Here is a 56,845-nt window from a genome sequence, read left to right on the forward strand (position 1 = left end):
AGTTGTTTTGTGTGTGGTTGACTTTTTACTCAACCGGGGGGCGCGCCAGGATATCCCCGCGGGGGGGGGGGGGGGCGGGGGGGGGGGGGGGGCCCGCCCCCCCCCCCCCCCGCTGCCCCGGCGTGGGGAGACGAGCGCCTCCGGCAGGTGCGCCGCCGGCGCCCGACAGCGATGATCACCGCGTGAGGGACTCCCTGGATGGCGAGACGCCGCCCGCCCGGTCGCTGGTGGAGATCGGGGAGCTCGTGGCCGGCTCGATGAGCCACGCGGTCGCGGCGCTGCTGTTCGGCGACGGGCCCGGCGCCGTCCGTCTCGACGACCGGCTGGCCGCCTGCCTGCGGGACGCCGCCACCGGCGCGGCCGACCTGCCCCTGCTGTGGGAACGCGCCCGAGCCGGTGCCGCTCTCGCCTTCGCCGCCGAGCTGGCGGTGACCCGTGGGCAGCAGGGCCGGCACGTCCGCCGGGACGGCTTCTTCGCCGCCACCGTCACCACCCGGTCCGCCGCCGAACGGCTGGCCGAGTCGGTGCTGCAGTCCGCGCGCCGCACCCCCGAGGAGCGGCAGGTCCGGCACCTGGGCTACCTGCTCGCCGAGACCGCCGTCTCCCCCGACATCGACCCCTCGCTCGCCACCCGGGCGCTGCAGCTGGCCGACTCGTGCAGCTGGCGGCAGCTGGTGCTCCTCGCCGCGGTCGGCCGGCGGGACCGCGCGCCGCTGCCGATGGGGTCGCTGGAGGACGAGCCGCGCGCCTGGACGGCGTGGGGTGCCCGGGAGGACCTCGCCGATCTGCAGCGCGCCGGTCTGCTCGACCCGCCGCCCGTCACCGCCCGGCCCGGCGCCGTGCGCCCCCGGCTGCGCCCCGCCGACCTGCGGCTGACCCGCCGCGGGGTGCTGGTGCACCGGCTGCTCGCGCTGGACTTCGTCCGCGAGGACGACGTCGCCACCGCGCTCACCGAGCTCGACCTCCCACCCGCCTGAGGTGGCTCTGTGCGTGGCTTTGATCAGGTCACCTGATCAAAGCCCGTCCCCCTGCACGAGTGTTGCTGCGGGGGGACGCACGTTGGTGCGGGGGGACGTCACCGCCGGCCGGACCGTGACCGGTTCGTTACCTCCCATGTGGGTTCGCCGTGCCGCCCACCGCGTGTAGACGGGTGAGCGACCAGCGGGAGGAGACCGGGTGGACGGGCTGAGCTTCGAGGACTTCGTGTCCCGGGAGCAGGCAGCGCTGCTGCGGCTCGCCGTCCTGCTGGCCGGGGACCGAGGCCACGCGGAGGACCTGGTGCAGACGGCGTTGCTGAAGAGCTACCGGCACTGGGGGCGGATCACCCGCGCCGGCGACCCCACGGCCTACGTCCGGCGGGTCCTGGTGACCAGCCACACGAGCTGGCGACGGCGGCGGTCGACCACCGAGCAGGTGGTCGAGCAGCTGCCCGACCGGGCCGCCCCGCTCATGCCGGAGGACGACGAGGAGCTGCGGACCGCGCTGCGCGCCCTGCCCCCGCGCATGCGCACCGCCGTCGTCCTGCGCTTCTACGCCGACCTGTCCGAGCAGCAGGCCGCCGAGGCGATGGGCTGCTCGGCCAGCACCGTCAACACCCAGACCACCCGCGGGCTGGCCCGGCTGCGCGAACTGCTGAGCCCACCGGCGTACGCACTCGGGGAGGAGCGAGCCTGATGGAGCCCACCGACCTGCACGACCGGCTGCACCGGCTGGCCGAGCGCACGGCCCCGCCACCCCGCCACGACCTGGCCGGCGCGGTCGTGACGCGGCACCGCACCCAGCGGCGCCAGGCCCTGGCCCTGGCCGCAGTCGCCGCCGTGGTCGCCGGTGTCGTCGTCGGCGTGCCCGCCCTGCTGTCACCGGCAGAGCGTGCGTCGGTCACCACCCCAGTCGTTGCCGAGCTCCCGGTCCCGGCCGAGGCCGACGTCCTCTCCGGACCCACCCGCGGGGCGCTCGCCGAGGACGCCGACCTCGTCGAGGGTGTGCGCCGGCTGACGTGGACCGAGGCCGACGACCCGAACGCCCCGACCGCGCAGGTCGACCCGCCGCTGGACTCCCGGCACGTGGTCTGGGTCGACGACGTGGCCGGCGCGCGCTGGGCGCTGGTGGCCGCGCAGGACCCCGAGCACGACGACGGCCGCCTGGCCACGGCCTGGTTCACCGGCCCCGCCGGCGCCGACGCCGCCGAACTGCAGCCCGTGTCCCTGCTGAGCGGCATCGCCGCCAGCACCCCGGTCGCACTGTCCGACGCGGGCACCGGCGCCCTCGTGGTGGTGGCCGCGCCCGGAGACGACGTCTCGCTGTCCCGGCGTCCCGAGATCGCCGCCGACGGCACCGTCGACCGCAGCTTCGAGCCGGTCGACGTCTCCGACGGCGTGGCCGCGCTGGTGCTGCCACCTGCGGCGGGCACCTACGACGAAGCGCTGCGCTACCGGGTCATCCGCGACGGGACCGAGGTCACCACCGCCATGCCCACCACCCACCGCTCGGTCGGGACCTCGGCAGCGGAGGACGTGCCCCTCACCTGGCTGCCGGGCGGGCCCGGGGACCGCGACCCGGTGCTGACCGGCGGCATCGACCACGTCCTGGAGATCACCGGGCTGCCGACCGAGGACCTCGAGTTCACCGTGATCTGGACCGGAGAGGTGCCGGCCTCCACCGCCGAGACGGCCCGGGTGCACCTGCTCGGTGCGACGCTGCCCTCGGGCGCGGTCCACCTGGAGGCGCTGCTGGCAGCGGAGTCCGCCGACGGGGTGGTCGCCAGCACCTGGTGCGCCAGCGACCTCCGCGAGGCCGGCGTCCCGCTGGCGGAGCAGCTGTTCGTGCTGCACTGCAGCGCACCCTTCCTGCAGGGGACCGAACCGGTCGAGAGCCTGGTCCTGGTCGGTCCCCCGGTCGCCGACACCGCCCGGGTGCTCGACGGCTCCGGAGCCCTGGTCGCGGAGGTCCCACTCGTCGACGGGGTGGCCGTCGTGCCCCCGCCGGCGGACCTGGGCAGCGTGGAGTTCCGCAGCGGAGGACGCTCGCTCGGGAGTGCCGGAGCGCTGGGGTTCGACGGGCTGGAGGACATCGCCGCGACCCCGGCGGGCGGCAACTGACGTGGCCGCCGAGCCCGCGTCGGTGATCGCCGCCCGGCAGCTGGCCGAGGAGGCGCGTTCCCGCGGGAACGTCCCCTCACGCCGCCGCTCGGTCCGGCCACGCCCAGCGCCCGCGCCGTTGCCGGCGGAGGGAGCACGGTGAGGGGCGCCGCGGGCATGACGCTGCTCGCCGGGCTGCTGACCGCTTGCGACGGCGGCGTGCCCATCGCGTGCCCGGCGATCGGCTACCTCCCCTCGGTCCTGGTCGAGCTGACCGGGGACTGGTCCGGGCACCCGGTGGGCTCGGTGCAGCTCGACTGCTCCTCGCCGTGCGAACGCCCCACCCTGGACGATCCGCCTGCTGAGGACGACCCGACGGTGCTCGGCTGGATCGTCCCCAGCGGCCCGCTGCCGGACTCGGCCGTGGCCACGGTGCGCGCCCCGGACGGGTCGGTGCTGGCGGAGGTCGAGGCCGGCCTGGACTTCGAGCGGGTGGGCGGCAGCGCGGAGTGCGGCGGCCCGATGGAGGCCACCGTCGAGGTGCCGGCGCCGTGAGCCTCAGGCCGAACCGCCCTCACCACCTCCGCGGGCGCCAGGCCGTCCAGCAGCGGGCGGCGTGCCCGGTCGACCCGCTGGCCCGTCAGTACAGCCCGTACCGCCGGGTGAACGCCGCACAGGTGCTCAAGGGCGCGCGCACGCATCCCCAGCCGCCCACCCCCGCTCCTTCCCGCGAGAGAGCGCGCGGTCTTCGTCGCGAGAAAGTGCGGGTCAGACGGTGACGACGAGGGCGCCGTCGGCCTCGTGCACCGGGTAGATCCGCACGGGCGCGTTGCCGCCGCTGGTCGGGGCGCCGTCGCTCCACCGGTAGGCGTACAGGTGCAGCGGGCAGACCAGCACCCGGGCATCGGTCTGCCCGTCGGCCAGCGGGCCGCCGGCGTGCGGGCAGGCGGCCTGGGTGGCGTGCAGCGAGCCGTCGCGCAGCCGGAACACCGCCACCTGGACGTCACCGGCGACGAACGCCCGCCCCTCCCCCGGTGGCACGTCCTCGACCCGGCCGACGACGACCGCCCGGCCCTGCTGCGCCGCCTCGGTGCCCGGCGCGGTCACCCCCGTCGCGGGCGTTCCGGTGCCGGTGCCCGGGGTCGTGGCTGCCTGCGGAGCGTCGAAGTGCGTGACGCTCATCGGACCGGCACCAGCGGCAGGTCGACCAGCGGCAGGGCGGTGCGGAACTGCCCGGGGGTGGCCGGCTCCGCCCGGTCCTGCGCCCACGGGTCGGTGTAGGCGTCGATGGAGCGCTGGATGCCCTCGTCGAGGTGCACCACGATCCCCTCGCTGTCCTCCAGCAGCACCTGCTTGATCTTCTCCAGCCCCACCCGGGGCACGAAGTCGTAGGTGCGCTCCAGCCAGTTGGCGTTCTCCCGGTAGTACTGCAGGAACCGTCCGGTCAGCTCCATCACCGCCTCCGGGGAGTCGACGGTGGCCAGCAGGTCGCCCTTGCGCACGCTCGCCCCGGCCGCCCCGCCGACGTACACCTCCCACTTCCCGTTGCCGACCGCGACGACGCCGACGTCCTTGACGTAGGCCTCGGCGCAGTTCCGCGGGCACCCGACCACGGCCATCTTGATCTTCGCCGGGCTCTCGATGCCCTGGAAACGGGTCTCCAGGTCGATGCCCAGCTGCGTGGAGTCGCCCAGGCCGAACCGGCAGAAGTCCGACCCCACGCAGGTCTTCACCGTGCGCATGCTCTTGCCGTACGCGTAGCCCGAGGGCATGCCGAGATCGGCCCACATCGCGGGCAGGTCCTCCTTGCGGACGCCGAGCAGGTCGATCCGCTGGCCGCCGGTGACCTTGATCATCGGCACCTCGTACTTCTCCGCGACGTCGGCGATCTTCCGCAGCTGGGCCGCGGTCGTCACCCCGCCCTTCATCTGCGGGACGACGGAGAAGGTGCCGTCACGCTGGATGTTGGCGTGCACCCGGTCGTTGATGAACTTGGCGTCGTTCTCCTGCTCGTAGTCGCTGCCCCAGATCATCCACAGCAGCGAGGTGAGCCCCATCTTCGACTTGGCGTCCTCCTCCCCGCCCGGCGCGAGCGCGGCGAAGACGGCCGACACGCTGCGCAGGTCCTGCTCCCGGATCGCGGCCATCAACGCCGGCTTGGCCAGCGGGATGCCGGGGACGTACCAGCTCGCGGTCGGGTCCTCCACGACGTCGCCGTCGGCGGCCCACTCCACGATCTGCTTGACCAGCGACTTGCACGACCCGCAGCCCTTGCCGGCCCGGGTGGCGTCCATGACCCCACCGACGCTGGCGCACCCGCCGGCGACGGTGTCGCAGATCGCCTGCTTGGTGACGCCGTTGCAGTTGCACACCTGGGACTCCGCCGGCAGATCGGCGACCCCGGCCTCCGCGACTCCGTCGGAGAGGTCGACCAGCAGCCGGATCCGCTCCTCCGGCAGCGGGGTGCCGCGGTCGAAAGCCTGGGTGAGGAAGGCGACCTTGCGGGTGTCGCCGAGCAGCGTGGCGCCGATCAGCTTGTCGTCGCGGATCACCACCGACAGGTGCACCCCGCGGCGGGGCTCGGAGATCACGAGGAACTCGTCGGCGTCGCGCTCGGGCCGGTTCAGCCCCATGGTGGCGACATCGACCCCGGCGACCTTGAGCTTGGTGGCCGTCCGGGAGCCGTGGTACTCGGCGTCCGGGTCGGTGCCGGTGAGCACGTCGGCGAGCACCCGGGCCTGCTCCCACACCGGGGCGACCAGGCCGTAGACCTCGCCGCGGTGCTGGGCGCACTCCCCCACCGCGTAGACGTCGGGGTCGTCGGTGCGCAGCTGGTCGTCGACGACGATGCCGCGCTCGACCTCGATGCCGCTCATCAGCGCGACCTCGGTGACCGGGCGGATCCCGGCGGCGAGCACCAGCAGGTCGGCGTCGATCGCCCGGCCGTCGGCCAGCACCACGCCGCGCACCCGGTCGGAGCCGATCACCTCGGTGGTGCGGGTGGCCAGGTGGACGACGATGCCGAGCTCCTCCACCGACTGCTTGAGGATCGCGCCGCCGTCGGGGTCCAGCTGCTGGTTCATCAGGTGCGTGCCGGCGTGCACCACCTCCACGGCCAGCCCGTGGCCCTGCAGCGCGCGGGCGGCCTCCAGGCCGAGCAGCCCGCCGCCGACGACGACCGCCTTCTCGTGCTCAGCGGCCGCGGCCAGCATCGCCCGGGTGTCGTCGATGGTGCGGAAGCCCAGCACCCCGGGCAGCAGCGCGCCGTCGGCGGTGCGGATGCCCTCCATCGGCGGCACGAACGAGCGGCTGCCGGTGGCGATGACCAGCTGGTCGTAGGGCGTCGCCGTGCCGTCGGTGGCGTGGACCAGCTTGGCGTGGGTGTCGATCCGCTCGACCCGGACACCGGCGCGCAGCGTGACGCCGTTGTCGGCGTACCAGTCGTGGCTGTTGAGCACGATGTCGTCCTCGTGCTCCTCCCCGGCCAGCACGTGGGAGAGCATGATCCGGTTGTAGTTGCCGTGCGGCTCCTCGCCGAACACGGTGATCGCGAACTGCTCGCCGCCGCCGCGCTCGAGCACCTCCTCGACCAGCCGGGCGCCGGCCATGCCGTTGCCCACCACGACCAGCCGCTGCCGGGAGTCGACGCCGTCGGCGTCGTCCAGCGCGAAGTGCAGCGAGGTCATCCCCGCCGGGCGGCCACCGAGAACGGCGCCCATCAGACCTCCACCAACCCGAGGTCGACGACGACGTCGCCGGTGACGCCCTCCGGCGCGGCGACGTGCAGCTCGACCACGGTGCCGCCGTCGAGGTCCTCGACCACCCGCAGCGGCACGTTGACGTCGCCCTTCGCCCCGATGGGGAACCAGCGCATCGGCTGCCCGTCGCGCAGCAGCAGCAGGTAGACGAGCTCGTCGGTGGAGTTGCCGCCACGGAAGTACAGCGCCTGGGCGGTCTTCCCCTGCGGCACCTCGTAGCGGAGCGTGGGGTCCAGCGGGCCGGGCTTGGCCAGCCCCTCGCCGGTGATCGGGTAGACGCCTTGCAGGAAGCGCGGGCTGCTCTTCACTCGGGTGGTCCTCCTCCGGGACGGGGCGTGCGGCGTGGGGGACGTCGGGCTCTGGTGGCTGCGCGGCTGCGGCTGGGCGGCCGGGTCGGGTGGATCGATCAGTTCCTCGGGCCCGCCGACCCGGGAGACGGCGACGGCGCAGACCTTGAAGGCGGGCATCCGGCTGGTGGGGTCCAGGGCCGGGTCGGTGAGCGCGTTGACCGAGGACCCGCCGCCCCAGTGGAACGGCGCGAAGACCACGTCGGGGCGGACGGCGTCGGTGACCGTGGCGTGGAACCGGGCCCGGCCGCGGCGGGTGGTCAGCTCGATGACGTCGTCGGAGGTGATGCCGAGCCGCCGGGCGAGGTCGGGGTGCAGCTCGGCCCGCGCGGTGGGGGCGACCAGGTGCAGGCTGCGCGACCGGCGGGTCTGGGTGCCCGACTGGTACTGGGCGAGCACCCGGCCGGTGGTCAGCACGTAGGGGTACTCGGCGTCGGGCTCCTCGTGCGCCGGCACGTGCTCGACGCGGGTGAACCGCGCCCGCCCGTCGGGGTGCGCGAACCGCTCCGTGAACAACCGCGGCGTGCCGGGGTGCTCGGCGTCCGGCACGGGCCAGAACAGCCCCTGGTCGGCGTCGATCCGGTCGTAGCTGAGCCCGGCGTAGTCGGCCACTCCCCCGGCGCTGGCCCGGCCGAGCTCGGTGAAGACCGTCTCGGCGTCGCCGCTGAAGCCGCCGGCACCCAGCCGGCCGGCGAGCTCGGCCAGCAGCTGCAGGTCGTCGCGGACCTCTCCGGGCGGGGGCAGGGCCCGGCGGCGGCGGATCACCCGGCCCTCGACGTTGGTCATCGTGCCGTCCTCCTCCGCCCACATGGCGCTGGGCAGGACGACGTCGGCGAGCTCGGCGGTCTCGGAGAGGAAGAAGTCGCTGACCGCGAGGAAGTCCAGGTCGCGCAGCCGGCTGACCACCCGGCGCGCGTCGGGGGCGGAGACGGCGACGTTGGAGGCGAGCACCAGCAGGGTGCGCACCCCGCCGTCGGTGCCGAGGGCGTCGAGCAGCTCGAACGCGCTGCGCCCCGGGCCGGGGAGGTCGTCCGGGTCGACGCCCCAGACCGCGGCGACGTGGGCGCGGGCGGCCGGGTCGGTGATCTTGCGGTAGCCGGGCAGCTGGTCGGCCTTCTGCCCGTGCTCGCGGCCACCCTGCCCGTTGCCCTGCCCGGTCACGGTGCCCCAGCCGCTGCCCGGCCGGCCGACCAGCCCGAGGGCGAGCGCGAGGTTGATCCAGGCGGTAGCGGTGTCGGTGCCGTGCCGGTGCTGCTCGGCGCCGCGCGCGGTGAGGATGATCGATCGCCGGCCGCGGGCGAGGGCGAAGACGATCCGCCGCTGCTGCTGCACCGGCACGCCGGTGAGCCGCTCCACCCGGTCCGGCCAGTACCCGGCGACGCCGGCGCGCACCTCCGCGAAGCCGGTGGTGCGGGCGTCGACGTACTCGGTGTCGACGAGGCCTTCGGCGATCGCGATGTGCAGCAGCCCGTTGGCCAGCGCGAGATCGGTGCCCGGCAGCGGCTGGACGTGCAGGTCGGCGTTCCTCGCCGTGTTCGTGCGGCGCGGGTCGACGACGATGTGCTCGGCACCCGCGGTGCGCCCGGCGTCGAAGTACTGCATCGCCGGCGGCATCGTGTCGGCCGGGTTGCTGCCGACCAGGACGACGACGTCGGCCTCGGCGACGTCGGCCAGCGGGAACGGCAGGCCACGGTCCAGGCCGAAGGCCCGCATCGCCGCGCCGGCCGCGGAGGACATGCAGAACCGGCCGTTGTAGTCGATGGCGCTGGTGCGCAGCGCGACCCGGGCGAACTTGCCGAACTGGTAGGCCTGCTCGTTGGTCAGGCCCCCACCGCCGAAGCAACCCACGGCGTCGCGGCCGTGCTCGGTCTGGGTGCGGCGGATCGCGGCGACGACCCGGGCCAGCGCCTCGTCCCAGCTGGTCTCGACCAGCGGGCTGGTGCGGTCGGCGGGGTCGGCGCGCACCAGCGGGCGGGTGAGCCGCTCGGGGTGGTCGAGCAGCTCGGCGGCCGACCAGCCCTTGGAGCACAGGCCGCCGCGGTTGACCGGGAAATCGGCCGGCACGAGCGTCGCGGGCCGGTCGCCGGCGGTCATGGTGATGCCGCACTGCAGCGAGCAGTAGGGGCAGTGGGTCTCGGTGGTGCGCGTACCGACACCGGGCGTGGGCAACGAGACGGCGGCGGACACATCCCGAGCCTGCGCGGAGGCCGTTTCCCGGTGGCTGCGCTCAGGTCAAGCTCGCGTTCCGTCGTCCGCACACCCGCCCGAGGCGCTCCGTGCGGCGGCCCGGAGAGGGCCCAGAGGGGGTCCAGCGGAGCTTGTGCTCTGCTCACCACCAGTGAGCAGAGCACAAGCTTCCGGAGGGGCCCTGTGCCGCCGTCCGGTCCGCGGGAGGACGGCGGGGAGTGACGCGCAGGCCGTCATCGGCCAGGCTGCAACCCATGGAACCGAGCGTGCAGGAACGACTGGTGGCGACGGCGACCGACGAGATGCGGGTGCCGTTCTGGGTGGTGCTGGCCGGCGTGGGGGTGGGCGCCTTCTGGTCGCTGATGGGCGTGCTGGTCGGCACCCGCGTGGCCCGTCGGCGCTAGCGAGCCGCGAGGCGCACCGGCCCACGTCGGCAGCGTCAGTCCCACCGGCCGCGCAGCCGCTTGGTCTCCCCCCGCTGCTTCTTCGCCTTGATCCGCCGCTCCTGCGAGCCGCGCGAGGGCTTGGTCTTCCGCCGCGCCGGCGCCGGCGGGGCCAGCGCCGCACGCAGCACCGCGGCCAGGCGCTCGCGGGCCGCCTCCCGGTTGCGCAGCTGCTGCCGGTGCTCGCTGGCCGCGACGGTGAGCACGCCGTCGACCAGCCGGCCCCCGAGGCGGTCGGCCAGCCGCGCCCGCTGCGCATCGCTCAGCCCGGGCAGCTCCAGCGGCGCCACCGACAGCTCCACCCTCGAGTCGGCGGTGTTCACCCCCTGCCCGCCCGGCCCCGACGACCGGGAGAACCGCCACGACAACAGGCCCGCCGGGACGACGAGGGAGGCCGTCACCGGCAGGTCGGCGAAGGCGTCGTCCCCGGGCACGGGGCCATCCTCCCTGCTCGACGCGTCGCCCACGACCGGGTTCACGGCCGACCTGCGAGGCTGCGGCCATGACAGAGCACAGGTCCGCCCATCCCGGCCCGCTGCCGCTCGCCGTGGCCGCCGTGCTGCTGACCGCGGCGGTCGGCGTCGTCGGGTCGCTGGACTGGCCGGCGCCCGAGCGGACGCTGTCCGGCTGGCAGGTGACCGACGTCCCGGCGTCGCTGCTGGCCCTGGTGATCGGCACCGCACTGGTCTGCCTGGCCGTGGCCGTCGCTCTCACCCGCCCGTGGGCGCTGGGCTCCACGGTCGCCGCCGCGACCTGGGGCGCGCTCGCGGTGGTCTCGGCCTTCGCGCAGGGCTGGAACGACCTGTACTTCGCGGCGCTGGGCGGTGGCGAGGGCCCGGTCGTCCCGGTGTTCGACTGGCTGTTCACCTTCGTGCCGGTGCTGCTGGTGGGCGTGGCGGCCCGTCCGCTCGGCCGGCGGGCGCACCTCCGGGCCACCGTGGGCATGGGCGCGCTCACCCTGCCGATGCTCGCCCTGGGCTGGGCGCTCTACGCCGACGCCGGGATCGCGGAGGCGCTGTTCGGGTCGCTCTACGCCGCCGCCGTGTTCGGGGTCGTGCCGCTGCTGATCGCGCTGGCGATCACCCTGCCGAGGAACCGCCGGTCCACCCCGGTCGGGTGACGGCACGCCGAGCGGCACACCATCGGTGACGGCGCTGTCGCCCGGTCCGGTGACGGACCGTCGTTCGGCTCGCGGGCCCGGTGACCGGGTGTGACGCTGAGCAGGTGACTCAGGACGCCTCGCCGCGGCTCCACCTGGTGACCGGCAACGCCGTCGCACCGCTGGTCGAGGACGAGCGCCCGGCCGAGCGGGCCACACCCGAGAACCCGGTGATGGCCGACCTGCTGCGCCGCGCCGAGGCCCTCGACGCCCGGGCGGCCGCGGAGTCCGCGCCCCGGGTCCTGCACCCGGCCACACTGCTGCTGGCGCTCACCGGGCTCACCGTGCTGCTGACCCTGCTCGGCCGCCAGCCCTGGCAGCTGCCCGGCCGGGACGGCGGTGGGGTGTCCGACGTCCCGCAGTCGCTGGTCTCCTTCCTCCTGATCAGCGTCGCGCTCTGCCTGCTGTCCGCCCGGCTGGTGCGCCCGGCATCAGTGCTGTCCGACCCCCGGGCGGTGCGGCTGTGGTGGGGGCTGCTGGCCGGCTCGGCCGCGGTGTCGGCCACCGCCGTCCTGTCGCTGGCGTCCTACTCGACCTCCACCGAACGCCCCGCCGACCTGCTCGTCCGCTGCCTCGTGCCGGTGGTGCCCGCCGTGCTCGCCGGCGTGCTCGCTGCCGGCGCCGGACGTGCGGCCCGGGTCCGGCTGGCACTGGGCACCGGCCTGGTCACCGTGCCGCTGGCCGGGCTCGGCTGGGCGCTGCTCTCCTCCGCCCCGGTCTCCACCGCGACCTTCGCCGACGTGCTCGCCGTGACCGGCATCGCCGGGGCCGCACCGCTGGCCGTGGCCGTCGCCTTCGTCGCAGCCGACCGCCGCATCCCGGGCCTGCGCTCCGGGCGCCGGTCACCATCGGAGGCGTGACCTCCCTCGCCGCCGCCCTCGCCGCCGGCCCGGTCGTCCTGGACGGGGGCCTGTCCACCGAGCTGGAGTCCCGCGGGCACGACGTCGGCTCGGCGCTGTGGTCGGCCCGGCTGCTGCGCGACGATCCGGCCGCGGTCGTGGCTGCGCACGCCGCCTTCGCCGCGGCCGGCGCCCAGGTGCTGACCACCGCCAGTTACCAGGCCACCCTGCCCGGGTTCGCCGCGGCCGGGATCGACCCGCAGCGCGCCCAGGCCCTCGTCGCGGGCTCGGTCGGGCTGGCCCGGGCAGGACTCGCCGCGGCCGGGCGCACCGGCTGGGTGGCCGGGTCGATCGGCCCGTACGGGGCGTTCCTGGCCGACGGGTCGGAGTACACCGGCGCCTACCTCGACGACGTGCGGGTGGCGGAGCTCCGCGCGTTCCACCGGCCCCGGCTCGCCCTGCTGGCCGAGGCCGGCGCCGACGTGCTGGCGGTCGAGACGCTGCCCGGCGCCGTCGAGGTCGAGGCGCTGCTGGCCGAGCTGGTGGCCCTCGACGTCCCGGCCTGGCTGTCGCTGACGAGCGTGACCGGCCCGGACGGGGTGCCGCGGACCCGCCGAGGGGAGCCGGTGGCCGAGGTGGCGGCGATGACCCGCGGCATCGCCCAGGTGGTCGCCGTCGGGCTCAACTGCACCGCCCCCTCCGGCGTCGCCCCGGCCGTGGCGGTCATGGGCGAGGCGAGCGGGAAGCCGGTGGTGGCCTACCCGAACAGCGGCGAGCGCTGGGACGCCACCGCCCGCCGCTGGACCGGGGAGCCCGGGGTCGGCGACGTCAGCGGGTGGCTGCACGCCGGGGCGCGGCTGGTGGGCGGGTGCTGCCGGGTGCGCCCGGACGACGTCGCCGCCATCGCCGACGCCGTCCGGTAGCTCCTCAGTCGGGCACCGGGTCCGCGCCCCGGACGCCTCCCGGTCGGCACCGGACCAGCCGGCGCACGGTCAGCCAGCCACCGCGCAGCGCCCCGTGCCGCTCCAGCGCCTCGACCGCGTAGGTGGAGCAGGTCGGGGTGAAGTGGCAGCACGGTGGCCGCCGGGGGCTGATCTCCCGCTGGTAGAGCCGCACCGCCGAGATCAGCCGGTCGGCCAGTCGCCCGCTCCCTGCATCGGCCCGCACCCGGCGCAACGTCGTCGGCGCGACCAGGAACATGTCCATGCCACAGCCGATGGCCTGCGCCAGGCAGCAACCGGTGTTCAGGAAGAACAGGTTGCGCAGGCACGAGTCGTCGCCGCGGCGGCCGTACCCCCGGCCGTACCCCCGACCGTAGCCGGGCCCGTAGCCGCCGTAGCCGGGCGGCGGACCGTAGCCGCGGCCGTAGCCCGGGCCGAACCCGCGCCGCGGCCGGCCGAAACCACGCCGGCGTCGCGGCCCGCCGCCGCCCCAGCCCCAGACGAAGACCATCGGATCAGAGGATCGGGTTGCCGCCGGTGACGGCGACCCGGGCCCCGGAGACGTAGCTGGCCTCGTCGCTGGCCAGCAGCACGTAGACCGGGGCCAGCTCGGCCGGCTGGGCGGCGCGCCCCAGCGGCACCTCGGACCCGAAGCTCGCCACCTTCTCCGCCGGCATGGTCGAGGGGATCAGCGGCGTCCACACCGGGCCCGGCGCGACGCTGTTCGCCCGGATGCCCTTGCTGCCGTACAGCTGGGCCAGGCTGGCGGTGAAGTTGGCGATGCCCGCCTTGGTCATCGCGTACGGCGCCAGGTTGGGCCGCGGCATGTCGGAGTTCACCGACGACGAGTTGACGATCGCGGACCCGGGCTTCATGTGCGGGATGGCGTCCTTGCACAAGGTGAACATCGCGGTCAGGTTCAGCGCGACGGTGTGGTCCCACTCCTCGTCCGAGATCTCCTCGATCGTCTCGTGGGTCATCTGGAACGCCGCGTTGTTGACCAGGATGTCGATCCCGCCCAGCTCCTCGAGGGCCTTGGGGATGATCGTCTTCTGGTGCGCGCGGTCGGCGAGGTCACCGGGCACGAGCACGCACTTCCGCCCCGCCTGCTCCACGTACTTCGCTGTCTCCTGCGCGTCCTCGTGCTCGTCGAGGTAGGCGATGAGCACGTCGGCGCCCTCCCGGGCGAAGGCGATGGCGACCGCGCGGCCGATGCCGCTGTCGCCCCCGGTGATGACCGCGCGCTTGCCGGTCAGCTTCCCGGAGCCGGTGTAGCTCTCCTCGCCGTGGTCGGGCTTGGGGTCCATCTCGCCGAGGGTGCCGGGCGGGGTCTGCTGCTGCTCGGGCTGGGACTCGGGGCGGGGCGAAGACACGGTGGTTCCTCCTGCTGGGTCGGGCGGCACCCTCCGCACTGCTCGCGGGAGCCGGCTCGCACAGGAGCCGGCCGGGTGCCGCGTCGCCCCCCCGCCTACCCGGTCCACCCCGGGCGGAACCTGCCGGCCGGCCGCGTCCGCCCGGGTGTTCCGACGGGGACTGCTCGCGGACGGCACACGACCCGGGCGGTGGGAGAGGCGCGCGTCGGTGCGCGCCCCTCCTACCGCCCGGGCCGGGGCGTCCTGCGGGTGCTCGCTCAGGCCGCGCGGGCCATCGGCGTCTCCGCGCCGAGCGGCACCCAGCGCATCTCGAGGCGGCGACGGCCGTCCCGGTCGGTCACCAGCGTCCAGCGGCACTCCGGGCAGAAGCGTTCGCGCATGTCCCATCCACCTTTCGTTTACCTACTGTTCACCTTCTCTCCTGCATCGACCACCTTCATGCGCGACTGGAGGAGTCGTGACCGTTTCGTTACCGAGGGGCCCGTCGCCGCGACCGCAGGGACGTGACGCCGGGAAGCTGCCGGGCATCGGGCACGCTGTAGCGCACGATGACGCTCACTCCTGCCGGCACCGACGCCACTCCGGCCGACTCCCCCGCCGCCGCGCTGCCCGCGCCGAACCTGCGGTCGCTGATCGGCGACCCGGACGACCTCACCGAGCTGCAGTCGCTGGCCGGTGACCCCGACGCGCTGTTCACCCACTTCGCCGAGTGGGCCGCCGAGGGCGGCACGACGCTGTACCCGGCGCAGGAGGAGGCGCTGATCGAGCTGGTCAGCGGGGCGAACGTCGTCCTCGCGACCCCCACCGGTTCCGGCAAGTCGCTGGTCGCAACCGGCGCGCAGTACGCGGCGCTGGCCAACGACAAGGTCAGCTTCTACACCGCCCCGATCAAGGCGCTGGTCAGCGAGAAGTTCTTCGCCCTGTGCGGGGTCTTCGGCGCCCAGAACGTCGGCATGCTCACCGGCGACGCCTCGGTCAACGCCGACGCCCCGATCATCGCCTGCACCGCCGAGGTGCTGGCCAACATCGCGCTGCGCGAGGGGCCGGACGCCGACATCGGGCTCGTGGTGATGGACGAGTTCCACTTCTACGGCGACCCCGACCGGGGATGGGCCTGGCAGGTGCCGCTGATCGAGCTGCCGAAGGCGCAGTTCCTGCTGATGTCCGCCACGCTCGGCGACGTCACCAAGCTGCGGGAGGACCTCACCCGGCGCACCGGCCGCCCGACCGCGCTGGTCGCCCACGCCGAGCGGCCGGTGCCGCTGCACCACTACTACGCGACCACGCCGATGCACGAGACGATCCAGGAGCTGCTGGACACCAAGCAGGCACCGGTCTACGTCGTCCACTTCACCCAGGCCTCGGCGCTGGAGCGCGCCCAGGCGCTGATGAGCGTCAACGTCTCCACGAAGAAGGAGAAGCAGGCGATCGCCGACATGATCGGCGGCTTCCGGTTCTCCTCCGCCTTCGGCACGACGCTGTCCCGGCTGGTGCGGCACGGCATCGGCGTGCACCACGCCGGCATGCTGCCCAAGTACCGGCGGCTGGTGGAGCAGCTGGCCCAGGCCGGGCTCCTCAAGGTCATCTGCGGCACCGACACCCTCGGCGTCGGCATCAACGTGCCGATCCGCACCGTGGTGTTCTCCGCGCTGAGCAAGTACGACGGCACCCGGATGCGGATGCTCACCGTGCGGGAGTTCCACCAGATCGCCGGCCGGGCCGGCCGGGCGGGCTACGACACCGCCGGCACCGTCGTCGTCCAGGCGCCCGAGCACGAGGTGGAGAACCTCAAGCAGTTCGCCAAGGTCGCCGACGACCCGAAGAAGCGCCGCAAGCTGGTGCGCCGCAAGGTGCCCGAGGGCATGGTGCCGTGGAGCGAGGCGACCCAGCAGCGGCTGATCAACGCCGAGCCCGAGCCGCTGACCAGCCACTTTCGGGTGTCGACCGGGATGGTGCTCAACGTGCTGGCCCGGCCCGGCGACCCGGTCGCGGCGATGCGCCACCTGCTCACCGACAACCACGAACCACGGGCCCGGCAGCTGCGGCACGTCCGCGAGGTCATCGGGATCGCCCGGTCGCTGATCACCGCCGGGGTGATCGAGCGGCTCGACGTCCCCGAGCCCGACGGACGGCGCTACCGGCTGACCCTCGACCTGCCGCCGGACTTCCAGCTCAACCAGCCGCTGTCCACCTTCGCGCTCGCCGCGATCGGCCTGCTCGACCGGGAGTCCGAGACCTACGCCCTGGACGTCGTCTCGGTGATCGAGGCGACGCTGGACGACCCGCGCCAGATCATCGCCGCGCAGCTGAACAAGGCCAAGGGCGAGGCCGTGGCGCAGATGAAGGCCGAGGGGATCGAGTACGAGGAGCGGATGGAGCTGCTCGAGGAGGTCACCTACCCCCAGCCGCTGAAGGAGCTGCTCGACCACGCCTTCGAGGTCTACTCCGCCGGCAACCCGTGGGCGCGCGACGCCCAGCTGTCCCCCAAGTCCGTGGTGCGGGACATGTGGGAGCAGGCGATGACCTTCCGCGAGCTGGTCAACCACTACGGGCTGACCCGCTCCGAGGGCGCCGTGCTGCGCTACCTCTCCGACGCGTTCAAGGCGCTGCGCTCGGGCGTGCCCGCCGAGGCCCGCACCGAGGAGGTCACCGACCTGGTCGAGTGGCTGGGCGAGCTGGTGCGCCAGGTCGACTCCTCGCTGCTGGACGAGTGGGAGCAGCTCACCAGCCCGGACCAGCCGCTGGACGCACCGGTCGCCGTCCCCGCCCGGCCGCGGCCGCTCACCGGCAACGAGCGGGCGTTCACCGCGATGGTGCGCAACCTGCTGTTCCGCCGCGTCGAGCTGTGGGCCCGCCGCCGCTGGTACGACCTGGGGGAGCTGGACTCCGCCGCCGGCTGGGACGCCGACCGCTGGGGCGAGGTGGTGCAGGCCTACTTCGCCGAGCACGACGAGGTGGGCACCGGCGCCGACGCCCGCGGCCCCGGGCTGCTCATCATCGACAAGGACGAGCCGCGGCTGTGGCGGGTGCGGCAGATCGTCGACGACCCCGCCGGTGACCACGACTGGGGGTTCGACGCCGAGGTCGACCTGGACGCCTCCGACGAGGAGGGCGTCGTCGTGCTCCGCCTGGTCGACGCCGGCCGCAAGGACTGAGCGGCCGGGGCGGAGGCCCAGGACCGCTCAGAGCCCCAGGACAGCCTGGGCGATGAGGAAGTAGACGATCAACCCGGTCGCGTCGACGAACGTGGTGATGAACGGTGCGCTGACCACCGCCGGGTCGACCCCCAGCCGGTTCGCGAGCATCGGGGTGAGCGCCCCGGCGGTGGTAGCCAGCGTGCAGACGACGACCAGCGCCGCGCACAGCACGACCGCGATGTCGGCGCCGACCAGCCAGGCGGCGGGCCCGAAGCCCACCGCGGCCAGCAACGCGCCGAGCAGCGCGCCGGTGGCCAGCTCGCGGCGGACGACCCGGAGCAGGTCGGCGAAGCGGACGTCGCCGACGGCCATCGCCCGGATCACCGTGGTCGCCGACTGGGCGCCGGTGTTGCCCCCGGTGCCGATCAGCAGGGGCACGAACAACGCCAGGGCCACCACCTGGTCCAGGACGTCCTCGAAGTAGTCCAGCACGTTGACCGTCAGCGCCGCAGCCGCGATGAGCACCAGCAGCCAGGCCACCCGGGTCCGCGCCAGCCCGACGACGCCGGTGGCCAGGTAGGGGCGGTCCAGCGGCTCGCTGCCGCCGGTGCGGGCCAGGTCCTCGCTCTCCTCCTCCTCCAGCACCCGCATCGCGTCGTCCACCGTGAAGAGCCCGACCAGCCGCCCCTCGGCGTCGACCACCGGGACGGCGACCACACCGTGGTCGCGCACCACCCGGGCGGCGACCTCCTGGTCGTCGGTGGTGCGGACGACGACCGGCTCGGACGTCACCTCGGTGAGCCGCGCCCCCGGGTCGCTGACGAACAGCCGGCGCAGCGAGACCACGCCGACCACGCACCGGCCCTCCCCCACCACCGGCAGGGTGTAGATCGTCTCGGCGTGCGGCTCGGCCCGGCGCACGTGCTCCCACGCCTCGCCGACGGTCGCCTCCACCGGCAGGGCCACCACTTCCGGCGACATCCGCCGGCCCGCCGAGTCCGGCGGGTAGCCGAGCAGCGTGGTGGTCATCTGCCGCTCGTGCTCGTCCAGGCCGGACAGCAGGCGGCCGGCGAGCGAGGCCGGGAGCTCGTCCAGCAGACCGGCCCGGTCGTCCGGGTCGAGCCCGGCCACGAGCTCGGCGGTCGACTCCTCGCGCAGCTCGTCGACGAGCTCACGCTGCAGCGAGGGATCGAGGTCCTCGAAGACCGCCAGCGCCCGGTCCTTGGGCAGTGACCGGAAGGCGACCGCCCGGGCCGCCGGGTCGAGCCGCTCCAGCTCGTCGACGACCGTGGGCACGGCCAGCGGGTCCAGGGCGTCGTGCAGCCCGCGGAGGTCGCTGGCGCGCGCGAGATCGGTGAGGTCGGGCATGCTGCCTGTCTACCGGGACCGGTCCGCGGACCGCAGTACGAGGCCGACGCACCGGGCCGGCCGACGCCGGCCGCCGGGACCGGCCCCGCGTCACGCGCCCACCGGGTCCCCCGTCCGGGGCATCCAGGCTCCGCGCCGTCCGGTCGATGACCTGATCGGATGGCCGGCGCGGAGCCGGACGGGGGAAGGACGTGATGACCGGAGTGGTGGCGCCGCTGCAGCTCGGGCGGGCCGTGGCACGGCTGCGCCGCCCCGACGACATGGTCGAGGGCACCCGTTGGCTGTTCGGCGTCTGCGCCCTGATCTCGCTGGCCGTCGCCTTCGCCGGGGCCCTGCCCGGGGCGTCCGCGGCGAGCGTGGCGCTGCTTGTCGGCGGCACCGTCGCCCTCACCGCCTCCTGGTCGTACCGCTACCTCACCCATCGCGCGCGACCGGCCCTCGACCTGCTCGACGTGGTGGCGGTGACCGCCTTCGCGCTCGGCTGCCCCGTGCCGGCGGTGGCCTTCGGTGCGACGTTCAGCGCCCTGTGGTTCCGTGCGGTATACGGCCGCACCCGCGACATCTGGTTCTATGCCGCAGGCCAGTGCCTGGCGCTGATCGCGGCGCTGGTCTGGTGGCAGTGGGTGCCCGGGCACGAGACCGCGGCGCCAGCCGGCCCGGTGCTCGGGGCGCTGCCGCTGGCCTTCCTCCTCGCCGTCGTCTCCCGGCACCTGGCGCTCGGGCTGTTCGCCCGCAAGCGGGCCGAGGCCCGCGACGCCGCACTGGTGGCGCTGGGGGCCCGGCTGCTCGGCCAGACCGACGAGGTGGAGGTGGCGGCCCACGGGTGGGCCGCGGCGGAGGACATCTGCGCGGCCACGCCGGGCCTGCGGATCATGGCCCTGGCGGCCGAGGGCTCCCACCTGCACCTGGTGGACGCCGCCGGCGGCGCGGCCGACCGGCTGCCGCCCCTGCCGGCTGCCTTCGTCGCCGGCGTGCCGACCACCGGTCCGTTCCACCCGGTCACCGCCCCGACCGAGCTGACGACCGCCACCGGCGTCAGTGCCTGGCTGTGCTCCCCCTTCCCCGACCAGCCGGACCGGTACCTGCTCGTGGGCTCCACCGGGCCGCTGCCCGGAGAGGCGCTGGTCGCCGTGCACGCGCTGACCAACCAGATGGCCATGGCCCTGCAGATCTGCGCGGTCCACCGCGAGCTGCGGACCCAGGCCGAGACCGACGCCCTGACCGGACTGGCCAACCGGGGCGCCTTCACCGCGGCGCTGAGGGCCGTGAGCGCCTCCGGCGACCGCGACGCCTGGGTGCTCTTCGCCGACCTCGACGGCTTCAAGGAGGTCAACGACGAGCACGGTCACCCCGCCGGCGACGAGGTCCTCCGCACGGTCGGCGCCCGGCTGTCCGGTGCGGTCCGCAGCCCCGACGTGTGTGCCCGCCTCGGCGGCGACGAGTTCGCCCTGCTGGTCCGGGCCGACGACGCCGCAGCCGTGGCGGCGCTCGGTGACCGGCTGACCGCCCTGCTCAGCGAGCCGGTGTCGCTGTCGGGACGCGCGGTCCGGGTGGGTGCCAGCATCGGCGCCGCCCGGGTGGTGCCCGGAGCCGACTGGGACGACGCCCTGCTGCGCGCCGACGTCGCCATGTACTCGGCGAAGGGCGAGGGCCGCAACCGCACGCGGGTCGTCGCCGCCGGGGCCGCACCGGCCCGCTGACGCCCCGGCCGGGGCGTGCGCCGGCTCACCGGGACCGCTGTGACACCCTCGCGGGGATGAGCGCATGACGGCGTGGGAGATGGTCGCGGTCGCCGCCGCCGGGCTCGCCGCCGGCTCGATCAACGCCGTCGTCGGCTCCGGGACGCTGGTCACCTTCCCGGTGCTGCTGGCCGTCGGCCTGCCTCCGGTGGCGGCCACGATCACCAACTCCCTCGGGCTGGTGCCGGGCAACCTGACCGGCGCGATCGGCTACCGCCGTGAGCTGCACGGGCAGCGCGGCCTGCTGCTGCGGCTGTTCCCCGCCTCGGTGCTGGGCGCGCTCACCGGCGCCTTCCTGCTGCTGCACCTGCCGGCCTCGGCCTTCGAGGCGATCGTCCCGGGTCTCGTGGCGCTGGCCGTCGTCCTCGTCGCCGTCCAACCGCTGCTCCAGCGGTGGCTCCGTCGCCGCCGGCCGGTCACCGGGACCGGGCCGCAGCGGATCGGCCGGGGGCGCCTCGCCGCGCTGTTCGCCGGGGCCTACGCGACGGGCACCTACGGCGGCTACTTCGCGGCGAGCCAGGGGGTGCTGCAGATCGGCATCTTCGGGCTGCTGCTCCGGGAACCGCTGCAGCGGCTCAACGCGATCAAGAACGTGCTCACCCTGGGGGTCAACGCGGTGGCAGCGCTGGCCTACGTGGTGGTCGCCACCGAGCGCATCGACTGGGCCGCCGCCGCCCTGGTCGCGGCCGGCTCGCTCGTCGGTGGGTACGTCGGGTCCACGCTGGGCCGACGGCTGCCCGCCTCCGTGCTCCGCGGCGCCATCGTCGTGCTCGGCCTCGTCGCGCTGTGGGTGCTGCTCGAACGATGAGCGCGCTGGAGTTCGTCCTGCTCGTGGTCGCCGGCGTCGGCGCCGGCCTGACCGGCAGCATCGCCGGGCTGGCCTCGCTGGTGAGCTACCCCGCGCTGCTGGCGACTGGCCTGTCCCCGCTGTCGGCCAACGTCACCAACACCGTCGCGCTGGTGCTCAACAGCGTCGGCTCGGTGAGCGCCTCGCGCCCGGAGCTCGCCGGCCAGCGACCGCGGCTGGTCCGGCTCGGCACCGCCGCGGTGCTCGGCGGCGGGGTGGGCGCCGTCCTGCTGCTGCTCACCCCGGCGGACGCCTTCGAGCTGCTGGTGCCCTTCCTCATCGCCGCCGCGTCGCTGGCCATCCTCGTGCAGCGGCCACCGCGGGAGCTCGCCGCCGAGGGCGCCGCACGCCCGAGCCGGGACCACTGGGGGCTGACGCTGGGCACCTTCCTGGTGGCCATCTACGGCGGCTACTTCGGCGCGGCGGCCGGCGTGCTGATGCTGGCGATGTACCTGCTCGTGCTCGGCGAGGGCGTGCCGCGCGGCAACGCACTGAAGAACCTGGTGCTGGGCCTGGCCAACCTGGTCGCCGCCCTCGGCTACGCCTTCCTCGCCGACGTGGCCTGGCTGGCCGCGCTCCCCCTCGCCCTCGGCTTCTTCGTCGGCGGCCGGCTGGGGCCGCGGGTGGTCCGCCGGGTGCCGCAGCGGCTGCTCCGCCGGGTCATCGCCGTCGCCGGCCTGGCCCTGGCGGTGCGCCTGGGCATCGACGCCTTCGGCTGAGCGCACGACGCCTTCGGCTGAGCGCATGGGAACGACCGTGCCCGGGCACGGGGGCCTGGCGCTGCGTGCCCGCGCCCGACACGACGGAGGACCGAAGACCGCGCCCGGCCCCGCTGCCGACCGCTTCACCCGAGAACTGGACCAGGCACCACCCGAGCTGCGGTCCCCGGAGCTGCTCGGCGAGCGGCTGGCGCGCGCCTGCGCCGCCTCGCTGCCGGTGGACGGCGCCGGGATCAGCATCCACGACACGGGCGGGCTGCGGACTCCACTGGGCGCCAGCGACCCGACCGCGGCGCAGGCCGAGCGGCTGCAGTTCACCCAGGGCCTGGGTCCGTGCATCCGGGCGCACGACGACGGCGCCGTCATCGCCTTCGACGAGGCCGACATCGCCCGCAACTGGCCCGCGCTGCACGAAGCGCTCACCACGTCGACGCCGTTCCGCGCGGTGCTCTCTGTGCCGCTGCTGCCCCCGCTCGGGCCGCTGGTGGTGCTCGACCCGTACGCCCGCGATCCGGCGACCCTGCCGTCGGTCGACCGCGGGGACGTGGCGGACGTCGTCGTCGCCGTCGGCGCCCGGCCGGTGGCCGGGCGCCGCGCGCGCTCAGCCGCCGCTGGTGACGTAGGCGCTGAGCAGCAGCACGAAGGCGCTGGCCAGGATCAGCAGCCGCGCCGGGGTCAGCCCGTTGAGCAGCCCGGCGATCACCCCGGCACCCGAGGCGCGGGCCTCGGCCGCCCACGCACCGCGGCGCATCAGCCGCACCTCGTCGGCGAGCAGGGTGCCGCCGGCACCCAGCAGCGACAGGCCCAGCACCACGAAGACCACGGCCAGCCGCTCGGCGAAGGTCTCGACCGCCGGTGCCAGGAAGAGCACCACGATCAGGCCCAGCACGAGCCCGATCCCCGCTCCGGCCACGGGTGCCCAGGGCCCCATCCGGATCAGCGGGTCGGGCCGGCGCAGCCGCGGCCGTGGCCGCGGCCGGACGTTGACCGGCGTCGTCGGGTGAGGGGTGCCGTCATCCGGGGCGGACGGCGTCTCCCCGGCGGTGGCCGGTCCGGGCTGGTCCGCTCCCGGCTGGTCCGCTCCCGGCTGGTCCGCCGGCGGGTCGGCCGGCGCGGGCACCGGCGCAGGCGGTGCCGCGCCGAGCGGCACCGGGCCGGTCGCTCCCGGTGGCGTCTCCGGCGACGCCGGCTCGGCCGCCGGCGCCACGGTCGGCTCGTCGTTCGCCTGGTCCGCCGCGAGGGCGGTCGCACCACCCCGGCCGCCCGCTCCGGGATCCGCCCGTCCCTGGGCCCGGACCTCTCGCTCGTCACTCATCTGTTCGATCACCTCGGGCGGCGACGCTAGGCGCGGGGTGCGACCCATCCGCTCAGGCGACCGGGTGTGGCGGCCGGGGCCGCCGGGAGCTCGGCGAGGACTCACCGACCGTGGTCGGCCGAGGTCGCACGGTCAGCGTCCGTCAGAGCAGCCGCCAGCTCCCCTCGTCGACCACCCGCAGCCATCGGTGGCCGTAGCCCTCCAGCGCCAGCTCCGCGGCGCCGTCGTCGGCCAGCGGGGTGGCACCGACGGTGAGCAGGTCCTCCAGCCGGTGCCGGGCGCCGCAGCCGGGCACGGTGAGCGGCACCGACAACGGCTCGGGCCCGAGGTTGTGCAGGGTGATCAGCGCGGCGTCGTCCCAGGTGCACAGCATGGCCAGCACCCCGGGGTGTGGCTGCTCGAGGACGGTGAACTCCCCCCACCCCAGCTCCGGGGACTCCCGGTAGCGGCGGACGAGCAGCTTCATGAACGACAGCAGCGAGTCCGGGTCGCGGCGCTGGTCGGCGACGTTGACGAACTCCGGGGCGAACCCGCCGTCGACCACCGGCCGGGTGAGCTGGTCGGCCGGGGCGTCGGAGAACCCGCCGTTGGGACCCCTGGTCCACTGCATCGGGGTGCGCACCGACAGCCGACTGCCCGCCGAGAGGTCCTCCCCCATGCCGATCTCCTCGCCGTAGAACAGCACCGGCGTGCCGGGCAGGGAGAACAGCAGGCTGTAGACCATCCGCACCCGGCGTGGGTCGCCGGCCAGCATCGGCGGCAGCCGGCGGATCAGCCCTCGGTCGTAGACCTGCATCTCCGGGTCGGGGCCGAAGGCGGCGAACACCTCGGCGCGCTCGTCGTCGCTGAGCTTGTCCAGGGTCAGCTCGTCGTGGTTGCGCACGAACGTGCCCCACTGGCTGTCCGGGGAGATCTCCGGGCGGGCCGCCAGCGCCGCGGCCAGCGGCCCGGCGTCGGCCCGGGCCAGCGACAGATAGGTCTGCTGCATGGTGACGAAGTCGAACTGCATGGTCAGCTCGTCGCCGTCCCGGCCGCCGAAGAAGTCCACCTGCTGCTCGAACGGGAGGTTGACCTCGCCCAGCAGCACGCCCGACCCGGTGCGCCGGCCGAGGAAGGCGCGCAGCGCCCGCAGGTACTCGTGCGGGTCGGGGAACCGCGACGCGGTCTCCTCGTCCATCCCCGCCGTCTCCAGCAGGAACGGCACCGCGTCGACCCGGAAGCCGGACAGCCCCAGCTGCAGCCAGAAGCCCATGATCTTGGCGATCTCGTCGCGGACCGCCGGGTTGGCCACGTTCAGGTCCGGCTGCTCGGAATAGAAGCGGTGCAGGTACCACTCCCCCGTCTCCGGGCTGTGCGACCAGATGCCGCCCTCGGCATCGGGGAAGACCACCTGGGCACTGGTGTCCGGCGGCTCGTCGCCCCGCCACACGTAGAAGTCCCGGTACGGGGAGTCCTTGCTGGCCTTCGCCGACCGGAACCACGGGTGCTGGTCGGAGGTGTGGTTGACCACCAGGTCGGCGATCACCCGCATGCCGCGGTCGTTCGCCGTCCGGATCATCTCCACCAGGTCGCCGTGGGTGCCCAGCCGCGGGTCGACGCCGTAGTGGTCGGTGATGTCGTAGCCGTCGTCACGGCCGGCGGTCGGGTAGAAGGGCATCAGCCACAGGCAGGTGACGCCGAGGTCGGCGAGGTGGTCCAGCCGTTGGGCGAGGCCGGCGAAGTCGCCGCAGCCGTCGCCGTTCCAGTCCAGGAACGTCTCGACGTCCAGGCAGTAGACGACGGCGTTCTTCCACCACAGGTCGGCGGTGTCGGTGATGCGCATCGGTCTGCTCCTCAGTCCAGGACGGCGGGCTCGGGCGCCTGCGCCGGACGGCGGGGCTCGGCGGGCCCGGGCGGGTCGATGGCGACCGCCGGCGCCGGGGACGTGACGTCCAGCCGGGGCAGCACGTGCTCGCCGAACGCGTCCAGGAACGGCAGCTGCTCCTTGCCCACGTGGTGCACGACGACCTGGTCGAAGCCCAGGTCGACGTACTCGGCGAGCCAGGCGGCGTGCTGGCCCAGGTCACTGGAGACCCGCACCACCTCGGCCACCGCCGCCGGGCTCACGTGCGCGCTGGCCTGGTCGAAGGCACGGGTGGTGTCCAGGTCCCAGCACAGCGGCGGCGGGAAGACGTTGCTGCGCCACTGGTCGTGCGCGACCGCCAGCGCCCGGTCGGCGTCGGGGTCCCAGGAGACGTGCACCTGGATGGTGAGCGGGCCCTGGCCGCCGGCGTCGCGGTAGGCGGCGACCACCTCGCGCAGCGTCTCGTGCGGCTGGTTGATGGTGACCAGCCCGTCGGCCCACTCAGCGTGCCGGGCGGCGGTCCGCGCGGTGACGGCGGGGGCGATGAGCGCCGGCTGCTGCTCGGGCAGGGTCCAGATCCGCGCCCGGTCGACGGTGACCAGGCCGTCGTGGCTGACCTCCTCCCCGGCCAGCAGCGCGCGGATGATGTCGACGCACTCGCGCAGCCGGGCATCGCGCAGCTCCTTGCGCGGCCAGACGTGCCCGGTGACGTGCTCGTTCATCGCCTCACCGGACCCGAGCGCGACCCAGAACCGCCCCGGGAACATCGCCCCCAGGGTGGCGATCGCCTGGGCGACGATGACCGGGTGGTAGCGCTGGCCGGGGGCGTTGACCGCGCCGAAGGGCAGGCCGGTGGTGGCCAGCGCCGCACCCAGCCACGACCAGGCGAAGCCGGACTCGCCCTGCCGGGGGTTCCAGGGCTCCAGGTGGTCGGAGCACATCGCCGCGGTGAAGCCGACCTGCTCGGCGTGCTGCACCGCGCGGAGCAGGTCGGCGGGGTGCACCTGCTCGTGCGAGTTGTGGAAGCCGATCACCGTCATGCCGCATGCCTAGCGGGTCCGGTGATCACCCGCTGGGTGCGTGCACCCCGCAACGACCCCGGAGCACGATCACCCCGGCTCCCGCGGGGTCTCCCCTGCCGTGGGACCCCGCTCAGGCCGAGGTGATCATCAGCTGCCCGCGGCGCGGCGGTAGAGCCGGCGCCCGGGTGCCGAGCTGACGCCGTGCGCCACCGTGCTGGCCGCGACCACGAGCGTGCCGGCCGCCCACAGCCGGGGGTCGGTGACGCCCTCCTCCTCGCTGAAGGAGAGGTAGAACAGCGCGCTCACCCCGATCGGCCCGAACCAGCCCAGGAAGACCGCATCCCGCAACCGCAGGCCCAGCGGGCGGGCCAGGGCCAGCAGCACGGGAAGCCGGCGCAGCAGGAGCACGGCCACCGGGAAGAGCACCGCCCCCCAGCCGAGGTCGGCCCACGCCGACCACGGCAGCAGGATGCCCAGCAGCAGGAACAGCGGGAGCACCAGGTACCGGTTGATCCCCTCGTCGATGGTGTTCTGCGGACCGACCTCGTCCTGGGCGACGGTGGCGTTGTAGGCCAGCCCGGCGACGAAGACCGACAGGATGCCGTCGGCGTTGGCGAGCCGGGCGATCCCGAGCACCGCGATCGCCAGCACCAGCGTGAACACCAGCGACGCGCCCTCGGAGACGTCGTTGCGGCTGAGCGCGAAGCTGACCGAGCGCCCGGCGATGAACCCGACCACGGCCCCGATGACGACGCCGACCACCACCTGGTAGACGCCGTCGACAGCGGCGTGGCCCAGGGACTCGCCGAGCACGAGCGCGATCCCGAGCAGCACGAGGGGCAGCGCCAGCCCGTCGTTCGTGCCCGACTCCGCCGACAGCAGCTGCCGGGTGCGGACCGGCAGGTGCTCCTCGGCCGGCTTCCCGGTGACCACGCTGGAGGCGAGCACCGGGTCGGTCGGGGTGACGCAGGCACCGATCAGGGCGGCGAGGACCACCGGGACGCCGAGCACCAGCCAGGCCAGGCCCGCGGAGAGCAGCGCCATCCCGGCCATCCCCACGGTCACCAGCACGGTGGTGGGGGTGACGACCGGGCGCAGCCGGCGCACTGGGTAGCGCAGGGCCACGCCGATCAGCGAGACGGCGAGCAGCACCCGGGCCATCTCCTCGACCAGGGTGGAGCGCAGGTGCTCGGCCACCTCGACCAGCCCGAGGACCTGCGGCCCGACGACCACGCCCAGCACCAGGGCCAGCAGCGGCTCGCTCAACGGCAGCTCGCGCATCTTGCTCGACAGCGCGGCGAGCGCGACCGCCAGGCTGCCGACCAGCGCATACCCCAGGTGCAGATCCTCCACGACGTCCTCCTACCCCGGCTCGGGTGACCTGGGACGACGTGCCGGTCCCGTGCCCCGGCGCCTCGTGCCCACCCACCGGCCGGCGGGAAACGTGCCCGTGGCTGCGCTCAGAAGGTGATGCCCAGCGCGATCCCGCCGAGCAGGTAGACCGCCGCGGTGATGAGCACGATGCCGATCACGTTGAGGACGACGCCGGCGCGCAGCATCTGCCCGATCGTGACGTAGCCCGAGCCGAACACGATGGCGTTGGGCGGGGTCGCCACCGGGAGCATGAACGCGCAGGTGGCTGCCAGTGCGGCGGGCACCAGCAGCACCAGGGGCAGCAGGTCCAGCCCCAGCGCCACCCCGCCGAGCACCGGCAGGAAGGCGGCGGCCGTGGCGGTGTTGCTGGTGACCTCGGTGAGCAGCAGCACCACGCCCGCGGTGATCAACACCAGCAGGATGGTCGGCAGCGCACCGACCGCGCCGACCTGGCCGCCGATGTACTCGTCCAGCCCGCTCTCCTGGACCGCCGCGGCCAGGCTCAGCCCACCGCCGAAGAGCAGCAGCACGCCCCAGGGGAGCTGCTGGGCGGTGTGCCAGTCCAGCACCGAGACGCCCTCCCGTGCCTTCACCGGGATGAGGAACAGGGCGACCGCGGCCGCGATCGCGATCGCCGGGTCGCTGAGCTCGGCGACGAACGGCAGCACGTCGGTGAGCGCCGTCCACCCGGTGAGCGGCTGCCGGAACACCCAGAGCAGCGCGGTGGCGACGAACACCGCGAGCACCGTCCACTCGCCGCGGGACATCTTCCCGAGCTGCTCCAGCTCGGCCTGGATGACCTGCCTGCCGCCGGGGATCTCCCGGAGCGAGGACCGGAAGGCGACCTTGGTGAGCACCAGCCAGGCCAGCGCCAGGAAGACCACGGCCAGCGGCAGGCCGAGCAGCATCCACTCCCCGAACCCGAGTTCGATGTCGTAGTTCTGCCGGACGAACGCCGCCAGGATGAGGTTGGGCGGGGTGCCGATGAGCGTGGCCAGCGAGCCGATGCTGGCGGCGTAGGCGATGCCCAGCATCAGCGCGACGGCGAAGTTGCGGGTGTCGGTGTCCCGGATCAGCTCGGTGACGGCCGGTCCCCCGTCGGCGTCGACCGCCGCGTCGACGGCCTCGGCGTCGCCGCTGCCCGCGGCGACCCGGTCGAGCACGAGCAGCAGCACGCTCAGCCCGATCGGCAGCATCAGCACGGTGGTGGCGGTGTTGCTGACCCACATGCTCAGGAACGCGGTCGCGATCATGAAGCCGGCGATCAGCCGCGGCGGCTTGGTGCCGACGGCGCGCACGGTCAGCAGCGCGATGCGCCGGTGCAGCTCCCACTTCTGCATCGCCAGGGCGATCATGAAGCCGCCCATGAACAGGAAGATGTTCGGGTCGGCGTAGGGCGCGGTGGCCTCGCCCACCGGGAGCACCCCCAGCAGCGGGAACGCCACGATCGGCACCAGCGCCGTCGCCGGCAAGGGCAGCGCCTCGGTCATCCACCAGACCGCGAGCAGCACCCCGACCGCCGCGGTGGTGCGCCCGGCCGTGCTCAGCGCATCGTCCTGGGCCAGCAGGACGTAGACGCCGAGCGCAGCCACCGGCCCGCCGATCCGCCCGGCCCACTGCCGCCGGGGCGGGACGGAGGTGTCGGTGACGTTGGGCTGGTCCTCGTCGACCGGCGTCCCGGCCCGCGAGGCCGAGGAGCCGGTCCGGACCTCCCGCGTCCCGCGGTCGGCGCTCACGCGGGCTGCAGCTCGGCGGTGACCGCGGCCGGGGCCGGCTCGTGGCCGAGCGGCTCGCGGTGGAACTTGCCGGTGCCGTGCGAGAGCGAGCGGAGCGCCCGGGCGTAGTCGAGCAGCTCGCGCTCGGGCACCTCGGCCCGGACCGTCGTCTCCTCCGGGCCGGGCCCGACGTCGCTGCCGGTCACCCGGGCCCGCCGTCCGGCCAGGTCGCCCAGCACCGGGCCCACCGCGTCGACCGGCACGGTGACCTCCACCCGGCACCACGGTTCCAGCACGCGGGTGCCCGCCGCGGCGGCGAGTTCGCGCAGCGCCAGGGCTCCCGCGGCGGCGAAGGCCGCGTCGGAGGAGTCGACCGAGTGGGCCTTGCCGTCGACCAGGGTGACCGCGACGTCGACCAGCGGCCGGTCCGCGCTCACCCCGCGCGCGGCCTGCGCGCGGATGCCCTTCTCCACGCTGCCGTGGAACTGCGCCGGCACGGCCCCGCCGACCACCCGCTGGGCGAAGGTGATCCCGGACCCGGGCGCGCCCGGCCGGCCCTCCACCACGACGACGGCGTACTGGCCGTGCCCGCCGGACTGCTTGACGTGGCGGGCGGTGACCGTCGCCTCCCCCGCCAGCGTCTCCACGAGGGCGACGCGCACCGGCGGGGTGTCCACGGCGACGCCGTACCGGGTGCGCAGGTGCTCCAGCAGCACCTCGGCATGGGCGTCCCCCAGGCACCACAGCAGCAGCTGCCCGGTGTCGGCCCGCCGCTCGACCCGCACGGTCGGGTCCTCCAGGGTGAGCCGGGTCAGCGCCGCGGCCAGCCGGTCCTCGTCGGTGCGGGAGGCGGCCGCCACCGCCACCGGCAGCTGCGGCTCGGGCAGCTCCCAGGGCTGCACGACCAGCGGCCGGTCCGGGGCGGACAGGGTGTCGCCGGTCTCCGCCGTCGCCAGCCGCGCGACCGCGCACACGTCACCGGCCAGGCACTCGGCCACCGGGCGGAGCACGCTGCCCAGCACGCAGGAGATCGCGCCGACCCGCTCGTCGGCGTCGTGGTCGGGGTGCCGGTCACCCCACCCGTGCCCCTCCCCGTGCCCGGACACGTGCACCGGCATGTCCGGCCGCAGCCGCCCGGAGAAGACCCGGACCAGGCTGACCCGGCCCAGGTAGGGGTCGGTCGTCGTCTTCACCACCTCGGCGACCAGCGGACCGTCGGGGTCGCAGGCCACCCGGCCGGCCGGGGCGCCGTCCGGGCGGAGCACCGGCGGGCAGGGCCGCTCCAGCGGCGAGGGGAAGCCGGTGACCAGCAGGTCCAGCAGGTCACCGATGCCCAGCCCGGTCAGCGGGGAGGCGCACAGCACCGGGTGGAACGCGCCCCGGGACACCGCGGTCTCCAGGTCGGCGACCAGCTCGGCGAGGCCGATCGGGGCGCCGTCGAGGTAGCGCTCCAGGAGCGTCTCGTCCTCGCTCTCGGCGATCACCGCCTCGATGAGCTCGGCCCGCAGCCGGTCGGCCTCCGGTGACCCCGGTCCCGGCTCCAGCAGGGAGACCAGGGCGCCGCCCTCGACCAGCTGGGCCGGGTGGACTCCGGCGCCCAGCTGCGCCGCGCAGGAGCGGACCACCTCGGCGACGTCGGCCCGCGGCCGGTCCAGCTGGGTGACGACGACGGCGCGCGGCAGGCCGGCCGCGGCGCACTCGTCCCACAGCTGCACGGTGCCGGCGTCGACCCCGGCGACCGCGGAGACGACGAAGAGCGCGGCGTCCGCCGCCCGCAGCGCGGCTCGCAGCTCCCCGAGGAAGTCCGGGGAGCCGGGGGTGTCGAAGAGGGTGATCCGGTGGCCGTCGTGCTCGACGGTGGCCGCGTGCAGCGTCACCGAGTGCTGCAGCCGCACCTCCACCTCGTCGGTGTCCAGGCAGGTGGTGCCGTCCTCGACCCGCCCGGCGCGGGGCACCGCGCCGGTGGCGGCCGCCAGCGCCTCCGCCAGCGTCGTCTTCCCCGCCCCCGCCCGCCCGACCAGCGCGACGTTGCGCACCCGGTCCGGCGGGCGGGGCGCTGGAGCACCCGGTCGATCCCTGCCGTTCTCCCTGCCCTGACCGGCCACCTGGACCTCCACGCAGACGACGTCGTCCCGAGCAGCCACTGTGGCCTGTATCACGTCCCAGGACAAGGGGCGGACGTCTTCCTCCCGGCCGGGAAGACTGTCCGCGTGCTGCCACCGCCGGGAACACCGGGCGCCGACCTGCCGGTCCGCGCCGTGCTGCCCGGGCTCACCGACGCGCTCACCGCCGCGGGCAGCGCGGTGCTCGTCGCCCCACCCGGAACCGGCAAGACGTCGCTGGTCCCGCTCGCGCTCGCCGACCGCCTGCCGGGACGGGTGCTGGTCGCCGAACCCCGCCGGGTCGCTGCCCGCGCAGCCGCCCGGCGGATGGCGGCGCTGGTCGGCGAGCCGGTCGGGCGGTCGGTGGGCTACAGCGTGCGCGGCGACAGCCGGCGCAGCCACGCCACCCGGGTGGAGGTGGTCACCACCGGCCTGCTGGTGCGGCGACTGCAGGCCGACCCGGAGCTGCCGGGGGTCGCCGCGGTGGTGCTCGACGAGTGCCACGAACGGCAGCTGGACACCGACCTCGCCCTGGCCTTCGGCGTCGACGCGCGGGCCGCACTGCGCCCGGAGCTGGCGCTGCTGGCGATGTCGGCGACGGCGCAGGCACCGAGGCTGGCCACCCTGCTGGGCGGCGACGGCGTCCCGGCCCCGGTGGTCGAGGCCACCGGCGCACTGCACGACGTCGAGACCGTCTGGTGCCCACCCGGACCGGTCGTGACCCCGCCGCACGGCACGTGGGTCGACCCGGGGCTGCTGGACGCGGTGGCCGGCACGGTGCGCCGGGCGCTGGCCGAGTCCACCGGTGACGTGCTGGTCTTCCTGCCCGGCGCGGCCGAGATCGGCGGGGTGGCCGGCCGGCTCGCCGGGGTCGACGCCGACGTCCGCCCGCTGCACGGCCGGCTGCCGGCCGCGGAGCAGGACGCCGCCCTGACCCCCGGCCCGCGGCGCCGGGTCGTGCTGGCCACCGACGTCGCCGAGACCAGCCTGACCGTGCCCGGGGTGCGCGTGGTCGTCGACGCCGGACTCGCCCGGGTGCCCCGCTTCGACGTCGCCCGGGGGCTCGGCGCGCTGGTGACGGTCCGGGTCTCGCGGGCGGCGGCAGTGCAGCGCGCCGGCCGCGCCGGCCGGGAGGCGCCCGGGCGGGTCTACCGGCTGTGGTCGGCCGCCGAGCACGACCGGCTGCCGGCCACCGCCGAGCCGGAGATCGCGGTCGGCGACCTGACCGGCTTCGCCCTCGAGCTGGCCTGCTGGGGCTCCCCCGACGCCACCGGCCTGGCGCTCCCCGACGCACCACCCGAGGCCGCGTTCGCCGTGGCCCGGGCGGCGCTGCGCGAGCTGGGGGCCGTGGACGACGCCGGGCGGGTGACCGCTCGCGGCCGCGCACTCACCGCGGTCGGCGCCCACCCGCGGCTGGCCCGGGCGCTGCTCGACGGCGCGCCGCTGGTCGGCCGGCGGCGCGCCGCGGAGGTGGTGGCGCTGCTGTCGACCGACCTCGCGCCCCGGTCGGACGACCTGGTCGCGGAGTGGCGCGGGCTGCGGGGCGCGAGGGGCGGCCCGGCCGCCCGGTGGCGGGAGGAGGCCGACCGGCTGACGCGGGCGGTGCCCGATGCGCCGCCGAACCGGGCGGTCCCCGACGACCAGGCGGCCGGGCTGGTCGTCGGGCTGGCGCACCCGGAGTGGCTGGCCCACCGGCGGCCGGGCGCGGAGCGCACCTACCTGCTGGCGGCCGGGACCGGCGCGGAGCTGACGCCGGGCACCGCGCTCGGCGGCGCGACCTGGCTGGCGGTGGCCGCCGCCGACCGGGCGCCGGGCCGGGCCGATGCGCGGGTCCGGCTGGCGGTCGCCGTCGACGAGGCCACCGCGCTGGAGGCCGGCGCGTCGGTGCGCCGCACCGGTCCGGAGGTCTCCTGGCGCGACGGCGACGTGCGCGCCGTGCAGGCCGACCGGCTGGGCGCGGTGGTGCTCACCGAGCGGCCGCTGGCCGACCCCGAGCCGGCGGCGGTGGGCGCGGCCCTCGCCGAGGGGCTGCGCCGGGAGGGGCTGGGGCTGCTGCGCTGGACGCCGGCCGCCGTCGCGCTCCGCGAGCGGCTCGCCGCGGCGCACGTCGGGCTCGGTGAGCCGTGGCCTGCGGTGGACGACGCCGCGCTGCTGGCCGCGCTCGCCGACAGCCCCGCGGTGGCCGCGGCCCGGGACCGGGCGGCGCTGCAGCGGGTCGACGTCGCCGCGGCGCTGCAGGCGCTGGTGCCCTGGCAGTTGGCCGGGCGGCTGGACGAGGTGGTGCCCGAGCGGGTCGAGGTGCCCACCGGTTCGCGCCTGCGGGTCGACTACACCGACCCGGCGGTGCCCACCCTGTCGGTGCGGGTGCAGGAGGTGTTCGGCTGGGCCGACGCCCCGGTGGTCGCCGGGCGGCCGCTGCGCCTGCAGCTGCTCTCCCCCGCCTCGCGGGTGATCGCCACCACCGGCGACCTGGCGGGCTTCTGGGTCACCGGGTGGCCCGCCGTCCGCAGCGAGCTGCGCGGCCGCTACCCGCGCCACCCGTGGCCGGAGGACCCGGCCACGGCGACGCCGACCCGCCGCACGAAACCGCGCGGCGGGTCGGCGTGAGAGCTGGCGCCGAGCGCGGGCTCAGCCCAGGGCGGCGGACAGCTCCGGCACGAAGTCGTCCAGCAGGTAGGGCAGGCTCAGCGCGCTGGAGAACTGCAGGGCGTCGTAGTCCGACCCCTCGGCGAAGACCACCCGGCCGTCGATGACGGTCCCCAGGCCGGACAGCACCGGGTCGCCCTCGATGCCGGCCCGCTCGGCGTCCGAGCCGGACTGGAAGACGATCAGGTCGGCCTCGAGCATCCGGGCCTCCTCGCGGCTCACCGTGCCGTAGAACTCGCTGTCGGCCGCGGCGTCCAGCGCGGGGTCGACGGTCATGCCCAGGTCGAGGAAGAACTGGGTGCGGGTGTCCGCGGAGGTGTGGAAGGGGTACTCCCCCTCGTAGGCCGGGCCGGAGAGGGTGACGGTCTTCCCCTCGAGTTCGGGGTGGTCGGCGCGGGCCTGCTCGATCTGCGCCTCGACGTCGGCGATGAGCTCCTCGGCGCGCTCGGGCTGCCCCAGCGCCTGCCCGGTGACCCGGGTCTGCTCCTGCCACGGGGTTCCGAACGCGGTGTACTCCGCCGGCTGGACGACGGTGGGGGCGATGGCGCTGAAGGTCTCGTACTCGTCCTCGGTGAGCCCGGCGGTGACGGCCACGATCAGGTCCGGGTCGAGGGCGACGACCGCCTCCGGGTCGACCTCTGCGCGGGGCAGGATCTCCACCTCGGCGTCACCGGCGGCCTCGTCGGCCCAGGGGAAGAAGACATCGTCCTCGGGGCCGAAGGCGTAGCGGACGGCGACCGGGACCACGTCGAAGGCGAGGATCGCATCCTGCTCGGTGTAGCCGAGGGAGACGACCCGGGTGGGCTCCTCGGGGATCTCCGTGGTGCCGTAGGCGTGCTCGATGGTGACCGGGAAGGCACTGGCCTCGCTCGAGGAGGGGGCCGCGGTGGTGTCGTCCTCGGCGTCGGAACCGCAGCCGGCCAGCAGGGTGAGGGGGACGGCGAGGGCGCGACCTGGCGGGAGGGGCCTGATCAGTGATCATGCGGTGTTTCTACATGAGGGTAGGCTTGCCTAACCAATCTGCTCCACCGGTTGTGCTCATCTCGTTGCCGTGCGGCCGCCCGACGTGACCTGGGCTGCTCATCCGGCAGCGGCGGCCGGCAGCGGAGAGGATCAGGGGGTGACCAGCACGCCCGCGAAGCCGACCACCGACGCCTGGGGCATCGACGCCAGCTGGCTCGACGCCCTCGACGAGGAGCACACCGTCTCCGAGGAGACGATCGAACTGCTGCGGCAGGTGATCGGCCACCCGCCGACCGACCTGCTCGACCGGGCCCCGATCGTGGCCCGCCCCGGCGACCCGCTGGAGGTCGAGGGTGCGGAGGTGACCTGCGAGGACGGCGCGGTCCGGCGCGTCGACGGCTCGCTGCCCGAGGACTTCCCGCTCGGCTACCACCGGCTGCGCACCGCCGACGGCCGGGAGCGGCGGCTGATCGTCTCCCCCGGCCGCTGCTGGCTGCCCGAGGGCTGGCGCGGCTGGGGCTGGGCGGTGCAGCTGTACGCCACCCGCGGGCGGGACAGCTGGGGCATCGGCGACCTCGGCGACCTGCGCACCGTGCGCGAGTTCGCCCAGGCGCAGGGCGCCGGCTTCGTGCTGGTCAACCCGCTGCACGCGGTGGCCCCGACCGAGGGCCAGGAGGACAGCCCCTACCTGCCGGCCACCCGCCGGTTCCGCAACCCGGTGTACCTGCGCATCGCCGACGTGCCTGGGATCGAGGCGGTCGACGCCGAGGCCGACGCCGGCCGGGCGCTGAACGACGGCGAGTTGATCGACCGCGACGCGATCTGGGCGGTCAAGCGCCGGGTGCTGCAGCGGGTGTTCGACGCCGGGATCGACGAGGGCCCGTTCCGCGACTGGTGGTGGCACCAGGGGCAGCCGCTGATGGACTGGGCGACCTGGTGTGCGATCGCCGACGTGCACGGGCCCGACTGGCACACCTGGCCCGAGGAGCTGCGCGACCCGCGCGGCGCCGGTGCGGTCGACTTCGCCGCCGGGCACGAGCGCGAGGTCGCCTTCCACGCCTGGCTGCAGTGGCTGCTCGACGTCCAGCTGCGCGCGGCCACCGAGGGCATCACGGTGATCCAGGACCTGCCGATCGGCGTCGCCGGTGGTGGCGCCGACGCCTGGGCCTGGCAGGACGTGCTGGCCCAGGGGGTCAGCGTCGGCGCCCCGCCGGACGCCTTCAACAGCCAGGGCCAGGACTGGGGCTCCCCGCCGCTGGTGCCCTGGCGCCTGCAGGCCGCCGACTACGAGCCGTTCATCCAGTCGATCCGGGCCACCATGGCCGGCGCCGGTGGCCTGCGGGTCGACCACGTGATGGGGCTGTTCCGGCTGTGGTGGGTGCCGCAGTCGGGGCCCGGGGCCAGTGGTGGGGCCGCGGACGGCGCGTACGTCCGCTACCCCTACGAGGACATGCTCGACATCGTCGCGCTGGAGAGCCACCGCGCCCAGGCGATCGTCGTCGGCGAGGACCTCGGCACCGTCGAGGAGGGCGTGCGGGAGGCGATGGCCGAGCACGGCATCCTGTCCTACCGCCTGCTGTGGTTCGAGGAGGACGAGCCGGCGCAGTGGCCGGCCGAGGCGATGGCCGCGATCAGCACCCACGACCTGCCCACGGTGGCCGGGTTGTGGACCGGGTCGGACCTCGCCGAGCAGCGCGAGCACGGGGTCGGCACCGACGAGGAGCTGGAGCGCGGCCGGGCCTCCCTGCTGGCGCGGCTGACGTCGGTCCCGGCCGATGCCACGCCCGTCGAGGCGGTCGAGGCCGCCCACCGGCGGCTGGCGACGGCGCCGTCCACACTGCTGTCGGCGACGCTGGACGACGCGCTGGCCGTGGAACGCCGACCGAACATGCCCGGCACCACCGACCGGCCCAACTGGTGCCTCCCGCTGCCGGTGCCCACCGAGGAGCTCGCCGGCCACCCGGGCGTGCAGGCCGTGGCCGGGATCCTCGCCGAGGGGCTGCGGCCGGCGCCTGCCGAGCCCGAGCGGCCCCGCAGGACGACGAAGAAGGCCACGCGCGCGAGGAAGAAGAAGAGCTGACGCCGAGCCGGGCCGGGCACCCTGCCCGGCCCGGCTCGGCGGCCGCACGCGTCAGCTGCGGACGAACTCCAGCAGGTCGGCGTTGATCGTCTCGGCCTGGGTGGGGGCAGCACGCTAGGGACGACGACGTCGCCGGACTGTGTTGTCGCTGCCCGGTGCTGTTGTCGCTGCCCGGTGCTGGCCCCTGCCTGCCGCTCGCCCACCCGGCCTGTCCGCGCCGGGGCCCGACCCGGAGGCAGTCCCCGGGAAGTGGGGGGGGGGCGCCCCCCCCCGGGGCCGGGCCCCAGGGTTGGGCGGCCCCGCCCGCCCCGCCCCCCCCCCCCCCCCCCCCCCCCCCCCCCCCCCCCCCCCCCCCCCCCCCCCCCCCCCCCCCCCCCCCCCCCCCCCCCCCCCCCCCCCCCCCCCCCCCCCCCCCCCACGACTGTTCGCCGCCCCGTCCCCGGTACGAGCTCTTCGTGCTGTGCCCACCCTCGGTGGGCGGAGCACGACTGTGCGCGGGTGACCGGTCCGGCCGCGGCTGCACCACTTCCCGGTGACCTCACGATGGCGCACGATGACGGTGCCCGCGGCAGCGTCGCCGACCACCCGCACGGGGAGGCGCGATGGTCACGCTCCTGGACAGCCGGCAGCTGACCGGCGCCGACCGCCGGCCGGCCGCCGTGGTCGAGCGCCTGCAGGCGGGGATGACCTCCCGGGTGGAGCTGCACGACGCCGACGCGCCGCTGGCGGCCCGGCTGGACGCCTGGGAGCCGGGTGGGCTGACCGTCACCCGGGCCGCCCTCACCGGCGCGCTCTCACTGGGGCACCGCCGGTCGCGACGCGGGGACGACCGACCGCCGGTGGTGTCCCTCCACGTGCAGGAGAGCGGGAACGCTCGTCACGGGCAGGCAGACCTCCTCCGCCGCGTGGCGCCCGGGGCGTTCACCGCCGCCGACCTCACGGCGCCCTAGACCTTCGACTGGGAGGGGCGTCACTGCACCGGCCGCGCCCTGCACGTGCCGCTGAGCCGGCTGGCCCTGTCAGCCGACGTCGTCCGTCGGGCGGTCCCCCGCCTGGCGGCCAGCCCGCTGCACGACCTGGTGCGCGAGCACGTCACCCGGGCCACCCGGGACGCCCAACGCCTCTCCCACGACCCGCAGGCGGCTGCGGTGGCGACCGCCACCGTGGAGCTCGCCCGGGCGTTGCTCGCCTCGGCCGCAGGTGCCGACCAGCCCGGGTCACCGACCGACGAGGTGCAGTCGAGGAACGTCCGGTCCTGGGTGCTCCGGCACCTCGCAGACCCGGAGCTGGGACCGGGGACGGTGGCGGCCGCCCACACGATGTCGGTTCGGCAGCTCCACCGCCTGTGTTCGGCGGGCGGCTTCAAGGGGGTTCGGCGACCCGTCGCACTCCAGCCGCCGGTTCCGCGCCCGCCTCGGCATGAGCCCGCGGGAGTGGCGGCGGGTGTCGGCCGGCGGCGACGCCCGTCCGCGGGGCGGCGCCGGCAGCCCGGTCCAGGGATCCTGCGGGTCACCGCGGCGCGGCACCTGACACGCACGCCGGCGCTCCGGTCGAACGTGCGTTCGACGACGTGAGAGCATCGTCAGGTGGCTGGGGGCATGCACCGAGGGCGGCAGGGCGTCGGTTCCCTGGCCGACCGCGCCGCCCGCTCGGGCGTCACTGCGCCCTCACCTCCACCACCTCCGGCCACCGCCCCGCCACCGACGGCAGCCGATGCCCGCCGGCCGGGCGGGCAGGGGCACGGGCGGCACTGCTGGGTGCACGACCCGCCCGATGCGCCGGGCACCTGGCCGGGCCTGCTGGTCGAGTGGCGGCAGCGCGAGGACGGCTGGCACGGCCGGGTCGCCTACACCGTCGCCGGTGAGCACGGTCCGGTGCTGGTGGAGGCCTGGCTCCCCGCCGAGCAGCTGAAGCGCGGCTGATGCCCGCCCGGGCCGCCCCGGCCCCACCGGTCCGGTTTGCGGCCCGGGTCCCGCGGGATACCCCACTCCCCGACGGTCCGGACCAGCCGGACGCAGGAGAGCGGAGGACGAGGATGACCAGCCCCAGCGACGAGCCGACGCTCGACGACGTGATGGAGACCACCGAGCCGGCCCCGCGGGACCGCAGCGAGCACGCCAAGGACCCGCACCTGTCCGACGAGGCGATGGAGCACCGCACCGAGCTGGAGCGCCAGGCGGTCGGCTCCGACGACGCCGACCCCGCCGGCGCGTACGAGCACAACGCCACCGAGTGAGGCCCTGACTCCCCCGGGGGCTGACCCCGGGCCACCGGTCCCGGGGTCAGCCCCCGCCCAGGGGGCGGGTCCGGCCCAGCGCCAGGCTCAGCGTCAGCGCCACGAGGGTGCAGCCGCCGGCCAGCAGCGCCACCGGTGGCCAGCCGCCGTCCTGCCAGGCCCGCCCGGCGAGGGTGCCGCCCACCGATGAGCCGACGTAGTACCAGAACGCGTACAGCGAGGCCGCCTGCCCGACCGGTCGGCCGCCGCGCTGGGCACGCGCCGCGACCCAGCCGCTGGCCACGCCGTGCGCGGCGAAGAAGCCGGTGGTCAGCACGCACACCCCCAGCACGACGCACCACAGCGGCGTCGGGACGGTGAGCGCGATGCCCGCCCCCATGACCGCCACGGCCCCCGGCACCACCACCCGCCGTCCGTGCCGGTCGGCGAGCCAGCCGGCCACCGGCGAGCTGGCCGAGCCGAGCAGGTAGGCGAGGAACACCAGGCCGGTGATCGCCGGGGACAGCGAGTACGGCGCCGACTCCAGCCGGAAGGTGCCGGCGTTGTAGACGGCGACGAAGCCGCCCATCAGCAGCGCCGCCACCCCGTAGAGCGCCAGCAGTGCCGGGTCGGTGAACGCCGCGGTGAGCTGCCGGCTCAGCGGACCCTCCCGGGCCAGCGGGACGAAGCGCCGGGACGGGGGCAGCAGCAGCCGGACGGCGACCGCGCACCCCACCGCCAGCACGGCGACGCCCGCCAGCGCCGCCCGCCAGCCGCCGAGCTCGGTGAGCAGGCCGGTGAGCAGCCGGCCGGAGAGCCCGCCGATCGCGGTCCCGCTGACGTAGAGCCCGATCGCCCGGCCGCTGACCGAGGTGTGCAGCTCCTCCCGCAGGTAGGCGACGGCGACGGCGGGCAGCCCCGCGAGGGCGAAGCCCTGCAGGCCGCGCAGCACCAGCAGCACCCACCAGGCCGGTGCGAACACGGTGAGCACCGAGAGCACGGCCGTGGCGGTCAGGCAGGCGTGCAGCACCGGGGTCCGCCCACGCCGGTCGGAGACGGGCCCGAGCACCAGCAGCCCCACCGCCAGCGCCCCGGTGCTGACCGAGATCGCCAAGGTCGAGGCGGCCGGGGAGACCCCGAGGGCACGGGTGAGCTCCGGCAGCAGTGTCTGCGGCGCGTACAGGGTGGCGAAGACCGCGAGGCCGGCCAGGAAGACCGCGGCGGCGGCGCGGCGGAAGCCCGGCTCACCGACCCGGTGGCCCGCCCACTGCTCCCCCGCTGCCGTCATGGTGCCGAGCCTGCCGCTGTGAGCGGGGGCACCGCGTGCCGGGTCAGCCGGCCCGCTCGGCCACCAGTTCGTCCACGAGGTCGTCCAGCGCCGCCCGGGCCACCTCGGCGTCGTCGAAGCGCACCGGGTCACCGTCGTCGGTCATCGTCGTCTCGTGCCCTCGGCCGACGATCAGCACCACGTCGGCCCGCCCGGCGGCCTGCACGGCGGCGGCGATCGCCTCCCCGCGGTCCAGCACGGTCCGCACCACGGCGGCCCCGCCGAGGAGGCCGACCCGGAGCTCGTCGACGATCGCCTGCGGCCGCTCGCCGTGGCTGCCCTCGTTGGTCAGCCACACCTCGTCGGCTGCCCGCGCCGCGACGCCGAGCCCCTGCCGCTTGTACCGGTCCCGGCGACCACGGGCGCCGAGCACCAGGTGCACCCGGCCGCCGGGGCCGCTCAGCCCGCGGGCGGTCCGCAGCGCGGCGGCCAGCGCCCCGGGCGTGTGCGCGTAGTCCACGACGACCAGCGGCCCCGCTGCTCCGCGCAGCAGCGTGTTGCGCCCGGCGGGCGGCGCGGTGCCGGCGATCCCGGCGGCGACCGTCTCGGGGTCCAGCCCCAGGGAACGGCCGGTCGCCCAGGCCGCGGCGATGTTCCCGACGTGCACCTGGCCGACCAGCGGCGAGCGCACCCGGTGCGGACCGCCGTCGTCGGCGACCAGCAGCGCGGTGCCCGCGGGCCCGGTCCGCCACCGCAGCACCCGGACGTCGGCGGGCACCTCCGCGGTGGTCGCCACGCGGGTCACCGGCACCTCGGTCTGGTCGGCCAGCCGCCGTCCCCACGGGTCGTCGACGACCACGACGGCGCTGTCGGCGCGCTCCGGGCGGAACAGCAGCGCCTTGCTGGCCCAGTACTGCTCGAGGGTGCCGTGGTGGTCGAGGTGGTCCTCCTCGAAGCCGGTGAAGACGGCGACCTGCACGTGCACGCTGTCGACCCGGCCGACGTCCAGCGCGATCGAGGACGCCTCGACCACGGCGCTCGTGGCGCCCTCGTCGCGCATCCAGCGCAGCAGCGCGTGCAGCTCCGGCGCCTCCGGCGTGGTCAGCCGGGTGCTGCGCTGCTCGGTGCCGACCCGCGCACCCAGGGTGGTGACGACGCCGGCGCACTCCCCGGCTGCGCCCAGCACCCCGCGCACCAGGGTGCTCGTCGTCGTCTTGCCGTTGCTGCCGGTGACCCCGACCAGCCGGAGCTCGTCGGCCGGGTCGCCGGCCAGCAGGGCACCCAGCGGGCCGAGCAGCGGGCGCACCGCGGGCACCACCAGCTGGGGCAGGTCCACCGGGACCGGGTGGTCGACGAGCAGGGCCGCGGCGCCGGCGTCCCGGACCGCGCCCGCGAACCGGTGACCGTCGGTGCGGCCGCCGCGGACGCAGGCGAAGAGCGCGCCCGGGGTGACGGCCCGGGAGTCGGTCACCAGTCCGCGCAGCGGCAGGTCGTCGCGGCCACCCTCGCGGCGCACCGATCCAGCGGTCAGGCCGCTCGCGCGGTGTCCGACGGCGGACCAGGGGACCACGGGGAGCGGCACGCCCCGAACGCTAAGCGGAACCCGCCGGTCCGGCAGTTCGAGCTCGGATGGCCCACCACCGACCGGACTCGGACGGTGCCGTACCGCCACGCCTGGTTGGCTCGCCGGGTGCCCTCCGCCGCACCTCACCTCGTCCCCTCCGACATCGGCGCCTGGCTGCTCAAGAGCAGCCATCCGGCCGACGCCGTCGCCCCCGGCTGGGCACCGGGTGGGGCGGTGACCGTCGACCGGTGCGTGCGCCGGTCCTACCGGCTGGCCCTGCTGCGTCCCGGACAGCCGTGCGTGCTGTGGGTCAGCGGCCGGGACCGGCCGGGCGTGCACGCGCTGGGCTCGATCGCCGCCACCCCGGAGGAGGACCCGGAGCGCGGGCCCGTCGTCCGGGTGCACTGGCGGCGGCTGACCGAGCCGGTGGGCCGGGCCGAGCTGCTCGCCGACGGCGCCTTCGCCACCGCCGAGGTCGTGCGGATGCCGGCCGGGAGCAACCCGTCCTGGCTGTCGGCCGGCCAGTACGCCGCCCTGCTGGCCCGGGTCGAGCCTGGCGACCGGCCGGCCTGAGGAGGTCAGTCGCAGCAGGAGCAGCCGTCGCCGGCGTCGGCCGGCGTGACGAGCGCGGGGCCGCAGCAGGCGTCCCCCCGCCAGGCCTCTCGCCCCTCGTGCACCGCGACGGCCGCGATCACCAACGCCGCCAGCGGATCGGCCCACCACCAACCCAGCGTGCTGTTGAGCAGCAGCCCGGCCAGCAGCACCGCGGACAGGTAGGTGCACAGCAGGGTCTGGCGGGAGTCGGCCACCGCCGAAGCCGAGCCCAGCGCCCGCCCGGTGCGCCGCTGCGCGAGGGCGAGCAGTGGCATCACCGCCAGGCTGAGCGCGGCCAGCACCAGCCCGACCGTCGAGTGGCGTGGCTCGGCGCCGCCCAGGAGCAGTCGCAGCGCCTCAGCGGTGACCACGGCGGCCAGCGCGAAGAACGCGACCGCGATGATCCGCAGCGCCACCCTTTCCCGCGCCTCGGGGTCCCGGCCGGCGAACTGCCAGGCCACCGCCGCCGCCGAGGAGACCTCGACGACCGAGTCCAGGCCGAAGCCGATCAGCGCGGCACTGGACGCCCCGATGCCGGCGCTGATCGCCACCACCGCCTCGACCACGTTCCAGCTGATCGTTGCGGCGACCAGCAGCCGCACCCGGCGGACCAGCACCGCCCGGTCCGCAGCGACGGCGCTCACCGGCCGACCTCCTCGGGAGCGCCGGCCTCCTGGGGCACCCCGACCAGCGCGGTCAGCAACGCCGTGCCGGCCGGGGTGAGCCGGTACATCGCCAGCTTGCCGTCCCGCCGGGCGTCGGCGAGGCCGGCGGCCCGCAGCCGGCGCAGGTGGTGGGACACCAGGTTCTGCGCCAGCTCGGTGACCCAGGCCAGGTCGCAGACGCACAGCTCGCCGCCGGCCGCCAGCGCCGCGGCCACCCGCAGGCGCGTCGGGTCGGCCAGCGCCTTCGCCCGTTCCGCGGCCGACGTCGAGCGGTCGGCGGGAAGCAGGCGGGCGCGCACCTCCTCGGCGTGCGGCAGGTCCAGGCACAGCAGGTCGCAGGCGTCGTCCACAGGGGTCCCCTCATCGTCCGAACATCTCAACGGATGTAAGGATGACATGACCGGACCGTGGTGCACCACGCACAGGCCGGGCTGGGACCATGGCTTCCCGTGACGGACAGTCGGTACCGCTGGGGCGGGGTGGCCTGGGTGCTCACCCTGCAGTTCTTCGCCGTCGAGGCGATCGCCGCCGCCCGGTACGGCGGCTACTCCTACTCCCGGGACGTGATCAGCGACCTGGGCGCCGGCGACTCCCCCGCCCGGCTGCTGATGAACGGCTCCTTCGTGCTGCAGGGCCTGCTGATCACCGCCGGCGCCCTGCTCCTGGGCCCCGGCCTCGCCGGGCTCGGCGGCCGGCTGGCCCGGGTGCTGCTCACCGTCGCCGGCCTGGGCGTGCTGCTCGTCGGGCTCTTCCCCGCCGACTCGGTGGCAGCGGTGCACGAGGTCGCGGCAGCAGCCCACTTCCTGGGCGGCGGGATCGGCCTCATCGCCCTGGCCTACGGCGTGCGCCCCAGGTCCGAGACACTGGGCACGACCCTGGCGGTCCTGGGCCTGATCGGCGTCATCGGCACGATCTTCTTCGGCGCCGCGGTCTTCCTCTTCCTCGGCGAGGGCGGGATGGAGCGGGTCGCGGCCTACGTGATCCCGATCGGGCTCACCGTCGCCGGGATCGCGCTGTGGCGGCAGAAGGACGGCTGGTGGCGGCTCACCAACCCCGACGGCTCGCCGTCGCGCCGGCAGCTGCGGGAGGACGCGCGGCTGGCGCGCGCCCAGCGGGCGGCCGAGCGGGACGCCGCCCTGGAGGCGGCGGCCCAGCGGGGCCCCCAGCCGTCCACGACCCGGTCCTCCACGGCCCAGCAGGCCCCGACCCAGCCGCCCGCGACGGCGACCGGTGCGACCGCCGCCGGGCCGGCCGACGACGAGCCTGACGACTTCGACCCCGAGGACCCCTGGGCACCCCGCCGCTGACCCACGTCAGCGGGGGGCCGCCCCGGGCTCAGCCGCAGCCGGGGCGGAGCCGGTAGAGCGAGGCGTCGTCGGCGCCCGCCACGAGGTCTGCGTACTCGGCCAGGGCGGGGCTCCACGCCTCCCGGTGGTCGACGTACAGCCACTCGACGCCCTCGCCCCGCAGCACCTCGCAGTCCTGCGGGTTCGGGGCGGCGATGAAGCCGTCGTTGGCGCGGAGCAGCTCGGGATCCCAGTAGGGCGCGTTGTCGTTCCCCGACGTCGTCCACGTGTAGTCGTAGGACCAGCCCTCGACCAGGACCCGACGCTCGGCGAAGGCGGCGACGGTGAACCACCGCGGGTCACAGCCCGCCGCGACGTCCCCGCCGAGGCAGTGCTTGTTGGTCGCCACCAGGTCGTCGAGATCGGACCGTTCCCGCAGCTCGGCCAGCACCGCCAACTGCCCGTCGCTGACCGTGCCGCCCGTCGCGGCGGGCAGGACCATGATCGACGGGTGGAGCACCTCGGGCAACGCCCAGGGCTGCAGCGCGACCACCAGCACCGGCAGCGCGCCCACGAGCCCGCGGAGCACGCCGTGCCGGCGGGCCAGGACGAGGCCCACGGCGACCAACACCACCAGGACCAGCAGAGCGCCCGCCCCGGCGCGCACCGGCCACGGCGACACGGGGAGGAACTCCGGCGGCTGGAACACCAGCTGGGTGGCGACGACGGCGGCGGCCGCCGGGAGCAGCACCAGCGCCCCGAGGGCGCGCACCGCGCCCGCGAGCAGGACGGCCAGCCCCACCACCAGGAACGGCCAGCAGGCGTGGAAGAAGTAGAGCTGGGAGAACGCCGGGTGGCCGAACAGCGAGAGGCCCGCCACTCCGGCGATCGCCCCGCCGATCAGCACCGGCCGAGCCACGGCGGCCTGCGGGATCCCCCGGCCGATCAGCAGCAGCGAGGCGGTCATCAGCAGCATGACGGCGATGGCGGCCAGCTGCAGGTCCATCGCACCGTGCGTCCCGGCGGACCGCTCCGGGAGGAACGTCAGCGGGTCGAGGCGGAAGCTCCCGGATGAGCGGGTCACGCCGAAGGTGGCGGCGACGATCGCGACCCCGATCGCCGCTGCCGAACAGGTGAGCAGCCACCGCCGGTCACGGAAGCGCAGCCCGGAGAGCCAGGCCAGGCCGGCGGCCCCGAGGATCGGCACGACGGCGCCGCCCCGGCCACCGGCGGCGGCGAAGGTGAGCACGAACAGCAGCAGGACCGAGGCCGCCTGGGCCGTACGGCGTCCGGGGCCACCCCGCGCCTGGGTCACCAGCAGGACGATCACGGCGAGGACGAGGGCGTTGGTGGAGTCACGGTTGATCAGCACCCAGCCAGGCGTCTGCTGCACCTGTTCGATCGAGGCGAACACCGGGCCGCGCATGACCGCGAACAGCAGCGGCGCCAGCGCGGCGGCCAGCCGGCTGCGGCTCACCACCCAGGCAGCCCCGGCCAGCCCCACGGGCACCAGGACGGCCATCAGCGTCGGCCCGATGGCGAGCACGAGCTGGGCCGCGGTCGCGCCGGTCAGGTTGCCCAGGAAGGCGAGGGTGCCGAAGAAGAGCCAGGAGTACCCGATCGGGACGTCGGGGATCCACGGGTAGACCTCGGGCGCCCGGTCGAGCCCCTCGGCGGTGAGCGCGATGTGCCAGCTCACGTCGACGTAGTACTGACGGAAGGCCACGTCACCCGCCGTGGCGCCGATGCGCTCGGCCAGGGTGGGGGCCGCGATCAGCCAGGCCCCGGCCACCCCCCAGAGGACGGGCCCGTACCGCCGGGCACGCGCCACCCAGTGACCCGGTGCCGCGTCGAGCCGCCAGCCGGCCCGGGCCGCGGGCAGCAACCAGACCAGGGCGGGCAGGGCCACCACCAGCCACCGGAAGGCGAACCAGTCGACCAGGCCGGACATCCACACGCCGATCCCGGCCACCGCCAGGCCGGTGACCGCTCCGAGGAGCAGCCGGACCAGGACGCCGGCCCGGGGCAGGGCGACGGCGGCGATGCCGCTGTGCACGGCCGTGAGGACGGCCACGGCGGCCGCCGCACGGAGGGTCGTGACCCAGCCCACCTCCTCACCGAGCAGCGAGAGGAGCACGCCGAGGGCCAGCGCGGCAGCCACCGCGCCGAGCAGCCCGGACGCGGCACGGGGGCGCCCGGCTGGCTGCCCGCTGCGGGCTGAGCTCCCGGACGGCGCCCGCTTCGGGGACGTGTCCGGCACGACGGGAGGGCGACCGGCGGCCAGGCCGACCGCGGCCCACTCCTGGGTGTTCGTCGGGTTGCTGTACGAGATCACGCACGTCCTCGAGGCGGGCCGGGGTCGGCCGGCCGGGGCATGATGGATGGCGCCGACAGCACTGCCGACCCGAGGGCGATGCTAGACACGAACGGTCGTCCCGGGAGGCTGGACACGGAGCGCCGCACGAGCAGCGCACCCCGCTGGTCACACCCGTCGCACGCCGCCCCACCACTCCCAGGTACCGACCGACCCGAGCGGCCTCCGCCGCACCCGGACCTCGTCAGCGACAGCAGGCGTCGGCGCCCTCGGGGGTCAGCGCGGCCAGCGTGGCCAGGGCCTTGACCGGGCCGGCGAGGGCCTCGCAGCAGAGCGCGTAGACGTTGCTGCGGCCCTTCGGCGTAATCGTGACCAGCCCCTGCTCGCGCAGCGGCGCCAGGTGGTGGCTGACCAGCGTCTGGCTCATCCCGGTCGCGTCGGTCAGCTCCCGGACGGTGCGCGAGCCCTCGGCGAGCAGCAGCAGCAGGTGCAGCCGGTTGGGGTCGCCAAGCGCCTTCAGCTGCGGCGCGAGCAGCCGGGCGCGGTCGGCGGGAGAGGTCAGCTCGTCGACGTCGAGGAGGCGCACGTCCAGGTCCTGCGGCATGCCCGCGAGTGTGCCACATCGGCGTTGCTGTCAACAGTGTTCGCTGTTAATGTGCCTCGAGGTTGGGCATCGATCGACGAGCGAGGACGGACGCACAGATGAGCGCGTACACCACCGACGACCTGCCGGTCGTGGTCATCGGCGCCGGGCCCGTGGGCCTGGCAGCCGCCGCACACCTGCTGGAGCGGGGCCTGGAGCCGCTGGTGCTCGAGGCCGGCAACCAGGTGGGCGCCGCGGTGCGCGCCTGGGGGCACGTCCGGCTGTTCTCCCCGTGGGAGTACGACGTCGACGCCGCCGCCGTCCGGCTGCTCGAGCCGACCGGCTGGGAGTCCCCCGACCGCGCCGAGCTGCCGACCGGCGCCGAGCTGGTCGAGCGCTACCTGGCCCCGCTGGCCGCCACCCCGCAGCTGGCCGGCCGGATCCGCACCGGCGCCCGGGCGGTCGCGGTGAGCCGGGTCGGGGTGGACAAGACGCGCACCGTCGGCCGGGAGGGCCGGGCGTACCTCGTGCGGGTCGTCGCGGACGGGCAGGTCCAGGACCTGACCGCGCGGGCCGTCATCGACGCCTCGGGCACCTGGGGTCAGCCCAACCCGCTGGGCGCCGCCGGCCTGCCGGCGGTCGGCGAGGAGCAGGCCGGCGACTGGCTGGTCGGCCCGCTGCCCGACGTGCTGGGCACCGACCGGCCCCGGTTCGCCGGCAAGCACACCCTGGTGGTCGGCATGGGCCACTCCGCGGCCAACACTCTGCTGGCCCTGGTGGAGCTGCAGCGCAGCGAGCCCGGCACCCGGATCAGCTGGGCCATCCGCGGCCGCTCCCCCGCCCGGCTGTACGGCGGCGGCGACGCCGACGGCCTGCCGGCCCGCGGCCTGCTGGGGTCGACACTGAAGGCCGCTGTCCAGGCCGGCCACGTCGAGCTGCACCGCGAGGTCACGCTGACCGGCCTGGCCCCCGCCGGCGACGGCCGGCTCCGGGTGACCGGCACCGGCCGGGACGGTGCCCCGGTCGACCTGCAGGTCGACACGCTGGCCGCCGCCACCGGCTTCCGCCCCGACCTGGATCTGCTGCGCGAGGTCCGCCTGTCGCTGGACCCGGCCGTGGAGGCACCGGCCCGGCTGGCGCCGCTGATCGACCCGAACTTCCACTCCTGCGGCACGGTGCCCCCGCACGGGCACCGCGACCTCGCGCACCCCGACGAGGGCTTCTACCTGGTGGGCATGAAGTCCTACGGCCGTGCGCCGACGTTCCTGCTGGCCACCGGCTACGAGCAGGTGCGCTCGGTCGCCGCCGCGCTGGCCGGCGACACCGAGGTCGCCGACGCCGTGCAGCTCCACCTGCCCGCCACGGGGGTGTGCAGCACCGACCTGGGCGCCCGGGAGGCCGGCGAGACCGCCGGCGCCGGCTTCGCCACCGGCAGCGCGCACGGGTGGTCGGCGGAGGAGCCGGAGCCGGCGAGCTGCTGCGGTCCGGCTCCGCAGCCGGTGAGCATCGGGGCCTCCGCCTCGGACGCCTGACCGGCCGGCAGGTGGGGCGGCTCCTGGCAGGCTGTCCGCCGTGACGGTCACCCGCTCCCTGCTGCTGTTCCTGCTGGCCGCGGTCGCCGAGATCGGTGGGGCGTGGCTGGTCTGGCAGGGGGTGCGCGAGCACCGCGGCTGGCTGTGGATCGGGGCCGGGGTGCTCGCGCTGGGCGCCTACGGGTTCGTCGCGACCCTGCAGCCCGACGCGAACTTCGGCCGGATCCTGGCCGCCTACGGCGGGGTGTTCGTCGCGGGCAGCCTGGCCTGGGGCATGGTCGTCGACGGCTTCCGGCCCGACCGCTACGACGTCCTCGGTGCGCTCGTCTGCCTGGTCGGCGTCGCCCTCATCATGTACGCCCCACGGGCGGGGTGACCGCGGCCCGGCGCACTCACCGCCCGGTGGGCACCCCGAGCTCGCCGGCCAGGACGCGCACCCGCGCGGCGATGTCGTCGCGGACCAGGCGCATCCGGGCCATCCCCTCGATGCCGCGCTCGGACGGCTCGTCGGTGTCCCAGGTCTCGACCCGGGTCCCCTCCACCGGCTCCACCCGGGCCTCCCGGCCGAGGACGACCACCACGTCGGCGTCCCGCACCAGCTGCTCCGTGATGGGTTTCGGCACCTGGTCGGAGATGTCGATGCCCAGCTCGGCCAGCGACCGGGCGGCCTGCTCGTTGACCGCCTCTCCCGGAGCGGTCCCGGCGGAGTGCACCTCCACGGCGTCCCCGGCCAGGTCGGTCATCAGGCCGGCAGCCAGCTGGGACTTCCCGGCGTTGTGCACGCAGACGAACAGGACCGACGGCGTGCCGGTCACGGCGCGACCGGCACCTGGAGTTCGGTGAGCAGGCCACGGATGCGCGTCTCGATCTCGTCCCGGATCGGGCGCACGGACTCCACGCCCTTGCCCGCGGGGTCCTCCAGCGCCCAGTCCAGGTAGCGCTTGCCGGGGAAGATCGGGCAGGCGTCGCCGCAGCCCATGGTGATCACGACGTCGGAGGCCTCGACGGCGTCGGTGGTGAGCACCTTGGGTCGCTGGTCGGAGATGTCGATGCCCACCTCGGCCATCGCCGCGACGGCGGACGGGTTCACCTGGTCGCCGGGCACCGAGCCGGCGGAGCGCACCTCGACGGCGTCGCCGGCGAGGTGGCGCAGCCAGCCGGCGGCCATCTGGGAGCGCCCGGCGTTGTGCACGCAGACGAACAGGACGCTGGGACGGTCACTCACGGGGATCTCCTCGTTCAAGGGGCTCATTCGGCCAGCGCCGAGGGCAGTGGGTCGATGCGGGTCGGGCGGTGTTCCCGGCTCCACGCCTGGGCGGCCATCTGCACGGCGTCCCAGGGTGAACCCAGTGGCGGGGTGTAGGCCAGGTCCAGGTCGGCCAGACCGTCCACGGTCATCGCGGCGAACAGCGCGGTGGCGTAGACGTCGGCCCGCTTGGCGACCTCGCTGCCCAGCCGACCGACCAGCTGCGCCCCGAGCAGCCGGCCGGTGTCGGCGTCCGCGGTGACCCGGATCGTGATCGGCCGGGCGCCGGGGTAGTACGCCTTGTGGTCGTCCGGGCTGGTCTGGGTGGTCACCGGCCGGAAGCCGGCGGCGAGCGCCTCGTGCTCCAGCAGGCCGGTCCGGGCGGCGACCAGGTCGAAGACCTTGACCACCTGGGTGCCGACGATGCCGGCGAAGCGGGCGTGGCCGCCGACGGCGTTGGCGCCCGCGACCCGGCCCTGCTTGTGCGCGGTGGTGCCCAGCGGCAGCCAGGTGACGCCCAGCAGGCGGTGGTGGGTGACCACGCAGTCGCCGGCGGCCCACACGTGCGGCAGGCTGGTGGCCATCGTCTCGTCCACGACGACCGCGCCCCCGGCGCCGGTGCTCGCCCCGGCGTCGACCAGCAGCCGCACGTCGGGCCGGACGCCCGCGACGACGACCACCAGGTCGAAGGCGCGCTCCGGCCGGCCGTTGGCGGTGACGGCGATCCGGGCGTCGGCGGTGCGGGTCAGCGCCTCGACGGTGGTGCCGGTGAGCACCTCGACACCGTGGGCGGTCATCTCCGCCCGCACCAGGGCGCCCAGCTCGGCGTCGACCGTGGTGAGCACCTCCGCCGGGCGCTGGGCCACGGTGGTGGCGATGCCCCGGGCGACGAGGGCCTCGGCCAGCTCCACGCCGATGTAGCCGGCGCCCACGACGAGCGCGCTGCCCACCGATCGACCGGCCAGGCTCGCCATCAGGGCGTGCATGTCGCCGATGGTGTGCAGCAGGTGCACGCCGTCGGCCGGCCCGAGCCCGCCCGGGCCGACGCCCGCGATCGCCGGGACCGCCGGGACCGCGCCGGTGCCCACGACGACCTCGTCGTAGGGCAGCAGCTCGGCCGTGCCGTCGGGGCCGGTCACCGCGACCTGCTGCCCGGCCACGTCGATGCCGGTGGCCCGGGTGTCGACCCGGAGGGTCAGCCCGGCGGCCTCGAGGTCGGCGGCGGTGCGGTGCGCCAGCGACTGCCAGGGCTGCACCTCGCCGGAGACGTGGTACGGGATCCCGCAGATCGAGTAGTTGGGGTACGCGTCGGCGACCACCACGGTGACCTGGGCGGCCGGGTCCAGCTCGCGGGCGCGCAGGCCGGCGGAGATGCCGGCGTCGCTGCCGCCGATGACGACCAGGCGGCGGGTCATGCCCGCAGCTCGGTGCTGGTCATCAGCGGACTCCCTCGGGTGCGGTGACGGGGACGGTCGGGTCGCCGGGGAACCAGCGCCGGGCGGCCCAGAGCGAGACGTAGACCAGGCCGACCAGCACCGGCACCTCGATCAGCGGGCCGACGACGCCGGCCAGCGCCTGGCCGGAGGTGACCCCGAAGGTGCCGATCGCGACGGCGATCGCCAGCTCGAAGTTGTTGCCGGCAGCGGTGAAGGCCAGCGTCGCGGTCTTCGCGTACCCCAGCCGCAGCCGCATGCCGAGCAGGAACGAGCCCCCGAACATCAGGACGAAGTAGGCCAGCAGCGGCAGCGCGATGCGGGCGACGTCCCAGGGGTTCGAGGTGATCGCGTCGCCCTGCAGGGCGAAGAGCATGACGATGGTGAAGAGCAGGCCGTACAGGGCGACCGGGCCGATCTTCGGCAGGAACCGGCCCTCGTACCAGTCGCGCCCCTTGGCCCGCTCACCGATCGTGCGGGTGAGGAAGCCGGCCACCAGCGGGATGCCGAGGAAGACCAGCACCGACACCACGATCGCCCAGAAGCTGAACTCCGCCGACGTGGTCGCCAGCCCCAGCCAGCCGGGGAGCACCTGCAGGTAGAACCAGCCCAGGACGGCGAAGGCGAGGATCTGGAAGACCGAGTTGATCGCCACCAGCACGGCGCCGGCCTCGCGGTCGCCGCAGGACAGGTCGTTCCAGATGAGCACCATCGCGATACAGCGGGCCAGGCCGACGATCACCAGGCCGGTGCGGTACTCCGGCAGGTCGGGCAGCAGCAGCCAGGCCAGCGCGAACATCAGCGCCGGGCCGACCAGCCAGTTCAGCGCCAGCGAGGCGCCCAGCAGCTTGCGGTCGCCGGTCACCCGGTCGAGCTCGGTGTACCGGACCTTGGCCAGCACCGGGTACATCATCAGCAGCAGGCCGACGGCGATCGGCAGGCTCACCTCGCCGATCCGGACGGCGTCGAGGGCGTCGTCCAGCCCGGGCACCAGCCGGCCGAGCAGCAGCCCGGCGACCATCGCCACGATGATCCACACCGGGAGGAACCGGTCCAGCGTGGACAGGCGGGCCAGCACCGGGGTCTCGAGATCGGTGCTGGGACGCGGGTTCTCCGCGACGGTGTCGCTCATCGGGCGGGCACTCCTCCCCGCCGCGACGCGACGGATCGATGACGGTCTATCCGTGCGAGAACTCTGCACCAGGGGATCGACAGACGTCAATGCGGGCACGACACTGGCCTGGTGAACAACAGCGGAACGCCCGCGTCGCTGACCCTCGAGGTGCTGCCCTCGTCGGCCCCCGGGTGCGCGCCGGTGCCCCTGGGCGCCGGCCTCGGTGCCGCCCGCGCCGGCGAGCTGGCCCGCACGCTGAAGGCGCTGGCCGATCCCGCCCGGCTGCGCGTGCTCTCCCTGGTCGCCGCCGGGGCGGGCCGCGAGGTGTGCGTCTGCGACCTCACCGAGCCGCTGGGGCTGTCCCAGCCGACGGTCTCCCACCACCTCAAGGTGCTGGTCGACGCCGGTTTCCTGGCCCGGGACAAGCGCGGGGTGTGGGCGTACTACTCGCTCGTGCCCGGTGCGATGGACGCCGTGGTGGCCGCGCTGCCCGGCGTCGGGGTGCCCACCGCCTGAGCACCGGTCAGCCGGTGGTGGCCGTCTCCTGCGGCACCGGCACCGGCCGGCGCACCCGGCCGCGGCGTCGGGAGATGCCCACCCCGGCCAGGCACACCACACCACCGACCACCGCGAGCGCGGGCGGCACCTCGTCGAGCAGCAGCCAGCCCATCAGCACCACCAGCGGCGGCACCAGGTAGGTGGTCACGCCCAGCCGGCCGGCGTCCATCCGGGAGAGCGCGTAGGCCCAGGTGCTGAACGCGATCGCCGTCGGCACCGCACCCAGGTAGACCATCCCCGCGATCGAGGACGCCGGGGCGGTGCGCAGGTCGGTGACGAGCACGCCCGCCCACGGCAGGCAGCACACCGCGCCGATGGCGCAGGCGGTCCAGGTGACCTGCAGCCCGGGCAGCCGGCGCAGCAGCGGCTTCTGCGCCACCACCACCGGCGTAGGTGACCGCGGCGACCAGGCACAGCAGCACGCCGGTCAGGTCGGCACCGGACTCCCGGGTGGCCAGGCCGATGAGCAGCACTCCGGCGAAGGCGACGGCCAGCCCGACCATCAGCCAGCGCGGGAACCCCTCGCCGAGCAGCACCCCGGCGAGCAGCGCGATCAGCAGCGGGCCGATGTTGACCAGCATCGCCGTCGTCCCGGCGTCCAGGTGCTGCTCGGCGGCGTTGAGCGCCACGTTGTAGATGCCGAACCAGCCGACGCCGCAGACCAGCAGCAGCCGCCACTCCCCCGGCGTCGGCGCGACCCAGCCACGGCGCACCAGCAGCAGGCCGAGGACGGCGGCGCCGACCAGCAGCCGGCCCAGCGCCAGGGCGCCGGGCGAGAGGTCCTCCCCGACCGCGCGGATCCCGATGAACGCGGAGGCCCAGGCGAGCACGGTGACGGAGACGGCCAGCAGCACCAGGGGACGTCGAGGAGCGGACACGGACCCGAAGTTAGAACCCGCCAGCGACGATCACCGGCGGTTTCCGGACGTCGCGCTGGGTCTGGCGGTCCCGTCCCGGACGCTGGCCGGATCGGCGCGGTCAGGCGCGGGACGCGGGATCCGGGTGGTCGGCGAGGAAGCGCTCCGCGCGCCGAGCCTCCCGGTGCACCAGCGCGGCCACGACCAGGAGCACCACGGTCGCGACCGCCGTGAAGATGACGGTGGACCGCGTCGGCGCACCGATCGCACGCCCCAGCTGCTGCACCACGACGCCGACGATCAGCACGAGCTGGTGCCGCTGCCGCATGAACTGCCGCGCCACCTCCCGGGCCAGCGGCAACCGGGCCGGATCGACCTCCGCCCGCCCGCGCACCTGCGCGCGCAGCGTGCGCCGCTGGGCCCGGCTCAGCACGGCGGTCGGATGGAACTGCGACCACGCGGCCCGGAACAGCCCGGTCCGCCACGCGACCACCCCGTAGCCGAGCATCACCGCCAGGCCAGCGCCCTGGACCACGAGGCCGGCCGCCGGCCAGCCGCCGGAGCGGTCCGTGTCGGGCACCCACGCGTCCCCGGCCAGCACCGCCAGGAGCAGCCCACCGGCCAGCGCCAGCACCGTGACGGCGAGCGCCCACGACCAGCGGAGCAACCGGGCGCGGCGCAGCCGGTCCCGGGTGTCCGCGCTCGGCGCCCGTTCGACCACCGACAGCGCCTCGGCCCAGCGGCGGTCGTCGTCGGTCACGGCGACGAGGCTGCCCCAGGTGATCTTGAGATGCCAGTCGGTGGGTGCGGCACGATGCGCACATGAGCGAGTCCCGGCACCTCGGCGTCACCATCGACCGGCCGGCCGCGGAGGTCTACGCGTGGGCGCGCGACCCGGCGCACCTGCCGCAGTGGGCCGCCGGGCTGGCCGCCGGCATCACCGAGGTCGACGGCGAATGGGTGGCCGATTCGCCGATGGGCCGGGTGCTCGTGCGCATGGCCCCGGAGAACGCCTTCGGCGTCCTCGACCACGACGTCGTCCTGCCCGACGGCACGACGGTGTCCAACCCGCTGCGGGTGCTGCCCGACGGCGACCGCTGCGAGGTCGTCTTCACCCTCCGCCGCCGGCCCGGCACGGACGACGCGGCCTTCGAGGCCGACGCCGCCGCGGTCGCCGCCGACCTGGCCACCCTCAGGGGTGTCCTGGAAGGCTGACGGTCAGCGCTGCTGGTCGGTGGGGCGCACCAGCACCTCGTTGACCGCCACGTGCGGCGGCTGGGTGACCAGGTACAGCACGGCGCGGGCGACGTCCTCCGGGTCGAGGGTGCGCATCGTCTGCGCCATCTCCTGCGACTGGCGTCGCGCGTCGGCCTGGGTGATGTGGCTGGACAGCTCGGTGGCGACGGCCCCCGGCTCGACCAGCCCGATCCGCACCCCGCGCTGGGTGACCTCCTGACGGAGTGACTCGCTGAAGGCGTTCACCGCCCACTTGCTGGCGTTGTAGACCCCGGCGCCGAGCCGGGCGGTGCGGCCGGCGACGCTGCTGATGTTGACCACGTCGCCCGAGCCCTGCTCGACCATGCCCTCGATGGCGGCGTGGGTCATGTACATCAGCCCGAGCACGTTGGTGTGCAGCATGCGGCGCCAGTCCTCGGGGTCGGCGCCGACGATCGTGCCGAGCAGCATCACCCCGGCGTTGTTGACCAGGACGTCCAGCCCGCCGAGCTCGCTGCGGGTGCGCTCGACCGCCGTCCGGCACTGCTGCTCGTCGGTGACGTCGAGGTCGAGGGTGAGCACGCGGGCACCGGTGCTCCCGATGCGCTCGGCGAGTGCATCCAGCCGGTCCCGGCGGCGCGCACCGACGGCCACCGCGGCGCCGGCCTCGGCGAGCGCGATCGCCGTCGCCTCGCCGATCCCGGACGACGCCCCGGTGACCAGGGCGACCTTCCCCTGCAGCGGGTGGGCGGACTCGGTCATGCGTGCCTCCTCGGAGCCGCCGGGCGCGGCCTCGGACGGCCTGTGCCCCGTCCCGGCCCGGCTCACGCGCGAACCCGTTGCCCCGCGCACCCGCTCAGTGGGCGAACGGTCCCGACAGCGCCGCCCACTGCAGCAGCAGGATCGTCTTGGCATCGACGATGTCCGAGCCGATGCGAGCCAGGGCGTCGTCGAAGCCGAGCTCGACGACCTCGATGTCCTCACCCTCCTCGGCCAGCCCGCCGCCGGCGTCGGTGCGGGTGCCCGCGTCGTAGGGACCGGCGTAGCAGTGCAGCTGCTCGGTCACCGAGCCCGGGCTCATGAACACGTCGAACACGTGGGTCAGCTCCCCGACCCGGTGGCCGGTCTCCTCCTCGGCCTCCCGCCGGACGGCGGTGACCGGGTCGTCGTCGTCCAGCAACCCGGCGGCGGTCTCCAGCAGCAGCCCGTCGGGGTGGCCGTTGACGTAGGCGGGGAAGCGGAACTGACGGGTGAGCAGCACGGTGCGGCGCTCGACGTCGTACAGCAGCACGGTCGCGCCGTTGCCGCGGTCGTAGGTCTCGCGGGTCTCGGTGGTCCAGCGCCCGTCGCGGTGCCGCTGCTCGAACGTGGTCTTGCGCAGCACGTACCAGTCGCTGGACAGCAGCTC

The 56,845-nt window shown here is 75.3% G+C and carries 52 protein-coding genes and 1 pseudogene (1 of these 53 cut by a window edge); 23 read left to right on the forward strand and 30 right to left on the reverse strand.

The annotated features are described in order from the left end of the window. The first annotated feature begins 182 nt into the window (after positions 1–182). From ACI783_RS08980 to ACI783_RS08995, 4 genes are all read left to right on the forward strand, one after another. The gene (locus ACI783_RS08980; RefSeq protein WP_457140126.1) at positions 183–977 is read left to right on the forward strand and encodes a hypothetical protein; all 795 of its coding nucleotides are present in this window, start codon (positions 183–185) and stop codon (positions 975–977) included. Between the two features lie 199 nt (positions 978–1,176). Continuing rightward, positions 1,177–1,674: a SigE family RNA polymerase sigma factor gene (locus ACI783_RS08985; protein WP_457140127.1), complete on the forward strand. Its 498-nt coding sequence runs from the start codon at positions 1,177–1,179 to the stop codon at positions 1,672–1,674. Continuing rightward, positions 1,674–3,098: a hypothetical protein gene (locus tag ACI783_RS08990; protein ID WP_457140128.1), complete on the forward strand. Its 1,425-nt coding sequence runs from the start codon at positions 1,674–1,676 to the stop codon at positions 3,096–3,098. The genes ACI783_RS08985 and ACI783_RS08990 overlap by 1 nt, the downstream gene beginning before the upstream one ends. Before the next feature lie 138 nt (positions 3,099–3,236). Then, positions 3,237–3,632, forward strand: a complete 396-nt coding sequence (locus ACI783_RS08995; protein WP_457140129.1) for a hypothetical protein — start codon at positions 3,237–3,239, stop codon at positions 3,630–3,632. A 213-nt stretch (positions 3,633–3,845) separates the two neighbouring features. Here the strand turns inward: ACI783_RS08995 and ACI783_RS09000 are convergent, their stop codons facing one another. From ACI783_RS09000 to ACI783_RS09010, 3 genes are read right to left on the reverse strand one after another with little or no spacing between them, the layout of a single operon-like run. Next, a complete protein-coding gene (locus tag ACI783_RS09000; RefSeq protein WP_457140130.1) occupies positions 3,846–4,259 on the reverse strand; it encodes a Rieske (2Fe-2S) protein in 414 nt (137 codons plus the stop codon). Next, positions 4,256–6,796 carry a nitrite reductase large subunit NirB gene (gene nirB / locus ACI783_RS09005; protein ID WP_457140131.1) on the reverse strand — a complete coding sequence of 847 codons (2,541 nt, stop codon included), beginning with the start codon at positions 6,794–6,796 and terminating at the stop codon, positions 4,256–4,258. The genes ACI783_RS09000 and nirB overlap by 4 nt, the downstream gene beginning before the upstream one ends. Continuing rightward, the gene (locus tag ACI783_RS09010; RefSeq protein ID WP_457140132.1) at positions 6,796–9,369 is read right to left on the reverse strand and encodes a molybdopterin oxidoreductase family protein; all 2,574 of its coding nucleotides are present in this window, start codon (positions 9,367–9,369) and stop codon (positions 6,796–6,798) included. The genes nirB and ACI783_RS09010 overlap by 1 nt, the downstream gene beginning before the upstream one ends. Positions 9,370–9,623: 254 nt before the next feature. On the opposite strand from ACI783_RS09010, the gene ACI783_RS09015 reads away from it, so the two are divergent. Further along, positions 9,624–9,773, forward strand: a complete 150-nt coding sequence (locus ACI783_RS09015) for a hypothetical protein (RefSeq protein WP_153362550.1) — start codon at positions 9,624–9,626, stop codon at positions 9,771–9,773. Positions 9,774–9,808: 35 nt separating this feature from the next. On the opposite strand, the gene arfB is transcribed toward ACI783_RS09015, so the two are convergent. Next, the gene (arfB, locus tag ACI783_RS09020; RefSeq protein WP_457084653.1) at positions 9,809–10,246 is read right to left on the reverse strand and encodes an alternative ribosome rescue aminoacyl-tRNA hydrolase ArfB; all 438 of its coding nucleotides are present in this window, start codon (positions 10,244–10,246) and stop codon (positions 9,809–9,811) included. 68 nt (positions 10,247–10,314) lie between these two features. Between arfB and ACI783_RS09025 the strand changes: the two genes are divergently transcribed. From ACI783_RS09025 to mmuM, 3 genes are all read left to right on the forward strand, one after another. Beyond that, complete coding sequence (locus tag ACI783_RS09025; protein WP_457140133.1) at positions 10,315–10,932, forward strand: hypothetical protein; 618 nt, start codon at positions 10,315–10,317, stop codon at positions 10,930–10,932. A 104-nt stretch (positions 10,933–11,036) separates the two neighbouring features. Further along, a complete protein-coding gene (locus ACI783_RS09030) occupies positions 11,037–11,831 on the forward strand; it encodes a hypothetical protein (RefSeq protein ID WP_457140134.1) in 795 nt (264 codons plus the stop codon). Further along, positions 11,828–12,733: a homocysteine S-methyltransferase gene (gene mmuM, locus ACI783_RS09035; protein WP_457140135.1), complete on the forward strand. Its 906-nt coding sequence runs from the start codon at positions 11,828–11,830 to the stop codon at positions 12,731–12,733. The genes ACI783_RS09030 and mmuM overlap by 4 nt, the downstream gene beginning before the upstream one ends. A 4-nt stretch (positions 12,734–12,737) precedes the next feature. Here the strand turns inward: mmuM and yidD are convergent, their stop codons facing one another. The 3 genes from yidD to ACI783_RS09050 all read right to left on the reverse strand — a co-directional run bounded on the left by yidD (position 12,738) and on the right by ACI783_RS09050 (position 14,504). Next, a complete protein-coding gene (gene yidD, locus ACI783_RS09040; RefSeq protein WP_457140136.1) occupies positions 12,738–13,262 on the reverse strand; it encodes a membrane protein insertion efficiency factor YidD in 525 nt (174 codons plus the stop codon). Between the two features lie 4 nt (positions 13,263–13,266). Beyond that, positions 13,267–14,124, reverse strand: coding sequence for an SDR family oxidoreductase (locus ACI783_RS09045; RefSeq protein WP_457084648.1), 858 nt, complete (start codon positions 14,122–14,124; stop codon positions 13,267–13,269). A gap of 257 nt (positions 14,125–14,381) precedes the next feature. Then, complete coding sequence (locus tag ACI783_RS09050; RefSeq protein WP_457084647.1) at positions 14,382–14,504, reverse strand: hypothetical protein; 123 nt, start codon at positions 14,502–14,504, stop codon at positions 14,382–14,384. A gap of 168 nt (positions 14,505–14,672) precedes the next feature. Here ACI783_RS09050 and ACI783_RS09055 point away from each other — a divergent pair, with 168 nt between their 5' ends. Continuing rightward, complete coding sequence (locus ACI783_RS09055) at positions 14,673–17,279, forward strand: DEAD/DEAH box helicase (protein ID WP_457140137.1); 2,607 nt, start codon at positions 14,673–14,675, stop codon at positions 17,277–17,279. Positions 17,280–17,306: 27 nt separating this feature from the next. On the opposite strand, the gene mgtE is transcribed toward ACI783_RS09055, so the two are convergent. After that, complete coding sequence (gene mgtE / locus ACI783_RS09060; RefSeq protein WP_457140138.1) at positions 17,307–18,629, reverse strand: magnesium transporter; 1,323 nt, start codon at positions 18,627–18,629, stop codon at positions 17,307–17,309. Positions 18,630–18,823: 194 nt separating this feature from the next. Here mgtE and ACI783_RS09065 point away from each other — a divergent pair, with 194 nt between their 5' ends. The 3 genes from ACI783_RS09065 to ACI783_RS09075 all read left to right on the forward strand — a co-directional run bounded on the left by ACI783_RS09065 (position 18,824) and on the right by ACI783_RS09075 (position 21,934). Further along, a complete protein-coding gene (locus tag ACI783_RS09065) occupies positions 18,824–20,329 on the forward strand; it encodes a diguanylate cyclase domain-containing protein (RefSeq protein WP_457140139.1) in 1,506 nt (501 codons plus the stop codon). A 64-nt stretch (positions 20,330–20,393) separates the two neighbouring features. Beyond that, the gene (locus ACI783_RS09070; protein WP_457140140.1) at positions 20,394–21,176 is read left to right on the forward strand and encodes a sulfite exporter TauE/SafE family protein; all 783 of its coding nucleotides are present in this window, start codon (positions 20,394–20,396) and stop codon (positions 21,174–21,176) included. Continuing rightward, positions 21,173–21,934, forward strand: coding sequence for a sulfite exporter TauE/SafE family protein (locus ACI783_RS09075; protein WP_457140141.1), 762 nt, complete (start codon positions 21,173–21,175; stop codon positions 21,932–21,934). Before ACI783_RS09070 ends, ACI783_RS09075 begins: the two co-directional genes overlap by 4 nt. Positions 21,935–22,535: 601 nt before the next feature. Here the strand turns inward: ACI783_RS09075 and ACI783_RS09080 are convergent. From ACI783_RS09080 to ACI783_RS09105, 6 genes are all read right to left on the reverse strand, one after another. After that, positions 22,536–23,249, reverse strand: a complete 714-nt coding sequence (locus ACI783_RS09080) for a hypothetical protein (RefSeq protein WP_457140142.1) — start codon at positions 23,247–23,249, stop codon at positions 22,536–22,538. Positions 23,250–23,391: 142 nt separating this feature from the next. Continuing rightward, positions 23,392–25,071 (reverse strand): alpha-amylase family protein, encoded by a 1,680-nt coding sequence (locus tag ACI783_RS09085; protein ID WP_457140143.1) that lies wholly within the window; start codon positions 25,069–25,071, stop codon positions 23,392–23,394. A gap of 11 nt (positions 25,072–25,082) precedes the next feature. Next, positions 25,083–26,132 (reverse strand): TIGR03885 family FMN-dependent LLM class oxidoreductase, encoded by a 1,050-nt coding sequence (locus ACI783_RS09090; protein ID WP_457140144.1) that lies wholly within the window; start codon positions 26,130–26,132, stop codon positions 25,083–25,085. A gap of 129 nt (positions 26,133–26,261) precedes the next feature. Continuing rightward, positions 26,262–27,467: a cation:proton antiporter domain-containing protein gene (locus ACI783_RS09095; RefSeq protein ID WP_457140145.1), complete on the reverse strand. Its 1,206-nt coding sequence runs from the start codon at positions 27,465–27,467 to the stop codon at positions 26,262–26,264. A gap of 107 nt (positions 27,468–27,574) precedes the next feature. Continuing rightward, a complete protein-coding gene (locus tag ACI783_RS09100; protein ID WP_457140146.1) occupies positions 27,575–29,224 on the reverse strand; it encodes an SLC13 family permease in 1,650 nt (549 codons plus the stop codon). Further along, positions 29,221–31,347, reverse strand: coding sequence for an elongation factor G-like protein EF-G2 (locus ACI783_RS09105; protein ID WP_457140147.1), 2,127 nt, complete (start codon positions 31,345–31,347; stop codon positions 29,221–29,223). Before ACI783_RS09105 ends, ACI783_RS09100 begins: the two co-directional genes overlap by 4 nt. 66 nt (positions 31,348–31,413) lie before the next feature. On the opposite strand from ACI783_RS09105, the gene hrpB reads away from it, so the two are divergent. Then, positions 31,414–33,912: an ATP-dependent helicase HrpB gene (gene hrpB, locus ACI783_RS09110; RefSeq protein WP_457140148.1), complete on the forward strand. Its 2,499-nt coding sequence runs from the start codon at positions 31,414–31,416 to the stop codon at positions 33,910–33,912. Positions 33,913–33,933: 21 nt separating this feature from the next. Here hrpB and ACI783_RS09115 read toward each other — a convergent pair whose 3' ends face one another. Beyond that, positions 33,934–34,698 (reverse strand): ABC transporter substrate-binding protein, encoded by a 765-nt coding sequence (locus ACI783_RS09115; protein ID WP_457140149.1) that lies wholly within the window; start codon positions 34,696–34,698, stop codon positions 33,934–33,936. 373 nt (positions 34,699–35,071) lie between these two features. On the opposite strand from ACI783_RS09115, the gene malQ reads away from it, so the two are divergent. From malQ to ACI783_RS09135, 4 genes are all read left to right on the forward strand, one after another. After that, the gene (gene malQ, locus ACI783_RS09120) at positions 35,072–36,994 is read left to right on the forward strand and encodes a 4-alpha-glucanotransferase (RefSeq protein WP_457140150.1); all 1,923 of its coding nucleotides are present in this window, start codon (positions 35,072–35,074) and stop codon (positions 36,992–36,994) included. A 602-nt stretch (positions 36,995–37,596) separates the two neighbouring features. Continuing rightward, the gene (locus ACI783_RS09125) at positions 37,597–37,944 is read left to right on the forward strand and encodes a hypothetical protein (protein ID WP_457140151.1); all 348 of its coding nucleotides are present in this window, start codon (positions 37,597–37,599) and stop codon (positions 37,942–37,944) included. Positions 37,945–38,592: 648 nt separating this feature from the next. Then, positions 38,593–38,916: a hypothetical protein gene (locus ACI783_RS09130; protein WP_457140152.1), complete on the forward strand. Its 324-nt coding sequence runs from the start codon at positions 38,593–38,595 to the stop codon at positions 38,914–38,916. A gap of 113 nt (positions 38,917–39,029) precedes the next feature. Then, the gene (locus ACI783_RS09135) at positions 39,030–39,230 is read left to right on the forward strand and encodes a hypothetical protein (protein ID WP_457085194.1); all 201 of its coding nucleotides are present in this window, start codon (positions 39,030–39,032) and stop codon (positions 39,228–39,230) included. 46 nt (positions 39,231–39,276) lie between these two features. Here the strand turns inward: ACI783_RS09135 and ACI783_RS09140 are convergent, their stop codons facing one another. Both ACI783_RS09140 and ACI783_RS09145 read right to left on the reverse strand, forming a co-directional pair. Further along, complete coding sequence (locus tag ACI783_RS09140; protein ID WP_457140153.1) at positions 39,277–40,497, reverse strand: MFS transporter; 1,221 nt, start codon at positions 40,495–40,497, stop codon at positions 39,277–39,279. A gap of 43 nt (positions 40,498–40,540) precedes the next feature. Continuing rightward, complete coding sequence (locus tag ACI783_RS09145; RefSeq protein ID WP_457140154.1) at positions 40,541–42,058, reverse strand: Mur ligase family protein; 1,518 nt, start codon at positions 42,056–42,058, stop codon at positions 40,541–40,543. A 108-nt stretch (positions 42,059–42,166) separates the two neighbouring features. Between ACI783_RS09145 and ACI783_RS09150 the strand changes: the two genes are divergently transcribed. Beyond that, positions 42,167–42,613 carry a hypothetical protein gene (locus ACI783_RS09150; protein ID WP_457140155.1) on the forward strand — a complete coding sequence of 149 codons (447 nt, stop codon included), beginning with the start codon at positions 42,167–42,169 and terminating at the stop codon, positions 42,611–42,613. A gap of 5 nt (positions 42,614–42,618) precedes the next feature. Here the strand turns inward: ACI783_RS09150 and ACI783_RS09155 are convergent, their stop codons facing one another. Both ACI783_RS09155 and ACI783_RS09160 read right to left on the reverse strand, forming a co-directional pair. Next, a complete protein-coding gene (locus tag ACI783_RS09155; RefSeq protein ID WP_457140156.1) occupies positions 42,619–43,278 on the reverse strand; it encodes a cation transporter in 660 nt (219 codons plus the stop codon). After that, positions 43,275–43,649 carry an ArsR/SmtB family transcription factor gene (locus ACI783_RS09160; RefSeq protein ID WP_457140157.1) on the reverse strand — a complete coding sequence of 125 codons (375 nt, stop codon included), beginning with the start codon at positions 43,647–43,649 and terminating at the stop codon, positions 43,275–43,277. The genes ACI783_RS09155 and ACI783_RS09160 overlap by 4 nt, the downstream gene beginning before the upstream one ends. 99 nt (positions 43,650–43,748) lie before the next feature. Here ACI783_RS09160 and ACI783_RS09165 point away from each other — a divergent pair, with 99 nt between their 5' ends. Beyond that, positions 43,749–44,606 carry a DUF998 domain-containing protein gene (locus ACI783_RS09165; protein WP_457140158.1) on the forward strand — a complete coding sequence of 286 codons (858 nt, stop codon included), beginning with the start codon at positions 43,749–43,751 and terminating at the stop codon, positions 44,604–44,606. Between the two features lie 28 nt (positions 44,607–44,634). Here ACI783_RS09165 and ACI783_RS09170 read toward each other — a convergent pair whose 3' ends face one another. Further along, on the reverse strand, positions 44,635–46,920 hold the full coding sequence (locus ACI783_RS09170; protein ID WP_457140159.1) for a hypothetical protein: 2,286 nt from the start codon (positions 46,918–46,920) through the stop codon (positions 44,635–44,637). 223 nt (positions 46,921–47,143) lie between these two features. Next, a complete protein-coding gene (locus ACI783_RS09175) occupies positions 47,144–47,503 on the reverse strand; it encodes an ArsR/SmtB family transcription factor (RefSeq protein ID WP_457140160.1) in 360 nt (119 codons plus the stop codon). Positions 47,504–47,601: 98 nt separating this feature from the next. Here ACI783_RS09175 and ACI783_RS09180 point away from each other — a divergent pair, with 98 nt between their 5' ends. Together ACI783_RS09180 and ACI783_RS09185 are read left to right on the forward strand one after the other, a co-directional pair. Next, the gene (locus ACI783_RS09180) at positions 47,602–49,014 is read left to right on the forward strand and encodes an FAD-dependent oxidoreductase (RefSeq protein ID WP_457140161.1); all 1,413 of its coding nucleotides are present in this window, start codon (positions 47,602–47,604) and stop codon (positions 49,012–49,014) included. 40 nt (positions 49,015–49,054) lie between these two features. Continuing rightward, the gene (locus tag ACI783_RS09185) at positions 49,055–49,390 is read left to right on the forward strand and encodes a YnfA family protein (RefSeq protein ID WP_457140162.1); all 336 of its coding nucleotides are present in this window, start codon (positions 49,055–49,057) and stop codon (positions 49,388–49,390) included. A gap of 16 nt (positions 49,391–49,406) precedes the next feature. On the opposite strand, the gene ACI783_RS09190 is transcribed toward ACI783_RS09185, so the two are convergent. The 4 genes from ACI783_RS09190 to arsB are packed head-to-tail and all read right to left on the reverse strand — an operon-like array spanning position 49,407 to position 52,825. Beyond that, positions 49,407–49,829, reverse strand: a complete 423-nt coding sequence (locus tag ACI783_RS09190; protein WP_457140163.1) for an arsenate-mycothiol transferase ArsC — start codon at positions 49,827–49,829, stop codon at positions 49,407–49,409. Beyond that, positions 49,826–50,239, reverse strand: coding sequence for an arsenate reductase ArsC (locus tag ACI783_RS09195; protein ID WP_457140164.1), 414 nt, complete (start codon positions 50,237–50,239; stop codon positions 49,826–49,828). Before ACI783_RS09195 ends, ACI783_RS09190 begins: the two co-directional genes overlap by 4 nt. A 23-nt stretch (positions 50,240–50,262) precedes the next feature. Then, the gene (locus tag ACI783_RS09200) at positions 50,263–51,675 is read right to left on the reverse strand and encodes an FAD-dependent oxidoreductase (RefSeq protein WP_457140165.1); all 1,413 of its coding nucleotides are present in this window, start codon (positions 51,673–51,675) and stop codon (positions 50,263–50,265) included. A 22-nt stretch (positions 51,676–51,697) separates the two neighbouring features. Beyond that, complete coding sequence (gene arsB, locus ACI783_RS09205) at positions 51,698–52,825, reverse strand: ACR3 family arsenite efflux transporter (protein WP_457140166.1); 1,128 nt, start codon at positions 52,823–52,825, stop codon at positions 51,698–51,700. Positions 52,826–52,936: 111 nt separating this feature from the next. Between arsB and ACI783_RS09210 the strand changes: the two genes are divergently transcribed. Beyond that, a complete protein-coding gene (locus tag ACI783_RS09210; RefSeq protein WP_457140167.1) occupies positions 52,937–53,323 on the forward strand; it encodes an ArsR/SmtB family transcription factor in 387 nt (128 codons plus the stop codon). Positions 53,324–53,330: 7 nt separating this feature from the next. On the opposite strand, the gene ACI783_RS09215 is transcribed toward ACI783_RS09210, so the two are convergent. The 3 genes and pseudogenes from ACI783_RS09215 to ACI783_RS09225 form a co-directional block, all read right to left on the reverse strand. Further along, the gene (locus ACI783_RS09215; RefSeq protein ID WP_457140168.1) at positions 53,331–53,744 is read right to left on the reverse strand and encodes a DMT family transporter; all 414 of its coding nucleotides are present in this window, start codon (positions 53,742–53,744) and stop codon (positions 53,331–53,333) included. 139 nt (positions 53,745–53,883) lie between these two features. Beyond that, positions 53,884–54,243 (reverse strand): annotated as a pseudogene (locus tag ACI783_RS09220) (EamA family transporter); the annotation flags it as partial. 100 nt (positions 54,244–54,343) lie between these two features. Beyond that, positions 54,344–54,982 carry a hypothetical protein gene (locus ACI783_RS09225; protein WP_457140169.1) on the reverse strand — a complete coding sequence of 213 codons (639 nt, stop codon included), beginning with the start codon at positions 54,980–54,982 and terminating at the stop codon, positions 54,344–54,346. Positions 54,983–55,044: 62 nt separating this feature from the next. Here ACI783_RS09225 and ACI783_RS09230 point away from each other — a divergent pair, with 62 nt between their 5' ends. After that, positions 55,045–55,437: an SRPBCC family protein gene (locus ACI783_RS09230; protein ID WP_457140170.1), complete on the forward strand. Its 393-nt coding sequence runs from the start codon at positions 55,045–55,047 to the stop codon at positions 55,435–55,437. A gap of 3 nt (positions 55,438–55,440) precedes the next feature. Here ACI783_RS09230 and ACI783_RS09235 read toward each other — a convergent pair whose 3' ends face one another. Both ACI783_RS09235 and ACI783_RS09240 read right to left on the reverse strand, forming a co-directional pair. Next, on the reverse strand, positions 55,441–56,199 hold the full coding sequence (locus ACI783_RS09235; protein ID WP_457140171.1) for an SDR family NAD(P)-dependent oxidoreductase: 759 nt from the start codon (positions 56,197–56,199) through the stop codon (positions 55,441–55,443). A 94-nt stretch (positions 56,200–56,293) separates the two neighbouring features. Then, positions 56,294–56,845, reverse strand: the 3' portion of a protein-coding gene (locus ACI783_RS09240) for an NUDIX domain-containing protein (RefSeq protein ID WP_457140172.1). It continues 102 nt past the right edge of the window; 552 of the gene's 654 nt are visible here — the last part of the coding sequence; its start codon lies beyond the right edge, outside the window; the stop codon is at positions 56,294–56,296.

The sequence above is a fragment of the Modestobacter sp. SYSU DS0511 genome (genome assembly GCF_054050755.1).

Excerpts from the sequence above, each read along its gene's own strand:
- ACI783_RS08990 (WP_457140128.1), top strand. The coding sequence starts at position 1,674 with ATGGAGCCCACCGACCTGCACGACCGGCTGCACCGGCTGGCCGAGCGC.
- ACI783_RS09000 (WP_457140130.1), bottom strand. The coding sequence starts at position 4,259 with ATGAGCGTCACGCACTTCGACGCTCCGCAGGCAGCCACGACCCCGGGC.
- nirB (WP_457140131.1), bottom strand. The coding sequence starts at position 6,796 with ATGGGCGCCGTTCTCGGTGGCCGCCCGGCGGGGATGACCTCGCTGCAC.
- ACI783_RS09015 (WP_153362550.1), top strand. The coding sequence starts at position 9,624 with ATGGAACCGAGCGTGCAGGAACGACTGGTGGCGACGGCGACCGACGAG.
- ACI783_RS09025 (WP_457140133.1), top strand. The coding sequence starts at position 10,315 with ATGACAGAGCACAGGTCCGCCCATCCCGGCCCGCTGCCGCTCGCCGTG.
- yidD (WP_457140136.1), bottom strand. The coding sequence starts at position 13,262 with ATGGTCTTCGTCTGGGGCTGGGGCGGCGGCGGGCCGCGACGCCGGCGT.
- ACI783_RS09050 (WP_457084647.1), bottom strand. The coding sequence starts at position 14,504 with ATGCGCGAACGCTTCTGCCCGGAGTGCCGCTGGACGCTGGTGACCGAC.
- ACI783_RS09055 (WP_457140137.1), top strand. The coding sequence starts at position 14,673 with ATGACGCTCACTCCTGCCGGCACCGACGCCACTCCGGCCGACTCCCCC.
- mgtE (WP_457140138.1), bottom strand. The coding sequence starts at position 18,629 with ATGCCCGACCTCACCGATCTCGCGCGCGCCAGCGACCTCCGCGGGCTG.
- ACI783_RS09065 (WP_457140139.1), top strand. The coding sequence starts at position 18,824 with ATGACCGGAGTGGTGGCGCCGCTGCAGCTCGGGCGGGCCGTGGCACGG.
- ACI783_RS09070 (WP_457140140.1), top strand. The coding sequence starts at position 20,394 with ATGACGGCGTGGGAGATGGTCGCGGTCGCCGCCGCCGGGCTCGCCGCC.
- ACI783_RS09075 (WP_457140141.1), top strand. The coding sequence starts at position 21,173 with ATGAGCGCGCTGGAGTTCGTCCTGCTCGTGGTCGCCGGCGTCGGCGCC.
- ACI783_RS09080 (WP_457140142.1), bottom strand. The coding sequence starts at position 23,249 with ATGAGTGACGAGCGAGAGGTCCGGGCCCAGGGACGGGCGGATCCCGGA.
- ACI783_RS09085 (WP_457140143.1), bottom strand. The coding sequence starts at position 25,071 with ATGCGCATCACCGACACCGCCGACCTGTGGTGGAAGAACGCCGTCGTC.
- ACI783_RS09090 (WP_457140144.1), bottom strand. The coding sequence starts at position 26,132 with ATGACGGTGATCGGCTTCCACAACTCGCACGAGCAGGTGCACCCCGCC.
- ACI783_RS09125 (WP_457140151.1), top strand. The coding sequence starts at position 37,597 with ATGGTCACGCTCCTGGACAGCCGGCAGCTGACCGGCGCCGACCGCCGG.
- ACI783_RS09130 (WP_457140152.1), top strand. The coding sequence starts at position 38,593 with ATGCACCGAGGGCGGCAGGGCGTCGGTTCCCTGGCCGACCGCGCCGCC.
- ACI783_RS09135 (WP_457085194.1), top strand. The coding sequence starts at position 39,030 with ATGACCAGCCCCAGCGACGAGCCGACGCTCGACGACGTGATGGAGACC.
- ACI783_RS09140 (WP_457140153.1), bottom strand. The coding sequence starts at position 40,497 with ATGACGGCAGCGGGGGAGCAGTGGGCGGGCCACCGGGTCGGTGAGCCG.
- ACI783_RS09175 (WP_457140160.1), bottom strand. The coding sequence starts at position 47,503 with ATGCCGCAGGACCTGGACGTGCGCCTCCTCGACGTCGACGAGCTGACC.
- ACI783_RS09180 (WP_457140161.1), top strand. The coding sequence starts at position 47,602 with ATGAGCGCGTACACCACCGACGACCTGCCGGTCGTGGTCATCGGCGCC.
- ACI783_RS09200 (WP_457140165.1), bottom strand. The coding sequence starts at position 51,675 with ATGACCCGCCGCCTGGTCGTCATCGGCGGCAGCGACGCCGGCATCTCC.
- arsB (WP_457140166.1), bottom strand. The coding sequence starts at position 52,825 with ATGAGCGACACCGTCGCGGAGAACCCGCGTCCCAGCACCGATCTCGAG.
- ACI783_RS09230 (WP_457140170.1), top strand. The coding sequence starts at position 55,045 with ATGAGCGAGTCCCGGCACCTCGGCGTCACCATCGACCGGCCGGCCGCG.
- ACI783_RS09235 (WP_457140171.1), bottom strand. The coding sequence starts at position 56,199 with ATGACCGAGTCCGCCCACCCGCTGCAGGGGAAGGTCGCCCTGGTCACC.